The 57,671-nt window shown below is 64.7% G+C and carries 47 protein-coding genes and 2 pseudogenes (1 of these 49 running past the window's edge); 18 read left to right on the forward strand and 31 right to left on the reverse strand.

Annotated features, from left to right (window positions below; all coding sequences use genetic code 11):
* Positions 1–49 precede the first annotated feature (49 nt).
* From AC1DYM_RS05865 to mnmG, 4 genes are all read right to left on the reverse strand, one after another.
* Entirely contained in the window at positions 50–1,846 is a 1,797-nt protein-coding gene (locus AC1DYM_RS05865; protein WP_477336875.1) for an autotransporter outer membrane beta-barrel domain-containing protein, read from the reverse strand.
* Positions 1,847–2,137: 291 nt separating this feature from the next.
* A complete protein-coding gene (locus AC1DYM_RS05870) occupies positions 2,138–4,489 on the reverse strand; it encodes a Tex family protein (protein ID WP_477336877.1) in 2,352 nt (783 codons plus the stop codon).
* A 105-nt stretch (positions 4,490–4,594) separates the two neighbouring features.
* Positions 4,595–5,365, reverse strand: coding sequence for an RDD family protein (locus tag AC1DYM_RS05875; protein WP_477336879.1), 771 nt, complete (start codon positions 5,363–5,365; stop codon positions 4,595–4,597).
* An 85-nt stretch (positions 5,366–5,450) separates the two neighbouring features.
* Complete coding sequence (gene mnmG, locus AC1DYM_RS05880) at positions 5,451–7,325, reverse strand: tRNA uridine-5-carboxymethylaminomethyl(34) synthesis enzyme MnmG (protein ID WP_477336881.1); 1,875 nt, start codon at positions 7,323–7,325, stop codon at positions 5,451–5,453.
* 583 nt (positions 7,326–7,908) lie between these two features.
* Here mnmG and AC1DYM_RS05885 point away from each other — a divergent pair.
* Positions 7,909–8,085 carry a hypothetical protein gene (locus AC1DYM_RS05885; protein ID WP_477336883.1) on the forward strand — a complete coding sequence of 59 codons (177 nt, stop codon included), beginning with the start codon at positions 7,909–7,911 and terminating at the stop codon, positions 8,083–8,085.
* A gap of 7 nt (positions 8,086–8,092) precedes the next feature.
* Here the strand turns inward: AC1DYM_RS05885 and pepN are convergent, their stop codons facing one another.
* Positions 8,093–10,741, reverse strand: a complete 2,649-nt coding sequence (gene pepN, locus AC1DYM_RS05890; RefSeq protein WP_477336885.1) for an aminopeptidase N — start codon at positions 10,739–10,741, stop codon at positions 8,093–8,095.
* A gap of 76 nt (positions 10,742–10,817) precedes the next feature.
* On the opposite strand from pepN, the gene AC1DYM_RS05895 reads away from it, so the two are divergent.
* The 3 genes from AC1DYM_RS05895 (at position 10,818) to AC1DYM_RS05905 (ending at position 13,410) form a co-directional block, all read left to right on the forward strand.
* Entirely contained in the window at positions 10,818–11,822 is a 1,005-nt protein-coding gene (locus tag AC1DYM_RS05895; protein ID WP_477336887.1) for an aldose epimerase family protein, read from the forward strand.
* The gene (locus AC1DYM_RS05900; RefSeq protein ID WP_477336889.1) at positions 11,819–12,763 is read left to right on the forward strand and encodes a threonine ammonia-lyase; all 945 of its coding nucleotides are present in this window, start codon (positions 11,819–11,821) and stop codon (positions 12,761–12,763) included. The genes AC1DYM_RS05895 and AC1DYM_RS05900 overlap by 4 nt, the downstream gene beginning before the upstream one ends.
* A gap of 92 nt (positions 12,764–12,855) precedes the next feature.
* Positions 12,856–13,410 carry a DNA-3-methyladenine glycosylase I gene (locus AC1DYM_RS05905; RefSeq protein ID WP_477336891.1) on the forward strand — a complete coding sequence of 185 codons (555 nt, stop codon included), beginning with the start codon at positions 12,856–12,858 and terminating at the stop codon, positions 13,408–13,410.
* A gap of 10 nt (positions 13,411–13,420) precedes the next feature.
* On the opposite strand, the gene bioC is transcribed toward AC1DYM_RS05905, so the two are convergent.
* From bioC to bioB, 5 genes are read right to left on the reverse strand one after another with little or no spacing between them, the layout of a single operon-like run.
* The gene (gene bioC / locus AC1DYM_RS05910) at positions 13,421–14,308 is read right to left on the reverse strand and encodes a malonyl-ACP O-methyltransferase BioC (RefSeq protein ID WP_477336893.1); all 888 of its coding nucleotides are present in this window, start codon (positions 14,306–14,308) and stop codon (positions 13,421–13,423) included.
* Positions 14,305–15,078: a pimeloyl-ACP methyl ester esterase BioH gene (bioH, locus tag AC1DYM_RS05915; protein ID WP_477336895.1), complete on the reverse strand. Its 774-nt coding sequence runs from the start codon at positions 15,076–15,078 to the stop codon at positions 14,305–14,307. The genes bioC and bioH overlap by 4 nt, the downstream gene beginning before the upstream one ends.
* Complete coding sequence (locus AC1DYM_RS05920) at positions 15,075–15,824, reverse strand: sulfurtransferase (protein ID WP_477336897.1); 750 nt, start codon at positions 15,822–15,824, stop codon at positions 15,075–15,077. Before AC1DYM_RS05920 ends, bioH begins: the two co-directional genes overlap by 4 nt.
* Before the next feature lie 29 nt (positions 15,825–15,853).
* Positions 15,854–17,068, reverse strand: a complete 1,215-nt coding sequence (bioF, locus tag AC1DYM_RS05925) for an 8-amino-7-oxononanoate synthase (protein ID WP_477336899.1) — start codon at positions 17,066–17,068, stop codon at positions 15,854–15,856.
* Complete coding sequence (bioB, locus tag AC1DYM_RS05930) at positions 17,065–18,072, reverse strand: biotin synthase BioB (protein ID WP_477336901.1); 1,008 nt, start codon at positions 18,070–18,072, stop codon at positions 17,065–17,067. Before bioB ends, bioF begins: the two co-directional genes overlap by 4 nt.
* Positions 18,073–18,497: 425 nt before the next feature.
* Between bioB and AC1DYM_RS05935 the strand changes: the two genes are divergently transcribed.
* The 4 genes from AC1DYM_RS05935 to AC1DYM_RS05950 all read left to right on the forward strand — a co-directional run bounded on the left by AC1DYM_RS05935 (position 18,498) and on the right by AC1DYM_RS05950 (position 20,455).
* Entirely contained in the window at positions 18,498–19,025 is a 528-nt protein-coding gene (locus AC1DYM_RS05935; RefSeq protein ID WP_477336903.1) for a Panacea domain-containing protein, read from the forward strand.
* Entirely contained in the window at positions 19,025–19,438 is a 414-nt protein-coding gene (locus AC1DYM_RS05940) for a hypothetical protein (protein WP_477336905.1), read from the forward strand. Before AC1DYM_RS05935 ends, AC1DYM_RS05940 begins: the two co-directional genes overlap by 1 nt.
* A gap of 74 nt (positions 19,439–19,512) precedes the next feature.
* Positions 19,513–19,719 (forward strand): hypothetical protein, encoded by a 207-nt coding sequence (locus AC1DYM_RS05945; protein WP_159892876.1) that lies wholly within the window; start codon positions 19,513–19,515, stop codon positions 19,717–19,719.
* A 16-nt stretch (positions 19,720–19,735) separates the two neighbouring features.
* Positions 19,736–20,455 (forward strand): ComF family protein, encoded by a 720-nt coding sequence (locus AC1DYM_RS05950; RefSeq protein WP_477336908.1) that lies wholly within the window; start codon positions 19,736–19,738, stop codon positions 20,453–20,455.
* Here the strand turns inward: AC1DYM_RS05950 and AC1DYM_RS05955 are convergent.
* The 10 genes from AC1DYM_RS05955 to AC1DYM_RS06000 all read right to left on the reverse strand — a co-directional run bounded on the left by AC1DYM_RS05955 (position 20,452) and on the right by AC1DYM_RS06000 (position 32,733).
* Positions 20,452–21,945, reverse strand: a complete 1,494-nt coding sequence (locus AC1DYM_RS05955; protein ID WP_477336910.1) for a CehA/McbA family metallohydrolase — start codon at positions 21,943–21,945, stop codon at positions 20,452–20,454. The genes AC1DYM_RS05950 and AC1DYM_RS05955 overlap by 4 nt on opposite strands.
* Positions 21,945–24,434, reverse strand: a complete 2,490-nt coding sequence (locus tag AC1DYM_RS05960; protein WP_477336912.1) for a TonB-dependent receptor — start codon at positions 24,432–24,434, stop codon at positions 21,945–21,947. The genes AC1DYM_RS05955 and AC1DYM_RS05960 overlap by 1 nt, the downstream gene beginning before the upstream one ends.
* A 157-nt stretch (positions 24,435–24,591) precedes the next feature.
* A complete protein-coding gene (gene ubiA, locus AC1DYM_RS05965) occupies positions 24,592–25,599 on the reverse strand; it encodes a 4-hydroxybenzoate octaprenyltransferase (RefSeq protein WP_477336914.1) in 1,008 nt (335 codons plus the stop codon).
* A 52-nt stretch (positions 25,600–25,651) separates the two neighbouring features.
* On the reverse strand, positions 25,652–25,810 hold the full coding sequence (locus tag AC1DYM_RS05970; protein WP_477336916.1) for a hypothetical protein: 159 nt from the start codon (positions 25,808–25,810) through the stop codon (positions 25,652–25,654).
* A gap of 83 nt (positions 25,811–25,893) precedes the next feature.
* Positions 25,894–27,378, reverse strand: a complete 1,485-nt coding sequence (locus AC1DYM_RS05975; RefSeq protein WP_477336918.1) for a mannitol dehydrogenase family protein — start codon at positions 27,376–27,378, stop codon at positions 25,894–25,896.
* A gap of 9 nt (positions 27,379–27,387) precedes the next feature.
* Complete coding sequence (locus AC1DYM_RS05980; protein WP_477336920.1) at positions 27,388–28,458, reverse strand: ABC transporter ATP-binding protein; 1,071 nt, start codon at positions 28,456–28,458, stop codon at positions 27,388–27,390.
* 9 nt (positions 28,459–28,467) lie between these two features.
* Positions 28,468–29,298, reverse strand: a complete 831-nt coding sequence (locus AC1DYM_RS05985) for a carbohydrate ABC transporter permease (RefSeq protein WP_477336922.1) — start codon at positions 29,296–29,298, stop codon at positions 28,468–28,470.
* Between the two features lie 11 nt (positions 29,299–29,309).
* Entirely contained in the window at positions 29,310–30,188 is an 879-nt protein-coding gene (locus tag AC1DYM_RS05990; protein ID WP_477336924.1) for a carbohydrate ABC transporter permease, read from the reverse strand.
* On the reverse strand, positions 30,185–31,552 hold the full coding sequence (locus AC1DYM_RS05995; RefSeq protein WP_477336926.1) for an ABC transporter substrate-binding protein: 1,368 nt from the start codon (positions 31,550–31,552) through the stop codon (positions 30,185–30,187). Before AC1DYM_RS05995 ends, AC1DYM_RS05990 begins: the two co-directional genes overlap by 4 nt.
* 254 nt (positions 31,553–31,806) lie before the next feature.
* On the reverse strand, positions 31,807–32,733 hold the full coding sequence (locus tag AC1DYM_RS06000; RefSeq protein WP_477336928.1) for an AraC family transcriptional regulator: 927 nt from the start codon (positions 32,731–32,733) through the stop codon (positions 31,807–31,809).
* A 47-nt stretch (positions 32,734–32,780) separates the two neighbouring features.
* Here AC1DYM_RS06000 and AC1DYM_RS06005 point away from each other — a divergent pair, with 47 nt between their 5' ends.
* The 6 genes from AC1DYM_RS06005 (at position 32,781) to AC1DYM_RS06030 (ending at position 39,190) form a co-directional block, all read left to right on the forward strand.
* Positions 32,781–33,380: a short chain dehydrogenase gene (locus AC1DYM_RS06005; RefSeq protein ID WP_477336930.1), complete on the forward strand. Its 600-nt coding sequence runs from the start codon at positions 32,781–32,783 to the stop codon at positions 33,378–33,380.
* An 87-nt stretch (positions 33,381–33,467) separates the two neighbouring features.
* Positions 33,468–34,115 carry a DUF1120 domain-containing protein gene (locus AC1DYM_RS06010; protein ID WP_477336932.1) on the forward strand — a complete coding sequence of 216 codons (648 nt, stop codon included), beginning with the start codon at positions 33,468–33,470 and terminating at the stop codon, positions 34,113–34,115.
* Positions 34,116–34,117: 2 nt separating this feature from the next.
* A complete protein-coding gene (locus AC1DYM_RS06015; RefSeq protein WP_477336934.1) occupies positions 34,118–34,858 on the forward strand; it encodes a fimbria/pilus chaperone family protein in 741 nt (246 codons plus the stop codon).
* Positions 34,859–34,877: 19 nt separating this feature from the next.
* Positions 34,878–37,301 carry a fimbria/pilus outer membrane usher protein gene (locus AC1DYM_RS06020; RefSeq protein ID WP_477336936.1) on the forward strand — a complete coding sequence of 808 codons (2,424 nt, stop codon included), beginning with the start codon at positions 34,878–34,880 and terminating at the stop codon, positions 37,299–37,301.
* Positions 37,298–38,482 (forward strand): DUF1120 domain-containing protein, encoded by a 1,185-nt coding sequence (locus AC1DYM_RS06025; RefSeq protein WP_477336938.1) that lies wholly within the window; start codon positions 37,298–37,300, stop codon positions 38,480–38,482. The genes AC1DYM_RS06020 and AC1DYM_RS06025 overlap by 4 nt, the downstream gene beginning before the upstream one ends.
* 39 nt (positions 38,483–38,521) lie before the next feature.
* Positions 38,522–39,190 (forward strand): DUF1120 domain-containing protein, encoded by a 669-nt coding sequence (locus tag AC1DYM_RS06030; protein WP_477336940.1) that lies wholly within the window; start codon positions 38,522–38,524, stop codon positions 39,188–39,190.
* A gap of 13 nt (positions 39,191–39,203) precedes the next feature.
* On the opposite strand, the gene ilvN is transcribed toward AC1DYM_RS06030, so the two are convergent.
* The 9 genes and pseudogenes from ilvN to AC1DYM_RS06075 form a co-directional block, all read right to left on the reverse strand.
* Entirely contained in the window at positions 39,204–39,683 is a 480-nt protein-coding gene (ilvN, locus tag AC1DYM_RS06035; RefSeq protein ID WP_477336942.1) for an acetolactate synthase small subunit, read from the reverse strand.
* Positions 39,684–39,685: 2 nt separating this feature from the next.
* Positions 39,686–41,479 carry a biosynthetic-type acetolactate synthase large subunit gene (ilvB, locus tag AC1DYM_RS06040; protein ID WP_477337101.1) on the reverse strand — a complete coding sequence of 598 codons (1,794 nt, stop codon included), beginning with the start codon at positions 41,477–41,479 and terminating at the stop codon, positions 39,686–39,688.
* Positions 41,480–41,677: 198 nt separating this feature from the next.
* Positions 41,678–42,700, reverse strand: coding sequence for a ketol-acid reductoisomerase (ilvC, locus tag AC1DYM_RS06045; protein WP_477336944.1), 1,023 nt, complete (start codon positions 42,698–42,700; stop codon positions 41,678–41,680).
* A 141-nt stretch (positions 42,701–42,841) separates the two neighbouring features.
* Entirely contained in the window at positions 42,842–44,581 is a 1,740-nt protein-coding gene (gene ilvD / locus AC1DYM_RS06050; RefSeq protein ID WP_477337103.1) for a dihydroxy-acid dehydratase, read from the reverse strand.
* A gap of 26 nt (positions 44,582–44,607) precedes the next feature.
* Entirely contained in the window at positions 44,608–45,672 is a 1,065-nt protein-coding gene (gene leuB, locus AC1DYM_RS06055) for a 3-isopropylmalate dehydrogenase (RefSeq protein ID WP_477336946.1), read from the reverse strand.
* A complete protein-coding gene (leuD, locus tag AC1DYM_RS06060; RefSeq protein ID WP_477336948.1) occupies positions 45,669–46,265 on the reverse strand; it encodes a 3-isopropylmalate dehydratase small subunit in 597 nt (198 codons plus the stop codon). Before leuD ends, leuB begins: the two co-directional genes overlap by 4 nt.
* A complete protein-coding gene (gene leuC / locus AC1DYM_RS06065) occupies positions 46,262–47,677 on the reverse strand; it encodes a 3-isopropylmalate dehydratase large subunit (RefSeq protein WP_477336950.1) in 1,416 nt (471 codons plus the stop codon). The genes leuD and leuC overlap by 4 nt, the downstream gene beginning before the upstream one ends.
* Positions 47,674–48,624 (reverse strand): branched-chain amino acid transaminase, encoded by a 951-nt coding sequence (locus tag AC1DYM_RS06070; RefSeq protein ID WP_477336952.1) that lies wholly within the window; start codon positions 48,622–48,624, stop codon positions 47,674–47,676. Before AC1DYM_RS06070 ends, leuC begins: the two co-directional genes overlap by 4 nt.
* 38 nt (positions 48,625–48,662) lie before the next feature.
* Positions 48,663–49,862: pseudogene (locus AC1DYM_RS06075) on the reverse strand (2-isopropylmalate synthase); the annotation flags it as partial.
* A gap of 609 nt (positions 49,863–50,471) precedes the next feature.
* On the opposite strand from AC1DYM_RS06075, the gene AC1DYM_RS06080 reads away from it, so the two are divergent.
* The 3 genes from AC1DYM_RS06080 to AC1DYM_RS06090 all read left to right on the forward strand — a co-directional run bounded on the left by AC1DYM_RS06080 (position 50,472) and on the right by AC1DYM_RS06090 (position 55,450).
* Positions 50,472–52,316: a DUF6531 domain-containing protein gene (locus AC1DYM_RS06080; RefSeq protein WP_477336954.1), complete on the forward strand. Its 1,845-nt coding sequence runs from the start codon at positions 50,472–50,474 to the stop codon at positions 52,314–52,316.
* 69 nt (positions 52,317–52,385) lie between these two features.
* Positions 52,386–55,019 (forward strand): RHS repeat-associated core domain-containing protein, encoded by a 2,634-nt coding sequence (locus AC1DYM_RS06085; RefSeq protein WP_477336956.1) that lies wholly within the window; start codon positions 52,386–52,388, stop codon positions 55,017–55,019.
* Between the two features lie 83 nt (positions 55,020–55,102).
* Positions 55,103–55,450 carry a hypothetical protein gene (locus AC1DYM_RS06090; protein WP_477336958.1) on the forward strand — a complete coding sequence of 116 codons (348 nt, stop codon included), beginning with the start codon at positions 55,103–55,105 and terminating at the stop codon, positions 55,448–55,450.
* Positions 55,451–55,699: 249 nt separating this feature from the next.
* On the opposite strand, the pseudogene AC1DYM_RS06095 reads toward AC1DYM_RS06090, so the two are convergent.
* Positions 55,700–55,864, reverse strand: a pseudogene (locus AC1DYM_RS06095) (threonine synthase); the annotation flags it as partial.
* Between the two features lie 253 nt (positions 55,865–56,117).
* On the opposite strand from AC1DYM_RS06095, the gene AC1DYM_RS06100 reads away from it, so the two are divergent.
* Complete coding sequence (locus AC1DYM_RS06100; RefSeq protein ID WP_477336960.1) at positions 56,118–57,122, forward strand: hypothetical protein; 1,005 nt, start codon at positions 56,118–56,120, stop codon at positions 57,120–57,122.
* A 94-nt stretch (positions 57,123–57,216) separates the two neighbouring features.
* On the opposite strand, the gene thrC is transcribed toward AC1DYM_RS06100, so the two are convergent.
* Positions 57,217–57,671: the 3' portion of a threonine synthase gene (gene thrC, locus AC1DYM_RS06105; protein WP_477336962.1), read on the reverse strand. 823 nt of this gene lie beyond the right edge of the window; 455 of the gene's 1,278 nt are visible here — the last part of the coding sequence; its start codon lies off the right edge, out of view — the gene reads right to left on this strand; its stop codon occupies positions 57,217–57,219.

Below are 57,671 nucleotides of genomic sequence, written 5' to 3' on the forward strand. Positions count from 1 at the left end.
CCTGAGGGTTCGCCGATGAATCGGCTCCTACAGGGGGCGCTTGGCGGGATCAGAAGGCCATTTTCACGCCGAGGTTCAGGCTGTTGTTGCGCTGGGTGTCGTCGCCGAAACGGCCGCTGTAGGCAGCCCAGCCGCTCCAGGTCTGGTTGAAGTCGGCGGTGAGGCCGAGGTCCGCCGTGGCCCAGGTCTTGTCCGGGGTGAAGCCCTGGATGTCGAAGCGACCGCTCATGCTCATGAGGCCGGCGGTGACATAGCGGGCGTCGGCACGACCATCGTGGTTGTAAGCGACTTCAGCGAACGGGTGCAGCACGGTGTTGCCCGACTGCCACGAACCCTGCACGCGCCAGCCACCGGTTTCGATGCGGGAGTTGCGGATCTGCTTGCCGAAGTTCATCGCCGTGCTGTCGCCGCCGTACTCGTTGTAGCCGAACACGCGCAGCTGCTCGAAGGCGAGGCTGACGAACGGGCCGGTCTTCAGCGTCTCACTGCCGAACCACCAGCCGCCCTGCAGGCCGCCACCGACATGCGAACCGTCGGTCTTGCCGGTTTCGGTGCGACGCGCGGCGCCGAGGTCGATGCGACGATCGATGTCGGTGAAGCTCAGCTGGCCGAAGCTGGCAAAGCCGCCAACGTAACCGCCGCCGGCGTGATAGAACGCGTACGCCGAACCGGCGATGTCCGTCATCTTGTAGCCACCACCGCCGGAGAAGTCGGCGTTGGTCGAGGCGACACCAAGGGCGACGCCCATGGAGACGTTCTCGTTGACCTTGGCGTCGGCACCAACGGTCAGGTTGACGTTGTCGCTGTCTGCCTTGGGCGAGGTATCGGTGGACTTGAAGCGCTGCTGGCCGTAGTCGGCCGAAGCGAACACGCGCGTATCGGCGCCGAAATTATCGGCCATCATCTGGTTGCGCAGCACGCGGGTGTGCGCTTCGCTCGTGGCGAGGCCGGCTTCGCCCAGCAGCGAGATCTTCTGCGGCGCTTCGATGATCGAGACCGCGTACTGGCCGAGCAAGGCGTGCGCGGCCGTGGTCGGGTGGATGCCGTCGGCGAACAGGTAGGTCGAAGCAGCGTTCGGATCGCGGAGCGTGGCCGGCGTGCAGGTGATCGAGCTGGCGGTGGTGCAAGCCGGGACGGTCACGTTGGTGAAGCCGTACGTGCCGGGGCTGGCGATGACTTCGTTGAGCAGGGCGTAGGTGTCGATCGGCACGATGCCGCGCTGGGCCGAGGCCAGGCCGCCGGAGAGGATGCCGTTGTAGACCTGGGTCAGCTGCGTGATGCCGGCGGACGCCGCGGCGCCCTGCGACATGGCCGCCGGGGTCTTGCCCACGTCCGGCAGGTTGAAGACGACGATGGTCTTCGCGCCGGCCGCCTGCAGTGCCTTGATCTGGCCGACTTCCTGGGTCGCGGCGGTGGCCACGACGACCTGCGCGGTCGCCGGGTTGGCCGTCGCGGCGAGAAGGTCGTTGGCGCCGATCCACATGGTGTACAGCGCGTTCGGGTTGGCCTTGCCACCGTTGGCGGTCAGGTATTGCTGGATCTGCGCGGACGTCGCCGGCACAGGATTTGGAATCGCTGCGCGCGCACCGCCGAAGGCGTAGTCCGTACCGCCTGCCAGCGAGGGGTTCAGCGCCAGGTTGAAATGCTTGGCGATGTTCTCGACGGCGGTCGAGCCCGGATTGGTGGTGAAGCGGGAGATCACTGGCGAGCCGGACAGGATGGAGACGTTGCCGCTGTCGCTCAGGCTGTCACCGAACGAGACGACCTGCTGGAATCCGTCGGCGTGCGCCCCGGCACTGAACAGAAGGGCGGCACCGATGGCACCGGCAAGATGGCGAATACGCATGTGGTTCACTCCGTGTGTGGGGCGTTAGAGAAACGTTACGGTAATAGAAGCCATACGCCGGCGCATGCTGCGCCGCCGCACTGGCAGAGCCGCGTCGCGGGCGACGTCAAACGGTAGGAGCCGATTCATCGGCGATCCCGCGGCAGCAGGCCACGTTACGGCCAGCACCCTATCGCCGATGAATCGGCTCCTACCAAAGCGGGAGCGCTATCGGCGTTGAGGAAAATCTCGGATCTTGCCGAATAGGGGCGCCTCCATCCGGCCTCGAAACGGCCGGATGGAGGCGACGCCTTACTTCTTCTGGGCGCGGTTGAAGGCGTCGGCGAAAGCGCTGTTCGCCGGTGCGGCGACCGGCTTGGGCGGCTGCGGCGAACGATTGCCGCCGCCACCGCCACCCTGACCTCCGCGGCGGTTACCACCACCGCCGGTCGAGGTGTCGCCACCCTGCGCCGGACGACCACTGCGGGCCTCACCCGGCACGTCGTCGAGACGCATGCTGAGGGCGATGCGCTTGCGCGGCAGGTCTACTTCCATGACCTTGACCTTGACCACGTCGCCAGCCTTCACCGCATCGCGCGGATCCTTGACGAACGTGTGCGACAGCGCGGACACGTGAACCAGACCGTCCTGATGGACGCCAATGTCGACGAAGGCTCCGAACGCCGCCACGTTGGTCACGCGGCCCTCGAGCACCATGCCGACGGCGAGGTCTTTCAGGTCCTCGACACCTTCGGCGAAGCTGGGCGCGACAAATTCCGGACGCGGATCGCGGCCGGGCTTCTCGAGTTCCTTGAGGATGTCGCGCACGGTCGGCACGCCGAACGTCGCGTCGGTGAAATCCTCCGGCTTGAGGCCACGCAGGAACGAGGTATCGCCGATCACCTGTTTCACTTCGCGACCGCACTGCTTGAGGATGCGTTCGACGACCGGGTAGGCCTCGGGATGCACTGAGCTCGCATCCAGTGGGTTGCTGCCGGCGGAAATGCGCAGGAAGCCGGCGCACTGCTCGAAGGCCTTGTCGCCGAGGCGAGGCACCTTGAGCAGGTCCTTGCGGCTGGGGAACGGACCATTGGCATCGCGATGCTTCACGACGTTCTCGGCGACGCTGGAGGACAGGCCGGCGACGCGTGCGAGCAGCGGTGCCGATGCCGTGTTGACGTCGACACCGACCGCGTTCACGCAATCCTCGACGCGGGCATCCAGGGCGCGTGCGAGCTTCACCTGGTTCACGTCGTGCTGGTACTGGCCGACGCCGATGGCTTTCGGCTCGATCTTCACCAGCTCGGCAAGCGGATCCTGCAGGCGGCGAGCAATGGACACGGCGCCACGGATCGACACGTCGAGTTCCGGGAATTCCTTCGAGGCAAGCTCGGACGCGGAGTACACCGACGCGCCAGCTTCGCTGACGACGACCTTGGACAGGTTGAGGTCGGCGTGTTTCTTGATCACTTCCGCCGCCAGCTTGTCGGTCTCGCGCGAGGCCGTGCCGTTGCCGATCGCGATCAGGTTCACGCCGTGCTGCTTGCTCAGCTGCGCGATACGCGCGACGGACTGATCCCACTGGTTGCGCGGCTCGTGCGGGTAGATCGTGTCGAAGGCGAGCAGCTTGYCCGTCGCATCGACGATCGCGAGCTTGCAGCCGGTGCGGATGCCCGGATCCAGGCCCATGACGGTTTTCGCGCCGGCGGGCGCGGCGAGCAGGAGATCTTTCAGGTTGTCGCCGAAGACGCGGATGGCTTCGTCCTCGGCGCCTTCGCGCACGCGGCCGAACAGGTCCAGCGTGAGGTGCAGATGCAGCTTCACACGCCAGGTCAGGCGGACTGTCTCGCGCAGCCAGGCATCGGCGGCACGGTTGCGGTTGACGATGCCGGCGCGCGCGGCGACGCGGCCTTCGCCTTCGGCATGGCCCTGGTCGGCGTCCACGCCCGGATTCAGGTCGATCTCCAGCACGCCTTCATTGCGCGCACGCATGAGGGCGAGCAGGCGGTGCGACGGAATCTTCGACACGGCTTCGCTGTGGTCGAAATAGTCGCGGAACTTGGCGCCTTCGTTTTCCTTGCCGGCGACGACGACGGCACGGATCTGACCCTTGTCCCACAGCCAGTCGCGAAGCTCGCCGACGAGGGCGGCGTCTTCCGCGATCGACTCCATGAGGATGGCGCGCGCACCGTCCAGCGCGGCCTTGGTATCGGCAACGCCCTTCTCGGCATCGACGAAGCCCACGGCAACGGTTTCCGGGTCTTGCGAGGGATCGTCACGCAGGCCGAGCGCCAGCGGCTCGAGGCCGGCTTCGCGGGCGATCTGGGCCTTGGTGCGGCGCTTGGGCTTATACGGGAGGTAGAGATCCTCCAGGCGTGCCTTGGTGTCGGCGCTGAGGAGATCCGCCTTGAGGGCGTCGGTCATCTTGCCCTGCTCGACGATGCTCTCGAGGATCGCGGCGCGGCGGTCTTCCAGCTCACGCAGGTAGCGCAGGCGCTCTTCGAGCAGCCGCAGCTGAATGTCATCCAGACCGCCGGTCACTTCCTTGCGGTAGCGGGCGATGAACGGCACCGTGGCGCCGCCGTCGAGAAGTTCCACCGCGGCGCGCACCTGTTCGGGCTTCGCGGCGATGTCCTGGGCAATTCGTTGTTCGATGCTCTGCATGTGGTTCCTGTGCGTTGCTCGGCCGGCCGAAACGTCGGGTCGAGCCGTGGATGATAGCAAGCACAGGTAAGACCCCGATCCAGCGGCCGGGTCGGGGTCGCTCGATCAGGCGTCGAAGCGGCCGCTGTCGCCGTTACGCGGCGCGACGACGGGCGCCGGTGTCTCGTTCGCGCGGCCGGTCAGCACGTAGGTCCGGGCCAGCAGGTCATGCACGCCCTGCTTGCGTTGGGTAAAGGCGGCGACCACGTAGCAGATCATCGGAAGCGGCACGGGAAAGCGCAGCACATTGGTCAGGCGCACGGCGTTGCGGCCGGCGCTGCGGGCCAGGGAGATGCGCTGGCCGTCCGTGTCGGTGACGCGGATGCCGACAGCCATCTTGCCGGGCGTGGCCTGCCACTTCGAAGCCTCGAACAGGGTGTAATAGACGTAGCCGATGACCATCAGCACGTAGGTGATCGGCAGCATCGCCGCGGCATAGGCCTGGAAGGCCGCCACCTGGTCGGTCTTCATCTGCTCGAGGAAGGCGGTCGCGATGGTGCTCAGTCCCATGCCCAGGCTGATGGCGGTGAACGGCACGATGAGGATGAGGTAGTCGATCACCCAGGCGCCGAAGCGCAGCCAGAAGCCGGCGTACTCGGGTGCGGCCACGTCGGTGACACCCATGAACGGCGGCGGGGAGGGTGGCATGGGCGGCACGCCGTCGGCGATGCTCGGACGTTCGTCGGGGAACAGCTCGCCCAGCGGGCGCCAGTCGACCATGCCGTCGTACCAGCCCAGCTCGTCGGGACGGCAGGTACCGTCGCGCAACCACTGACGGATCTCGTCGTCCGTGTAGGGGCCGAAGCGTTCACCGTTGCGTCCGATCCAGACTTGCATGGTCTACCTTTTCACTGATGCGCTGACAGGCGCCGATGATGCCAGATGGATCGGGGCGCCGCCGACTGCGGTTCGGCACATACGCCTACGCAGCGCGACGCTTCAGGTGGACCAGCAACAGCGAGATCGCCGCCGGCGTGACGCCGCTGATGCGAGAGGCCTGGCCGATCGTCACGGGGAGTGCTCGCTTCAGCTTGAGCAATACCTCAGAGGAAAGCCCGCGCACGCGGTCGTAGTCGAAGCCCTCGGGTATCGCCGTGGACTCGTGCCGACGCTGACGCTCGATCTCATCGCGCTGGCGCTCCAGGTAGCCGGAGTATTTCGCCTGCACTTCCACCTGCGTGGCGACCTCGGCGTCGTCCACCGGCGGCCCCAGTTCGGCGACGGCCGTCAGGGTGGCGTAATTCAGTTCCGGACGGCGGAGCAGGTCGAGCGCGTGCGTTTCGCGACTCACTGCGATGCCGAGCGAGCGTTCGATGGCGGCACCCAGGGCATTGGTCGGCGCTGCCCAGATGCCTCGCAACCGTGCGGTCTCGCGTTCCGCCGCGTCACGCTTGGCCTCGAAGCGACGGAAACGATCCTCCGGAACGATGCCGCGCGCATAGCCGTGTGGCGTCAGGCGGAGGTCGGCGTTGTCCTCGCGCAGGTGCAGGCGGTACTCGGCGCGCGAGGTGAACATGCGGTACGGCTCGATCGTCCCGTTCGTCGTGAGGTCGTCGATGAGCACGCCGATGTAGGCCTCGTCGCGCCGCGGATACCACGGCGCGTCGCCGCGCACGGCAAGCGCCGCGTTCATGCCGGCGATGAGGCCCTGCGCACCGGCTTCTTCGTAGCCGGTGGTGCCGTTGATCTGACCAGCGAAATACAGGCCCGGAATATTCTTCGTTTCCAGCCACGGGTGCAGGCCGCGCGGATCGAAGTAGTCGTATTCGATCGCGTAACCTGGGCGTGTGATGTGCGCGCGCTCGAAACCGGGGATCGACCTCACCAGGGCGTACTGCACATCGAAGGGCAGCGAGGTCGAAATACCGTTCGGATAGATCTCGAAGATGTCGAGCCCTTCCGGTTCGACGAAGATCTGATGCGAGGTCTTGTCGGCAAAGCGGACGACCTTGTCCTCGATCGACGGGCAGTAACGCGGACCGACACCTTCGATCTGCCCGCTATACAGCGGTGACCGGTCAAGCGAGCCACGGATGAGATCGTGCGTCGCCTCGGTCGTATGCGTGATCCAGCAGCTCACCTGACGCGGATGCTCTGCTGCCGAGCCCATGTAGGAGAAGTGCGGCGCGGGATCGTCGCCGGGCTGTTCCTCGAGCACCGAGAAATCGATGCTGCGGCTGTCGATGCGTGGCGGCGTGCCCGTCTTCAGGCGCTCGGCGGCGACCGGCAGTTCACGCAGCTTCGCCGCCAGCGTCGACGCCGGCGGATCGCCGGCACGGCCGCCCGCGTACTGCGCCGAACCGATGTGGATCTTGCCGGCAAGGAAGGTGCCTGCCGTCAGCACCACGGCGGGGGCGTGGAAGTCGAGGCCCATCTGCGTACGCACGCCCGCGACCCGTCCGTCTACGAGGAGGAGGTCGTCGACGGCTTGCTGGAACAGCACGAGGTTGGGCTGGGTTTCCACCATGAGGCGGATTGCCGCTTTGTATAGGGAGCGGTCGGCCTGGCAGCGCGTCGCGCGTACGGCGGGGCCCTTCGATGCGTTGAGCGTTCGCCACTGGATGCCGGCACGATCCGCGGCACGCCCCATGGCGCCGCCGAGGGCGTCGATTTCCTTGACCAGATGTCCCTTGCCGATACCGCCGATGGCCGGGTTGCAGCTCATGTGCCCGATCGTTTCGWTGTTGTGGCTGAGCAGCAGGGTACGCGCGCCGGCGCGCGCCGATGCGAGGGCGGCTTCGGTGCCGGCGTGTCCGCCACCGACCACGATGACGTCGTAGGTTTCTGTATGTAGCATCGTTTGGGTTTGCGCGAAGGGCCGGAGTGGCCATTTTACGCCTGCCGGGGGATCGACGCTGCGTTGCAACGTGACCGGGCCGCGGCAGGTCTTGGCACGGCTCGTGCTTTCTATTCCGTGCACTTCACCCGGGCAGACGCTGCGCGATCACACGCGCGCCGAGACCGAACGACAGGGGTTTGGTCGTGTGCCGGAGGAAGGAAGCGGGATGTGGGCAAGGATGCCCCATTCGGTTTATCGAATGAGATCTGGCGCCCGGCGGTCTCAGGAACAGGGGGAATCCAGGATGACCGTGCTGCCGGGCGCCAGAAACCGAGTGACTGGCACGAAGAGCCGAGGCCAACGCCTCGGCTTTTTTTCGTTGAAATGAACACTACACCGTTCGAATGAACTGTGTGTGACTTTTTCGTCAACGAGGTGCTCGATTTCGGCAATTGGTGACGCAGTACGTCAGTTTCTCCCCGGGGGCGAGATCCGATGTGATCCAGCGCACATTTTTTCTCGCGCTACGGCGTGTGGCACGGCCGATGCATCGCAACATCCCGACCACTGAAGGAAGGGGCTRCACGCCATGAACGCTGTCATGTCCACTAACGAACCGATGATCCGCCACCACGACCTGCTCATCGAATTGGGCAGCCTGGAAATGGCCATGGAGATGCTGAGCGAGCGCAATGCGGTGGAGCAGGGTCGCCTCCGTCCGCGGATCGAGCAGCGCCTCGCGCACATCCGCGAAGCACTGGCCGGCATGAACGACTGACCTGGGCTCAGCCCAGGGCGACCCGCGCAAGAATATCGGTGAGATCGCGCGACAGATCCTTGCGTGACGCCAGCTCCGCGACCACCGCATGCGCCGACTCGCGGCGAACGGGCTCCAGGCGCTTCCAGCCATTGAAGGCCGTCGCCACGCGCGCGGCGACCTGCGGATTGAGGGCGTCGATCGCCACCAGGCGATCCGCCAGCCAGCGATAGGCGGCACCGTCCGCACGATGGAAGCCGCTGGGATTGGCCCGCGCGAAACTACCGAGCAACGACTGCACACGATTCGGGTTTTTCAACGTGAAGGCGTCGTCGCGCTCCAGTGCCTGGATGCGTCCGAGGGCAGTCTCGCCCGGCAGCTGCGCCTGCACCGCGAACCACTTGTCGAGCGCCAGCGCATTGCCTTCGTAGCGTTGGCGGAAGTGGGCGAACGCGGGCGTCGCGGCATCCGGATCCACCGTCGCCAGCGTGGCCAGCGCCGCCAGCCGATCGGTCATGCCGGGCGCTTCGTCATATTGCGCGCGTGCCAGGTCACGCGCATGGGCTTCATCGACCAGGGAGAGCAGGTCGAGGACGCGGCGCTTCAGCTGCCGCTGGGCCTGGCTTGCCGCGTCGAGCGCCGCACTGGTCGCCGCACGCAGCGCCTCGTACCGCGCACGCAGGGCAGGCACGCCGATCCGGCTGGCCAACGCCCGCAGCATGGCCTGGCGGCTGGCGCGGATGCGGTCAGGGTCACGCTCGGGCTGGCGCTCGACGAGTTCGATCTCGCCGGGTGGCGTGAGCAGCTCGGCAAGCAGCGCGTCTTCGACGGACGGATCGCCGAACAGCTGGGCGAGCGCCATGGTCCAGGCGCCGATCGCGGCGCCATCGACCTTGCCGTCGCGGCAGTCGTCATAGGCCAGGCCGGCGAGCTGCTGTCCCGCTTCCCAGCGATTGAAGCCGTCCGGATCGTGACGGAGCAGGACGCCGAGCTCCTCCGGCGCATAGTCGAACTCGAGGATCACCGGCGCGGAGAAACCGCGCAGCAATGACGGTACCGGCGAGCTGGCGATGTCTTCGAAGACGATGCTGCGCTCGGCGCCGTCGAGCACGATCGTGCGCTCGGCCGAGCCGGCGGTGGCTTCGCCTTCCAGTCGCAGTGGCAGGGCCTTGCCCGAGGCGTCGAACAGCGACAGCCGGACGGGGATCGGCAGCGCATGCTTGACCGTCTGTCCCGCGCTGGCCGGCGTGCGCTGGCGCAGGATGAGCCGGTAGCGCGACTGTGCCGCGTCGTAGCGCGCTTCTGCCGTCAGCCGCGGCGTGCCGGCCTGGGCGTACCACGCGAGGTAGGCAGAGAGATCGGTGTCATTGGCGTCGCCCAGCGCCTTCAGGAAGTCCTCGATCGTGGCGGCGTCGCCGTCATGGCGCTCGAAGTAGAGATCCATGCCCTTGCGGAAGCCGTCGCGGCCGAGGTGGCCGGCGAGCATGCGCACGAGCTCGGAGCCTTTCTCGTAGACGGTGGCGGTGTAGAAATTATTGATTTCGCTGTACTGCGACGGCCGCACGGGATGCGACAGCGGACCGGCGTCTTCGGGGAACTGGGCGCGACGCAGCAGCGCCACGTCTTCGATGCGCTTGAGCGACACCGAATTCATGTCCGCCGAGAAACTCTGCTCACGGAATACCGTCAGGCCTTCCTTCAGGCTGAGCTGGAACCAGTCGCGGCAGGTGACGCGATTGCCGCTCCAGTTGTGGAAATACTCGTGCGCGACCACGGCTTCGACGTGACGGTATTCATCGTCGGTGCTCGAGTCCGGATCGGCCAGCAGGTATTTCGCGTTGAAAATGTTGAGACCCTTGTTCTCCATCGCGCCCATGTTGAAATCATGGGTGGCGACGACGTGGAACACGTCGAGGTCGTAGTTGCGCCCGTAGGTGCGCTCGTCCCACTGCATGCTGCGGATGAGTGAATCCATCGCGTAGTCGCAACGGTCGATGACATCGGCTTCGGCCCAGATGTGCAGGGCCACCGCACGGCCATCCGCCGTGGTGTAGTCGTGACTGATCCGCTCCAGGCGTCCCGCGACCAGGGCGAACAGATAGCTCGGCTTCGGGTGCGGATCGACGAAACGCGCCCAGTGCCGGCCATCGGCAAGGTCGCCCGTGCCATCGGGATTGCCGCCGGCGAGCAGCACCGGGAAGCGTTCACGGTCGGCGCGCAAGGTCACGGTGTACTTCGAAAGAACGTCCGGTCGGTCCGGAAAATACGTGATGTGACGGAACCCTTCGGCTTCGCACTGGGTCAGCAGGAAACCGCGATCACGGCTGCCGGAAAGGTACAGGCCTTCGAAGGCGGTGTTCTCCGCCGGGCGCACCGCCACGCGGGCGCCCAGCGTGCAGCGGTCGGCATCGACGGCCACTTCCAGCACGCCGTTGGCGAGGATGTACTCGCCGTCACCCAGCGGACGACCGTCGAGAGTCAGTTCCAGCAGTTCGATGCCTTCACCGTTCAGGCGAATCGGCTCGTCGGCCTGCCGTACCAGGGTGAGCCGGCTGGTGACCTCGGTATGGTCGATGCCGAGATCGAACTCGAGCACCACCTCCTCGACAGCCCAGGCAGGCGGGCGATAGTCGGCAAGGCGGATGACGGAGGTGGGGGCGTCGGAACGATCACTCATGGCGGTAGGACAACACATGTTCTGGTCTGACAGGCAGGCTAACATGCGGTCGGATTCGTCAAAAGGAAGCCTCCCCATGTCCCGATTCACCGTGACGCGCTCCACCCTGGGCGCCAACGAGCTGGTGGTGCTGGTCGACGCCGACGCCGACCGCGAGGTCCGCATCGCCCGGCGTGGCGCCACCGTGCTGTCGATCACCACCCGCTGGCGCGATGAAACGCGCCCCGTGACCGACGGCTTTCGCGACGCCAGGGAACTGGTCGGACACAAGGGGTCTCGCTTCGCCATCATGACCCCGTTCGCCAATCGCGTTAACGATTCCCGTTACACATTTGAAGGAACGACCTACGATTTGCAGCCAGGTGCCGTCGGTGCCGATCGCGCCAGTCGTCACGGGTTCCTTCGCGGCACCCTGTTCGACGTGCAGCGTGAACAGGGCGACGACAGCAAGGCGTCGGTCACGCTCGTCACCGACGCGATCCGCCCGGGCGTGAACCCGGGTTACCCGTTCGCCCTCGACTTCAGTGTCACCTTCACCCTCGACGAGCACGGTCTCACGGTGGAAGCGAAGACGCGCAATGTCGGTGAGCACGCCGCACCGACGTTCTTCGGCTGGCACCCGTATTTCCGCCTGTCGGAAAATCCGATCGAGACGTGGGAACTGCGCGTGCCGGCGGACAAGGTCATCGCCACGGACAAGGACTTCATTCCGTTGCCCGGCACGAGTGCCTGGCAGGCGATGGACAAGGCCGACCGCGCGCTCGATTTTCGCAAGGCGCGCGCCATCGGTGCGACCGAACTCAATCACACCTATGCCGACCTCCAGCTGGATACCGATGGCAAGGCCCGCACACACCTGCGCGACCCGAAGACGGGTGCAGGCATTGCGGTCTGGCAGGAGCGCGGCGTGATGCTCGTGTTCACCTCGGACACCGCCGACCGCGATGCACGTAAGTCGGTGGCGCTGGAGCCGATGGAGTGCATGCCGGACGCCTTCAATCGCGATGACTGCACGCCGTTGATCACCCTGGCTGCCGGCCAGGAGCGTCGCTTCGTCTGTGGCGTGGAGTTCGACGCGTGACCTTGCCGACCTTCGCGGATGTCCGCGATGCCGCCGCACGTATCGCTCCCTACGCATTGGTCACGCCGGTCCTGCGCAGCGATCGCATCGACGCGCTGGTTGGCGCGGCTGTCGTCTTCAAGTGCGAGAACCTGCAGCGTGGCGGCGCGTTCAAGTTTCGCGGTGCGACCAACGCGGTATGGTCGCTCAGCGACGAGGATGCTGCGCGTGGTGTCGTGACTCACTCCTCCGGGAACCACGGGAACGCCCTGGCGATGGCGGCGCGCACGCGCGGGATCACGGCACATGTCGTCGTCCCCGAAGGCGCCGTGAAAACCAAGGTCGACGCGATCGTGGCTGCAGGTGCCACCGTACACCGTTGCGAGCCGACTACCGCCGCCCGTGAGGCGAAGGCGGCGGAACTCATGGCGAGCACGGGCGCAACCCTTGTGCATCCCTACGCCGACTCACGGGTGATGGCCGGGCAGGGAACCCTGGTGCCGGAGCTGCTCCGGCAGGCGCGCGGGATCGACACGATCCTCTTTCCCGTCGGTGGCGGCGGTCTCGCGTCCGGTTGCTCGATCGCCGCTCATGGCATGGACCCGGCCATCGTGCTGTTCGGCGCCGAACCCGAAGGCGCCGATGACGCCGCGCGTTCCCTGGAGGCCGACGAGCGCGCGGGGCCATTCACTGCGCATACGATCTGCGACGGCCTCCGTACGCTGATCGGTGAGCCCAACTTTCACGTACTGCGCGAACAGGGCGTCACCGTGTTGCGCGTCAGCGATGCGGAAGTCGTTTCCGCCATGCGCCTGCTCTGGTCCGAATTGCGCGTCGTGGTCGAACCGTCCAGCGCGACGGTGCTCGCCGCGCTGCTGCGCTATCCGGAGCGGGTCGCCGGTCGTCGTGTGGGTGCGGTGTTGACTGGCGGGAACGTCGATCTGGACGACCTTCCCTGGTAAGCATTCGCACGACGCGCACCACCTGAAGCGGACATCCGTGGCACCTTTGCGTGGCTATTCTCGTCTCACCTTCAGGACGTGTGAGACGGGACATGCGATGTGCCTGGGCCGAACAGAGCGATGCCGAGCGCCTTTATCACGACACCGAATGGGGGCTGCCGATTCACGACGATCGACAGCTCTTCGAGCTGATCACGCTACGCGGCGCCGCAGCCGGGTTGTCCTGGCGCACGGTCCTCGGCAAACGCGCGTGTTACCGCCGGGTTTTCCACGGCTACGACCTGCCGCGTATCGCCAGGATGACAGACGTTGAACTGGCGATGGTTCGGCGCGACCGCGGCATCATTCGTCACCGCCTGAAGATTGCCTCGGTGCGCGGGAATGCGCGGGCGGCGCTCCGTTTGATCGAAACCGAAGGGTCGCTATCGCGCTTTCTTCGCGCCTTCCTCGACAGCGATGTCGCCGTCGTGCCATCGCGTTTCACCTTTGGCGTACGGACGCGAAGCGATGCCTCCGATGCCATGAGCGCGGTCCTGCACAAACGCGGCTTCCGCTTTGCGGGCACGGCTATCTGCTACGCGCTCATGCAGGCAACCGGCATGATCGACGGTCATGAGCCGGGTTGCGAGTACCGCGCCGGTCGTTGATCCGCGCTATTCAGAACGGTGTCTTTCGTCGCGATCCGCGCAGGTTCTCGATCGGGAAGCTGGCGATCTCGCCACTGCCCTCCCGTCGCGATTGTCCTGCGGGCGGGCCCCAGGCATGCGCCGTCACCACTTCCCACGTCGATGGAATGACGCCCTCGTGGCGTATGGCCTCGTAGGCATCGAGCATGCGTCGGTAGTGATGCTTCCCGGTGAGCCCGCGCTGGCGGTCCGCGTCGGCGTTGTTCGCGCCGAGTCCGCGCAGCTCATCGAGCAGTGCACGAGGGGTGGGATACGTCAACGTGTAACGCTCGGCAAACAGCACCGGATCGCGCAGGCCCGCCGTCAGCATGGCGTCGCCGACATCGTGCATGTCGAGGAAGCGTGCAACGTGGGCGTGCTGGTCGGCTGATGCCCAAGCGGCGCGAAGCTCGCTGAGGGTATCGGGGCCGAAGGTGGAGAAGGTCAGCAGCCCGCCCGGCTTGAGCACGCGCGCGCACTCGGTGAACAGGCGGGCGATGTCTTCGCACCACTGGAAGCACAGGTTGGAAAAGAGGATGTCGACGCTATGGTCGGGCATGGGCAAGGTGTAGGCATCCGCCGCGACGCGCGAGAAAGGCTTCAGCCAGCTGCTGTGCTGTTTCGCCTGGCGCAGCATCGGCAGCGCGAGATCCATCGCGATGACCTGGGCTTTCGGATAGCGTTTCTTCAGCGCCGCGCTGCCGCGGCCGGTGCCCGCGCCGACATCGAGGACGATCTCGGGAACCTGCTCGTACATATCCAGGCGATCGACCAGGGTCGACTGCACTTCGCGCTGGAGCGCGTCGTGTTTCTCGTAGGTGCCGGCGGCGCGACCGAAGTTGCGCCTGACCTGGGTCCGGTCGAAATGAAATTCGCTCATGCGTCTGCTTCGGTGAACTGCGTCAGGACATCGGCCACGGCGTCCGCGTGTCCAATGAAGGGGGCGTGGCCGGCGTGGGCGATTTCCTCGAAGCGGCCGCCGGCCGCCTCGGCGCACCAACGCATGGCCTCGGGATGAACAATGCGGTCGCGCCGGCCGGCTATCCAGAGGCTGCGCGTGCGCAGATCGGACAGGCGCGGCCGAAGATCGGTACTTTCGAGCAGGCGGAGCCCTTCCATCAGCACACGAGGATCCGGCTCGCCACGGGAGAAGGCCTCTTCCTTCAGGCGCCGGGCTTCGGCGCGGGGATCGGCACTGCCCATCGCTTCGAGCGCGATGAAGCGCTCCAGCGTGGCGTGGTAGTCGGTTTCCAGGTCGGCGGCGAGCTTCTCGACCATGGCCGCATCGTTGCCGTAGGGCCAGCCCTCGTTACGCACGAACCGCGGCGTGGAGCACAGGGCGACGACGGCGGTCACCTGCTCGGGCAGGTCGAGGGCCGCGGTGAGTGCGACGAGACCACCGAGCGACCAACCCATCCACGTGGCCGGTGGGGTTGCCGCGGCGATGGCCTTCGCACACGCCAGTGGCTCGAGCGGGATGTCGCAGTCGCGCGAGCAGCCGTGACCGGGCAGGTCGACGACATACATCGTGTAGTGCGGAGCGAGCGCTTCGACCAGCGGCGCAAAAATCCCGCCGTGCATGGCCCAGCCGTGGATCAGCACCAGCGGTGTCGCGCCATCGCCATGGCGCTCGATGTGCAATCCGCTCACGGTGCGATGTCCGCTGCGTCGCTCGGCGCCAGCGTCGGGTCGACCGCGCCGCGCTCGTCGAAGACGAAGCAGTCGCCGCGCCAGTGCGCACCGCCGGCTTCCTCGAAATACTTCAGGATGCCGCCTTCAAGCTGGAAGACGTGATCGATACCGATCTCACGCATGTGGATGGCCGCCTTCTCGCAGCGGATGCCGCCGGTGCAGAAGGAGACCACGGTCTTGCCGTCGAAGCGTGCGCGGTCCGCGGCGATGGCCTCGGGGAAACCGGTGAAGCTCGACAAGCCGTACTCCACGGTGTTCTCGAACGTACCGGCCGCGACTTCGTAATCGTTACGCGTGTCGACCAACACGACCGGACGGCCGTCGTCGTCGTGCCCCTGGTCGAGCCAGCGGCGCAGGTCGAGCGGTAGCACGTGCGGCGCGCGGCCGTCCTCGGGACGGATCGAGGGCGCGCGCATCGTGATGATTTCCTTCTTCAGGCGCACGCGCATTCGCCCGAAGGGCACGTCGTCGGAGACGCTCTCCTTCGGTGTGATGTCGGCGAAGCGCGGATCCTCGTGCAGCCAGTTCACGAACGTCTCGATCGCCTCACGCGGAGCGGCCAGGAACAGGTTGATGCCCTCCGGCGCGAGCAGGATCGTCCCCTTCAGTGCCAGGGCCTCGCAGCGCTCGACCAGGCGCGCGCGAAGCGCGTCCAGATCGTCGAGGCCGACGAACTTGTAGGCGGAAATGTTGAGGATCGACATGGGCATAGGGGAAGGGACGCGGCCGCCCATTATACGGCGGCGGTCCCGCCGAGGCCGGGGAGGGCGCCAAGCGCCTCCAGGAGCGCATCGATCTGGTCGAACGAGTGGGCCGCCGAAAGGGTGATCCGCAACCGGGCGGCGCCCTGCGGGACCGTGGGCGGCCGGATAGCGACCACGAGGAAGCCGGCGGCTTCCAGGGCGCGCGACGCGGTCATGGCGGCCTCGGTCGAACCGACGAGCAGCGGCTGGATGGCGGTCGACGAGTCCAGCACGGGAAGCCCGAGCTGCTTCGCACCCGCGCGGAACCGGGCGATGTGTGCCCCAAGCCGCTCCCGGCGTCCGTCGGTGTCGGCGCGCACCAGTCGCAGCGAGGCGCGTGTCGCCGCGGCGAGGGCCGCCGGCATCGCCGTCGTATAGACGTAGGGCCGCGCAAACTGGACGATGGCTTCGATCAGGTCGTTGTCGCCTGCGACGAAGGCGCCTGCCGTGCCGAGCGCCTTGCCCAGCGTGCCCATCAGCACCGGCACCTGACGGGCATCGAGGCCGGCCGCCGCGACGCTGCCCGCGCCGTGGGGGCCCATCACGCCCAGGCCGTGCGCGTCGTCGACATAGAAAAGGGCGTGACGGTCACGGCAGAGCGCCGCCAGATCGGCAAGCGGCGCGATGTCGCCATCCATGCTGAAGACGCCATCGGTGGCCAGCAGGGCGGCATGGTCGGGTCGGGCCGCGAGCTGACGCGCCGCCGCCTCGGCGTCGCCGTGGGGATAGCGACGGAGCTCGGCGCCAGCCAGTTGGGCGCCGTCGATAAGACTGGCGTGGTTGAGGCGGTCCTGTACGCACAGGGCCTCGCCGCGGCCGGGAAGGCTGCCGGCGCCGAGCAGGGCCTGCAACGCGCCGAGGTTGGCCATCACCCCCGTGGAAAACAGCACGGCGCGCTGCCGGCCCGTCCAGTCCGCCAGCTCGTCCTCGAGCGCGGCGTGCTCGCCTCGATGGCCGGACACCAGATGCGCGGCGCCCGTGCCGACACCTTCGACAGCGGCAGCACGCGTCAGCGCGGCGACCAAGTCGGGGTGCCGTGCCAGACCGAGGTAATCGTTACCGCAGAAATCGATCAGCACGCGCCCGTCGACGAGGCGACGGCCATCTGCCGTCACCTCGCAGGCGCGCGCACGACGCAACAGGCCCTCCCGCTCGCGCTGTGCCCGCGCAGCTTCCACGCGGGCACGGAGGTCCGGCCGGCTCACGCCGCGTCGGCGCGTTCGACGATGTCCGCGTGGACCGTGCCCGGCTCGATCTCGACTTCCATCGGCTTGAGGCCGAGGCGCTCGAACAGGCGGCGATCGTGCTCCACATCGGGGTTGCCGGTGGTGAGCAGCTTCTCGCCGTAGAAAATCGAGTTGGCGCCGGCGGCGAAGCACAGTGCCTGCAAGGCGTCGTCCATCGACTCGCGGCCGGCGGAAAGGCGCACGACCGAGGCCGGCATGACGATGCGGGCCACCGCGATGCTGCGCACGAACTCGAACGGGTCCAGTGCCTCCGTACCGGCCAGCGGCGTGCCGGCGACCTGGACCAGGCGATTGATCGGCACGGACTCCGGATGCTCGGGAAGGTTGGCCAGCGTGGTCAGCAGGCCGGCGCGCTGCGCGCGCGACTCGCCCATGCCGACAATGCCGCCGCAGCAGGTCTTCAGGCCGGCCTGGCGCACGTGGTCGAGCGTGTCGAGGCGATCCTGGAACTCGCGCGTGTGGATGATCTCGCCGTAGTAGTCCGGCGCCGTATCCAGGTTGTGGTTGTAGAAGTCGAGTCCGGCCGCCTTGAGCGTGTCGGCCTGCGGCTGGGACAGCATGCCCAGCGTGGCGCAGGTCTGCAGCCCGAGGCCCTTCACGGCGGCGACGATCTCAGCCACCTTGACCACGTCACGGTCCTTCGGCGAGCGCCACGCGGCGCCCATGCAGAAGCGGCTGGCGCCGGCGTCCTTCGCGGCCTGGGCCCTGGCAAGCACGGCTTCCACGCTCATCAGCTTCTCGGCCTTGACGCCGGTGCTGTAGCGGGCCGCCTGCGGACAGTAGGCGCAGTCCTCGGGACAACCGCCCGTCTTGATGGAAAGGAGGGTCGACACCTGGACCGCATTGGGGTCGTGGTACTCGCGGTGCACGATCTGCGCCTGGAAAAGCAGATCGTTGAAGGGCAGGGCGAAGAGGTGCTCGACCTCCTCGCGGGACCAGTCGTGGCGGATGGCTGCGGTCATGGTGGGTTCCCGTGGCGAAGGCGCGCAGTGTCGGCGGGGGTCGGCTCACTGTCAACCTTGGTATGCACTTCCGAGTTTACAGTCAACGCCAAGCGCCTGAGCTATTTCGTGGCGCACGCTTCCCTAAGGCGACCTCGAAGCAACATTTGGCCGAGCACGCCACAGACACGACGCCTTCGTCTTACGGCGTTCATGTGGTGGTCGACGGCGACAATCCGGTTATCTAATCAAGGTATTAGGTCGCACCTGGATGCCGCCTACATCTCGAGCAGAGAATCCTCTACTGCTACACAAGGCTGCACGCCATTGCGAGCAAACGCTCACCTCCATAGAGTTTCGCCACGAAACAATCAGCCTTCGGGACTCGTCTTTCGAGTAAGTCTCGCGCTGTCACGCGCGCGTGTTTTTGCGCCATAGGAGAACCCATGTCGGCCTATTCATCGCTCTCCATCGCCAATGCCTTCCTTGAGCGCGGGAGAAGGGACGCCGTGCTGCTGTCCAGCATGCAAATGCATAGATTGCTGTATCTCGCCGAAGCGCACTCACATGCCCTGCGTAACCGGCGGCTGATCGAGGAAGAGCCTGAGGCCTGGGACTTTGGTCCCGTCTATCCCACCGTTTTTCGTGAGTTCGCCCGATTCGGTGCACGAACGATCGAGGGTCTCGCTGCTCCCATCGACGACCCCGCCGTGTACTTTCGCAACAAAGGCGTCCCCATCATCCCGGTACCGTCTCCCTCCGACGAGGATGTGAACAGCTTCTTGGATGCCGTCTGGAGTATGTACAAAGAGAAGACAGCAGGGCAACTCGCGGCAATGTCTCATATCTCGCAGGGGCCCTGGGCCAAAACGCTTGCGGCCGCTCGTGCGAGCGGCTTCTCGCGGGGAAATCCTCCGATTGCGTACGAGCTGATCGCGAGCTATTTCCGTCCTCCTGCAAAAGCGGCTTCCTGATGAATCGCGACAGCGATATTGGCGCTGCCGCCGAGGGCAAAGGCAAGGTGAACGAGTTCGGGCGGTTTGCTGAGAGCGAAGCGGCATTTCAGCGGGAATGCCGCGAACAGGAAAGTGAGAAACACTCGGCCGTCATGGCCGGACTCGATGCGGAGCTTCGCAATGCGAACAGCAATATCAAGCTGCGAAAGCGATACGCCAAGAGAGCTTACGCACTGGCGGGCGGATGCATCGTCTTTTGGATCATCATCGTCGGGGTTCAGGCGATAACGCATCTCGTGACGGATAAGTCGGCACTCGATGCCAGCGTGCTCATCGCGATAACGACGGGGTGCACGGTGAACGTCCTGACAGCCTTTCTTGCTGTCGTGAAAGGGCTCTTTCCAGCAAAGGAAAGGTCCTCCCAACCTTAACGGATGGTCAACGCCTTACGGCGCGTCCTCGACGACTCGCTTACTATGAAGTCGTTCCCACTGGAGGGTTGCACATGAGCGACGGACAGGGCAGCAGCGGCAACGTGCTTGCCGCGATCTGCAGTTTCTTCATTCCCGGCCTTGGTCAGCTGGTGCAGGGCCGTGTGTTCAAGGCGCTGATCATGTTCGTGATGGCCGCGGTGCTCTGGGTCATCTGGCTCGGCTGGATCATCCACCTGTGGTCCATCGTCGATGCGGCGCTCTACCGCCGCCGCTACTGATCGCACGGAGCGACGCATGGATGCGTCCCGACTGACTCGATGGTTCGCGGCGGCTGGCCGGTTCGTCCTGCCACCGCGATGCCTCGTCTGTGCCGACCAGGGATTCGAGACGCGTGAACTCTGCCGCGCCTGTTATACCTCTCTGCCGCGCAATCTTTCCTGCTGTGGACGTTGCGCCGTTCCGCTGCCGTCGCCGGTCCCCGAATGCGACCGCTGTCAGGTCGAATCGCGGCCCTGGTCGGACCTGTGGGTGCCGTTCGAATACGCCTGGCCGCTGGATGCCCTCGAAACGCGCTTCAAGTTCGCCGGCAGTCTCGCCGCGGGCCGCGTGCTGTCGGATGCGTGGATGAACGAGGGGCCGCCGCCGTCGTTACCTGAGTTGCTCCTGCCGGTGCCGCTGCACCCGGGTCGCCTGCGCTCGCGCGGCTACAACCAGGCGCTCGAACTCGCTCGGCCGCTGGCGTGTCGTTATCGCATTCCCATCGCGAGTAACGTGCTCTTTCGCGCACGAAAAACCGACGCGCAATCGGAGCTCGACGCCGCGGCACGCGTCGGCAATGTGCGAGGCGCCTTCGCCGTCCGCCGTGTGCCGGCGCAGAAACATGTCGCCATCGTCGACGACGTCATGACCACGGGTGCCACGTTGGCCGAATGTACCAAGGCGCTCGTCGCTGCCGGCGTCGAGCGCGTCGACGTCTGGGCGTTGGCGCGCACGCCGCTGCCCGGCGGCCGTTAGTGATTGATGTAGACAGGGTTGCCGAGGACCAGCAGCTTGCCCTCCGGCGAACGCACATCGACGCGTAACCAATGTGGCTTGCCATCACTCGACCAGTCGAAGGTGACCTCTCCGTTCGAAGGAATGACGTTGCGACCTTCCAGGTCGACCGGCTTGCCATTGTCGGTGACGCGCAGGTATTGCCTGCCGAGGGCCGTCGTCCGTACGAGTACGTGCACTGAGGCGCCTGCGGGGAGAGTCAGCGCATCGCCCATCGCCGCCGTCGTCGCGCCGGTCGTCGCCTGGACATCCAGCGAGCGATCATGCGTGCCTTCGACATCGATGAAGACATGACCCGCGCGAATGCCGTCGAGAATGCTTTCCATCGACAAGTCCTTCGCGTGGACGACCGTCGTGGGTGATCCGATACGCCCCGCGAACTGATCACGTGGCGCATCGCTGCCGTCGTGGCTGTCGCTGCCGCCGATCGCAGTGATACGCAGGCCGGCATTGAGTTGGACCTCCCAGAACGGAATGCCGCTGTCCGGGCGCGTTGCGTCGCCGCCGTTGACCGCTTCGATAGCCTGGAAGCCATGCATGTCCACGACGTCGTGCGGCGTGAAGCCGCAACCCATGCAGGTCTCGTCGTTGGGCCGCCGCGGGTGGTTGATCGAGATCAGCCCGTGCGCCCGGCCAACATCGGCAAGCAAGGCGTTCCAATCGGGAACGCTGGCGCTGCCGACGCGAAAGTCGAGCGGCCGCGACACGCCGAACAGGTTCGCATGGCCTTCGAAGGTCGTGATCTCGCGGGCCGGGATCATCAGCATGGTGTCGAAGTACGGCTGGAGCTCGCGCATCTCCGACACCTGCGACATCGTGTTGTGCTCGGAGATGGCGATGAAGTCGAGGCCACGCTTTGCCGCAGACGCGACGGTGAGGAACAACGGGCACGGAACCTTCTTCGTGCCCGACGCATTCGGACAGCCGCCATCGCTGTGCGCCGTGTGCATGTGCAGGTCGCCGCGATACCAGCGGGCCTGCGGATTCAACGCGGCGGAAAGGCCATGCTCCGGACCGAAGCCCTCGTCGTCGTGCGACAACCACACCTGCGCCGTGAACGTGGCGGTGGACGCCGGGCGGATATTGGGGATGCCCAGCAGCAGACGCCACTTGCCGGTTTCGATCGCACCGGGAAGAAACGAGGCGGTGGCATCGGTCGCGGACACCGTGAAACGACGCTTGCTGCCGCCACTCCAGCCACGGAAGCCATCCTGGCCGGTGAAGCCTGTCGGCCCGAGCAGGCCAAGATCGATCGTGGTCTTCTCGTCGCGACCGGTGTAGTCCACGTCGATGGTGATCCGCGTCGTCCCCTTCGGTACGTCGAATGGCACTTCGCGATAGGTGTGCTGGTCCTTGCCCGTCAGCGCGCCGCGAAGCACGAGATCGGGGGCCCGCTCCGCCGCGACGGAGGCGGCGAAGCAGGCCAGCAGCAGGGCGATCAGCGAGCGCATCAGAAGCGGTACATCACGGCGGCGCGGAACGAGCGACCCAGCAGCGGGCGCGCGATGAAGGTGTTGGCGCCGGCATCGGAGCTGGCCAGTTCGCCAGCGCGCGGGTTGCCCTCGGTCAGGCCGAGCGAGTTGAACAGGTTGTCCGCGTAGAGATAGAGCGACAGCTCCGGCGTGGCATCGTAGCGAGCGCTGGCGCCGACGACGTGGTACGACGGAAGCACGACGGAGTTGGCGGTATCGACGAAGCGCTTGCCCTCGTGCTCATACGACATTTGCAGGCGCAGCTTGCCTTCAAGAAGGTTGACGCCGGGCACTACGCGATAGCTCACCTTCGGTACGCGGATCAGCTGGTTGTCGTCGTAATCGCGCAGCACCGGTCCGTTGTTGACGTTATCGGTATACGACAGGCCCTTGTACTTCGGGTCCTGCAGCGTCGCATTGAACTGCACGTCGAACCACTTCGTCGGATACAGCGTGCCTTCGAGCTCGAGACCGTAGGTCTTGGTGCTGGCGAAACCGGTTTGCGGCGTCGACGTGTTGCCATTACGGTCGAAGACGTTGTTAGTGAAGCTGACGTTGTCGTACTTCGTGTAGAACGCCGTGGCATACAGGTCCATGAAGCGGTCGCTGTACTTCAAGCCGGTCTCCRCAAGGTCCATCGTCTGCAACAACGGCGTCGCCGTCGGGCTGGTGATGTACGTGCTGAGGTTGGGCAGGCGGAAGGCCGAAGTCCAGCGCGCGAACAAGCCCTGGCGCGGCGAGAACTGCCAGTTGGCGCCGAGCGTCCAGCCAGTCTTGGAGAACGTCTGGTCGTAGTGGGTGAATACGCCATTGCCGGTAAGTACCGTCGCCGCCGCGGGTGAACCACCGAGGTCCACGGTCTGCTTGCCCTCGGTATAGCCCTGGACGTTCACCCGCTCGTAGCGCAGGCCGCCGTCGATGCGCAGTTCCGGAGTGATGGTCCACTCATCGGAGACATACGCCGCGTTGGTATTCGACTTGCCGCTGGCATGTTCCCATTCGTAGCCGTAACGATAGACGCCATGATCGGTGAGCGATCCGACAACGTTGCCATTCCGGTCGACGCCGACCAGGTCGATCGGGCGCGCATTATCTTCGACGTCGGTGAGGACCGTGGACGAATAACGGTCGAAATCCTGCTGGAAGTTGGCGTGGTAATAACCAAAGGTGACGTCATGCGTCTGCTCGCCGAACTCGAACTGGCGAAGCACGCGCGTGTCGTTGATGAACTCGTTCACGGGCATGGTCACGCCGCGCAGGCCATCGGTGAGGACGAGGCCGTTGCCGTTCTGGTTGGCGGTGTTGAATACCTGACCCGGGTTGTCGACGTAACGGAACTGCAGCGCCGTCGCCCCGGGAATGAGCGACAGGCGCTTGCTGTCCTGCGCGATGAACGACGATGCACTCTGCAGGGCATTGGGGAACACGCCGTTACGCTGCGTATCCGTGGTGTTGTAGCGCATGGACTCGGCCAGCTTCCAGTCGTCGCCGAGATCGTGGTTGAACTTGAAGGAGACCTGCGTACGCTTGACGTGCGTGCCTTCGCTGTTGTCGAAGTTGTAGAGGCTACCGTCGCCTTCGCGCATCTGCAGGTGCTCGGTCTCCGGACCGGCCAGGGTGCCGTAGTTGCCGTTGAAGCCCGGCACCGCGCGAATGTCGCCGCTGGCGTTCGTCCGCATGGGAATGCCCAGGTAGAGGGCCACCTTGTCGTCGAGGTGCTTCACGTCGAAGCTGATGTCGCCGCCGTCGAGCTTCTTCGACAAGGTGGCACGCAGCTGGCCGCCGTCGTTGGCGCGATAGCCCGGATTGCGCTGGCCGTCGTCGATGCGCCAGAAGCCGCCGACGCCGAGTTTCCAGCCGCCGCCGATCGGCGTGCCGTACCAGAAGTCGAGGCGGTTCAACGAATAGTTGCCCACGGTGTACTTGATCAGGCCTTCGGGTGTGTCGCCGGCCTGGCGCGGGATGAAGTTGATCGCGCCGGCAGGCGCGTTCGAATAGAAAATCGACGAGGGACCGCCGCGGACGACCTCGACGCGCTCGATGGTTTCGTCGAGACGGAAGGCCTGGTCGGCGTTGAGATAGCCGAGCGCTGGATCATGCTGCACCGGGATACCGTCTTCGAGCAGGGTGACCGAGCCGTAACCATCCACCGGGATGCCGCGCGCACGGATATTCCCCGAGGCTTCGCCACCGGAGGATTCGACCCAAAAGCCGGGCACCGACTTCACCGCCTCGGTGACGCTGGTCGGCGCCTGCATGCGCAGCCGGTCCTCGTCGATGGTGGTGATGGAGTAGCTGGTTTCGGCCTTGGTGCGCGTCTCGACGCCCGATCGGGCCGTGACCACGACGTTGTCGAGGTCGGTCGTCTTCTTTTGCGGGGGAGCGTCGTCGGCGTGGACGGCGGTGGCGACGAGCAAAGCGGTGGCTATCGCCGCGCGCAGGGCGTGGCAAAGTGGCTTGGTACGCATGACGGGATAAAGCTCCGGGGAAGGGGCAACGCAACCCGTAGGAACTTATGCGTTAGTCATGACGGATCGACTCACCTCGCATGACCGTGCGGTTTCAATCGTGATAAATCGCCATGGAAGCGCTCGGGACGAGACGACGGTCACAGAGCCGGCGTGGTCAAAGGGCGAGCGCGATCACGATGCCCAGCCACAGGGCGAGGCCCACCCAGTTGTTGTGACGGAAGGCGCGCAGGCAGGCATCGCGCGCCCGGTCACGCATCAGCCATTGCTGGTAGGCGAACAGGCAGGCCGTGGCCGCCAGGCCGAGCCAGTAAGGCCAGCCGAGCGCCGAGCGTGAGCCGACGAGCAACATGGTGACGAGGAAGGTACCCATCAGGATGCCGATGATGACCAGGTCGGCGTCGGCGAAAAGGATCGCGGTGGACTTCGCACCTGCCTTGATGTCTTCCTCGCGATCGACCATGGCGTATTCGGTGTCGTAGATCACCGACCACAGGATGTTGCCGATGAAAAGCAGCCACGCTACCGGCGGCACGCTATCGGTCACCGCTGCGAAAGCCATCGGGATGGACCAGCCGAAGGCGGCCCCGAGGACGACCTGCGGCAGGTTGGTGTACCGCTTGCAGAACGGATAGATCGCCGCCAGCGCCGCGCCGCCGAAGGACAGCAGGATGGTCAGCCGGTTGGTGAGCAGGACCAGCAGGAAGGAGAACACCAGCAGGCCGGCGAACACGTAAAGCGCTTCCCGCGGCGTCACCCGCCCGCTGGCGATTGGCCGTCCGGCCGTGCGTGCCACCTGGGGATCGAGCTTGCGGTCGGCGTAGTCGTTGATCGCGCACCCGGCCGAGCGCATGGCGAACACGCCGAGGGTGAAGATGATCAGTGAGCCGATCGGCGGGAAATCCTTGGCCGCCAGCCACAGCGCCCACCAAGTCGGCCACAGCAGCAGCAAGGCGCCGATCGGGCGATCCATGCGCGTGAGCACCAGATAGGCGTGGATCTTCTCGCGCCGCTCGGGCGGCAGCCCCTTCAGAAGGAATGCGAGGACGCGCTCGGCCGTGGTCGAGGCATCGGCCGGCCGGGCGACGGGCTTGGGCGGGGCAACCTTGCGCGCGGATGGTGCCGTCGTGCGTCGCGGCTGGGGCTTCTTGGGAGGGGGGCTCATGCGGGGAAGTCTAGCCAAAAAAAGGGCGCCTTTCGGCGCCCGGGGAAGAAMCTCAACGCTTGAGCGGCTCGATGGGATCATCGTCCTCAGGCGGTTCGGGGTCCGCATCGTACTCGGGCTTGTAGCTGCCGGGCTTGCGGATCTCGCTATCCGGGCGGTTCTTGCCCGGCTCGGCGAAAGGCGGTTGCGGGTTGCTCGGGTTGTAAGGCATCGGCAAAAGCTCCACTCGACTGCGGGGAAGGCATCCAACCTAGGATCGAGGCGGTGAAGCGCCTGAGACGATACCGTTACCCTTTAGTCGACGAGGGTATCGAGGTTCTCCAGCGTCGCCCGCACGCCCCTCTGCTCCAGAGACGTGACGTAGATGTCGTACTGCTTGCGGAAGCGTTCGTCCTTTGCCGGGAGCGGGCCAACGAGCTCCACGCTCTCGATCAGGGTGTCCTTGTTGCCGCTGTCGATTAACGGTTGGACCAGTCGCATGGCGTTGGGCTCGCGCAACGGGTAGGTCTCGCCGTTGTCGTCCTTGCCCACGCGGACGTAGCGATCGAAGGCGGCGAGGAGGAAGGCAAGACGCCGTGCGTCTTTGCCGTTCTCGAGGCAGGCGGTGATGGTCGGGCCGAGAAATCCCGGGATCTTCGAGCCGCCATCCAGGCACAGGCGGTCCAGCTGATCGGCGATGGACGCATTGCTGAAGCGGTCGAGCAGTTTCTTCTTATACGGGTCCAGGTCCATGCCGGGTAGGGACGTCAGCCAGACGCCCGCATCCTCGTTGAGGAAGTTGGCCAGGTAGGCGTTGAACAGCGGATCCCTCACCGCCACGTCGACCTGGCGATGGCCCGACAGGAAGGCCGGATACGAGAGCATCTGGTGCGAGCCATTGAGCAGCCGGATCTTGGCATCCTCATAAGGCGACACATCGTCGACGGTCTGCACGCCATGCCGCTCCCAGGCCGGCCGGCCATGGCGGAACCTGTCTTCGAGAACCCATTGGATGAAGTCTTCGCAAACCACCGGCGCCTTGTCGTCGAGACCGGTGGCCGCATTGAGCTGGTCACGCACGGCGGGCGTCGTCGCTGGCGTGATGCGATCGACCATGCCGTTCGGAAAATCCACTTCCCTGTCGATCCACGCCGCCAGCTCGGCTGACCGCGCCGATGCGAAGGCCAGCACCGCCTTCTTCGCCTGAGAGCCGTTGTGCCGGAGGTTGTCGCAGGACATCACGGTGAATGGCGCCACGCCCGCCTTGCGACGTTCATCCAGGGCGCCGACGATGAAGCCGAAGACGCCCTTCGGTGCGTCCGCATGCGCCAGGTCGTGCGCCACCGTCTCGTCGTCGAGACGGAAGGTACCGTGTTCGTCGATGAGATAACCCCCTTCGGTGATCGTCAGCGAGACGATGCGGATGGAAGGATCGGCCAGGCGCGCGACCACGGCATCACCCTCGTCGGGTGCATACAGGTACTCCACCATCGCGCCGACGACATGGGTCTGTCGTTCTCCGCGCGGATCGAACTCGCTGACCGAGTACAGACCGTCCTGGGCTTTCAAAGCGTCCGCCAGGGGGCGATCGTGCTCGAGCAGGTTGATGCCCAGGATGCCCCAGTCGCGCATGTCGGCATCGGCAAGGACATGGTTCGTGTACATGGCCAGGTGCGCGCGATGAAATGCACCGACACCGATGTGCGCGATGCCGGCGGTGATCGTCGTGCGATCGAAGGGGGGTGCGTCGACGCCGCGGGGAAGGCGGTCGAGTGTGTCGTTACCGAGGGGGACGGGCATGAGGCGGCCTCAGGGATGATGGATGGCGGTGCCGGAGGCATCGAACACATGGGCGTGCGTCAGGTCGAGGCGAATGCAGATATCGCGGCCGGCGCGGCGTTCGAAATCGCCGTCGGCGCGCACCGTGATCGATCCCACCTGCGGAACGTCCACGTAGGCATACGTCTCACTGCCAAGGCGCTCGACGACGGCGAGCTTGCCGTTGACCGTTTCTCCCGTGCCGTCGCCGTCGCATACACGCAGGTGTTCAGGGCGAATACCGATGGTGACTTGGCCGCTCAAGGAAGCGGCGCCCGGGATGCTCACGCTGTTGCCGTTACCCAGGCGGATACTTTCACCGTCGACCGTGCCTTCAAAGAAGTTCATCTGCGGCATGCCGAGGAAGCCGGCGACGAACTTGTTGACGGGCCGGTGGTAGAGCTCCATCGGCTTGCCGATCTGGGCGATGCGGCCTTCGTTGAAGATGGCGATGCGATCGGCCAGGGTCATCGCTTCGACTTGATCGTGCGTGACGTAGATCATCGTCGCGTTGAGTTCCTGGTGCAGGCGCGCGATCTCCAGGCGGGTCGCCGCACGTAGCGCGGCATCGAGGTTGGACAGGGGTTCGTCGAACAGGAAAACGCGTGGCTCGCGCGTGATGGCGCGACCGATCGCCACGCGCTGCCGTTGGCCACCCGACAGCGCGGAGGGTTTGCGATCGAGGTAGGGTTCCAGCGCCAGGATCTTCGTCGCGCGGCCGACCTTCTCGTCGATCGCACGTTGGTCCATCTTCGCCAGACGCAGCGCGAACGACATGTTCTCGCGCACGGTCATGTGCGGATACAGCGCGTAACTCTGGAACACCATGGCCAGGTCGCGCTTATCCACGGCGCGGTCGGTGATGTCGTCCTTGTCGAGGAGGATCTGCCCCTCGTCGGCCTCTTCGAGGCCAGCGATCAATCGCAGGGTGGTGGACTTACCGCAACCGGAGGGGCCGAGGAACACACAGAACTCGCGATCCTCTACCACCAGGTCGATGCCCTTGATGACGTCGACACCCTCGAACGACTTGCGCAGCGAGCGGATTTCCAGACGGGACATGAGTGACTCCTATTTGACTGCGCCGAAGGTGAGGCCACGAACGAGCTGACGCTGCGACAGCCAGCCAAGCACCAGGATCGGCGCACAGGCCAGGGTCGACACGGCAGACAACTTCGCCCAGAACAGGCCTTCGGGACTGGAGAACGAGGCCGCCAGCGCGGTAAGTGGCGCAGCACTGGCGGTCGTGAGGTTGAGCGACCAGAACGCCTCGTTCCACGACAGGATCAGGCAGAGCAGCGCGGTGGAGGCCAGTCCGCCACGGCTGACCGGGATCAGCACACGGAACATCGTCTGGCCCGTGCTTGCGCCGTCCATGCGCGCCGCTTCGAGGATGTCGTAGGGAATGTCGCGAAAATAGGTGTAGATCATCCAGACCATGATCGGCAGGTTGATCAGGGCGAAGATGATGATCAGCGCGGTCTTCGAATCAAGCATGTTGAGGTCGCGGCAGATCAGGTAGATCGGCACCAGCACGCCTACGCTCGGCAGCATCTTGGTCGAGAGCATCCAAAGCAGGATGTTCTTGGTCTTCAGTGTCGGGTGGTAGGCAAAGGCATAGGCGGCAGGTACGGCGACGATCATGCCGAGGATGGTCGCGCCGCCTGCGGTAACGATGGAGTTCCACGCGTAATGCAGGTAGTTCGCACGCGCGAGGATCTGCTCGTAGTTCTCCAGCGTGGGTGTGAAGAAGAAATGTGGCGGCATGCTGAAGGCGTCGAGTTCCGACTTGAAGCTGGTCAGCAGCATCCACAGGATCGGGAAGAAGACGACGATGGCGACGATCCATGAAGCGGCGATCCGGAGCGTGCGGGCGACGTGATTGCGTTTGCGGTTGGCCATGTCGTATCTCCTTACGTCTTCTCGGTCAGCGACTTGCCGATCAGGCGGATGAGGAACACCGCCATGATGTTGGCAAGCACCACGGCCACCAGGCCACCCGCCGATGCGGCACCGACGTCGAACTCGAGCAAGGCCTGCGTATAGACCAGATAGGGCACGTTGGTCGTCGCGTCACCCGGACCGCCGTTCGTCGTGACGAAGATCTCGGCGAAGATGTTGAGCAGGAAGATCGCCTCGACCATCACGACCACGGCGATCGGTCGCGCGAGGTGTGGCAGGGTGAGGTAGCGGAAGATAGCGAAGCCGCGTGCGCCATCCATGCGGGCTGCCTCCATCTGCTCGCGGTCGAGCGACTGCAGCGCGGTGACAAAAATGAGGATGGCAAACGGCAGCCATTCCCACGACACCACGGTGATGATCGAGAACAGCGGCCAGTCGGCAAACCAGTTCACCGGCGTGGCACCGAACAGTTTCCACACCCAGGCCAGGAAGCCGGAGACGGGATTCATCAACAGGTTCTTCCATACCAGCGCCGCGACGGTCGGCATGATGAAGAAAGGGGATATCAGCAGCATCCGCACGATGCCCTGGCCCGGGAAGGTCTCGTCCACCAGCACGCTGACCAGGACACCACCGACGACCGTGACCACGAGCACGCTGCCCACCAGGATGATGGTGTTGAGTACCGAGGTCCAGAAACTCGGGTAGGTGAAGAAGTAGGCAAAATTCTCCAGCCCGACGAAGGCGCTCTTACCCGGATAAAGCAGGTTGTAGTACTGCGTGGAGAAGTACAGCGTCATCGCCAGCGGTACGATCATCCATACCAGCAGCATGATGATTGCGGGCTGGGCGAGCAGCCGCTCCGGGCGTTTACGGATACGCGCGCTCATTTCGGCGGCTCCTTCGAGATGACCGGCTTCTGGTCGTAATAGCCCGCCCGTTTCATGGTGCGGCTCACGGCGGCATCGGCGGTGTGCAGCAGTTGATCCACGTTGCCGCGTCCGGCCAGTGCCCCCGCGATTTCACGACCGACCAGGGTAGCGACGGCCTGGAACTCGGGGATCGAGACGATCTGGATGCCTTTGTAGGGCACGGGCTTCAGCGTGGGGTGCGACGGGTCGACCGCCTTGAGGGAGTCGTAGGTGACCTTGGCAAACGGCGCGGCGCTCATGTACGCCGCGTTGGCATAGGTCGACTCGCGCGTGCCGGGTGGCGTGGCTTGTGCGCCGTACTTGTCGGCGACCAACTTCAGGTAAGGCTTGGACGTGGCCCAGAGAATGAAGTCACGCGCGGCGTCCGGCTGTTTCGTGCTGTCCGGGATGGCCAGCGACCAGACCCACAACCAGGAGGAACCCCGGTCGGTCACTTCATGCGGAGAGCGGGCGAAGCCCACGTTGCCGACCACCTTGCTTTCCTTCGGATCGGTGACGGTGCCGCCGCCGACGCTCGCGTCGACCCACATGGCGCATTTGCCTGAGGCGAACAGGGCGAGGTTCTCGTTGAAGCCGTTGTCCGAGGGGCCGGGCGGGCCGTAGTGGCCGAGCAGATCCACATAGAAATTGACGGCCTTGTGCCACTCCGGCGTATCGATCTGCGGGTGCCACTGCTCGTCGAACCAGCGGCCGCCATAACTGTTCACGACGGTGCCGAGCAAGGCCATGTTCTCGCCCCAGCCGGCCTTGCCGCGAAGGCAGATGCCGTAAACGCCGTGGTCGGGATCGTGGAGCTTCTGCGCGAAGCCGCGGATCTGGTCCCAGGTGGGCTCGGCAGGCATGGTCAGGTTCGCCCTGGCGAACAGGTCCGTGCGGAAGTAGGTGATGCTGGCCTCGGCGTAGAACGGTACGGCGTAAAGGTGGTTATCCACCGTGAGCTGCTCGCGCACGTTCTTGAAGATGTCGTTGACGTCGTAGTCGGCAGGCAGGTTGTCCAGCGGCTTGAGCCACTTCTGCGCGCCCCACAGCGGTGCCTCGTAAGCGCCGATGGTGATGACGTCGAACTGGCCGCCGTGGGTGGCAATGTCCGTGGTCAGGCGTTGCCGCAGGGTGTTCTCCTCGAGAACCACCCAATTGAGGTGAACTCCCGGATGGGTCTTCTCGTACTCGGAGGACAGGGCCTGCATGCGCACCATGTCCGCGTTGTTCACCGTGCCGATGGTGAGTGTGGTATCGGCATGGGCGACGCCTGCCGTTCCCAGCCACATCGCGAACAGGGCGGAGACGGCACCTCTTCCAAGGCTGTTCCGGTCATCGCTCATCGTGCCTCCCTTTGCGGCGCACCGAATGGATGTCCGTTTATAGATTCAAGGGCACGATGACCACCAATACGTGTCTCGTCGTTTTCCGGTGAAGATGCGTACTATTTTGCAGAAACCCCCTTTGAGGAAGCCAAGAAACGCTCGCTACGGCGCCGCGAATGCTGCTATGCAGCAATGTACTGGGTGGGCAATAAAGTACGTATGGAAGCCGTGCGGCGCGCGGTGGTGGGCGCGCCCGGTGACGCGTCGCGACATCAGAGATCGGCGGCGGGTTGCCTGTGACGCATCCGATATTCGCGCGGCGTCATGCCTGCGAGGGCGAGAAAACGTCGATTGAAGTTCGACAGGTTGCTGAAGCCGACCTCGTAGCAGATGTCCGTGATGGACCCGGCGGAGGCCACGAGCTTTTCGCATGCGCGTTGTACGCGCGTCTGGTTCACGTAATCGATGAAGCGATAACCGGTGTGCTGGTGGAAGAAGCGCGAGAACGCGGTCTCGGACATGCCCAGGCGATCCGCGACCGTTTTCAGCGACACGTCGCCGGCATGGTGACGGTCGATGAACGTCACTGCACGATGCAATTTCATCGACTGGCTGGGATCGGCGGAGGCCTGGAACGGACGGCTGCTGAGAGGACGCCGTGTACGGTCCTCGGAAAGTGCTTCGATCATTTCGAAGAAGCTCGCCACGCGCCGAAGGCCCGGATGCTCGGCTACACGGCGGAAATACGGCTCGAGTTGACGCCCGAGTTCAGGAGCGAACTCGATGCCGTAGCGCGCTTCCTCAAGCAGCAGCGATTTCACGTGGCGGGCGACGGGAAAGAACTCGATGCACCGGCGCACGAAGGCTTCCGAGAACAGGATCACGCGATCGCGGAGGGCGGTCGGCTCGCAACCCGAATCGGTCACCCAGTTATGGGGCACGTTGGGCCCGGTCAGCATCAGCGTATAAGGTGCGAAACGGCCTTCGTAATCGCCCACGTACGCGGTACCCTCGGTCGCAACGATGAGGTGAAGCTCGTAGGCGGGATGGTAATGCCAGCGGATCAGCCGGCTGCGCGAGCCATGGTCGAGATAGTGGATCGTGGGTTCGTCGGTCAGGCCCAGGACGTCCTGCTCACGACCGAGCGCCGAGGTATCGGCCATGGGCGGCGGCAGCGAGAGGGCGGCACGACGGTTCATGCGCCTGAGCGTACTCTTTCCTGTTACCAATCACCAAGGAGCAAGACATGAAGGTCCTCATCGTGGGTGCCAACGGCATCCTGGGCAAGGCGGTCGCGGCGGAACTGGGTGCGCGACACGAGATAGTCGGCGCGAGTCGTTCGCACGGCGACGTGCGCGTGGACCTCCGCGACATGGCGAGCGTCGAGGCCATGTTTCGCGATGTCGGCCCGGTGGATGCCGTGATCTCCGCCGCCGGTAAGGTGCCCTTCGCACCGCTCGGCGAGCTGACCGAGGCACAGTACCTCGAGGGATTGCAGGACAAGCTGCTCGGCCAGATCCGCCTGGTCAATGCCGGTACGCCGCACGTACGCGATGGCGGGTCGTTCACGCTCATCACGGGGATACTCACCGAGCAACCGATCCTCGCTGGTGCCGTGGCGAGCACGGTCAATGGCGCCGTCGAAGCGTTCTCGCGTGCCGCGGCGATCGAGCTACCGCGTGGCATACGCATCAATGTCGTCAGTCCGAATGTGTTGACCGAAGCGATGCACGCGTACGCACCCTACTTCCGTGGCTTCGAACCGGTGAGTGCGGCGCGCGCCGCGATGGCTTTCTCGCGGTCCGTCGAAGGTAAACAGACCGGTCAGGTCTATAAGGTCTGGTAGTTCGCCGATTGAAATAGGAGTGATCCTATGTCGAGCCGACGACGCGATCGATATGCTTTTCGACCACCTTCATGCAGGAGCGGTCAGATGCGTCATCGCGTTTTATTCTCGGTCATAGGCTTCGCCTTGCTCGCACCAGTCGGCGCGGGTGCGGTCAATACGGCCAGCCTGCAGGTCACCGGCAGCATCACGCCCGCGGTGTGCGACGTGAGCATGGTCGGATCGTCGGATGTGTCGTTAGGCACGATCAATCTCAGCCAGTTCAAGCCCGGCGAAGACCTGCGTCTCGAAGAAAAGACCGCGTCGCTGAAGATCGATTGCCAGCATGCGGCTGCGCAGTTCCGGCTGAAAGCCACGGACGGCACCGGCATGGGCGTCTCGACGTCCGGTCCGGCCAATTACAGCCTCGGCCAGAACGAGCAGGGGGGCCACAACAAGCCGAACGGCTACTTCACGCTTAGCATCGACGCTGCGTCCATGGGCACGAGCAGGTTCGTCCTGAAGTCCACCGATCAAGGTGCGGGCAAGCTATGGGCGTCGGCGGTAACGGGCACGGTTCCGTTCGATCACGACGGCGAGGCCTTCGCCTTTGCGGACGCGCAGGCGGCGACCGAGCCCGCGAAGCTGAAGACGCTGACGGTGCCGTTGAAGATCGCAGCGGTTCTGGCGAAGGACCCGGTGATCGACGAAGAAGTCGCACTCGCTGGCCAGGCCACGATCGAGATTTTCTACTGAGCATGGACGCGAGCAGGATCGGCCTTCATCGGAAAAGCACGGCGCGCCTGCGTTTCATCGCGTCGCTGTTCGGCATGCTGCCGGCGATGCCCTCGCTCGCGGATGGCATGGTTCCGGAAACGTCGGTGATCATGGTCTACGAAGATAAGGGCGAGGCCGCCGTCAGCGTAAGGAACAGCGATGCAAAGCCCTCGCTTCTGCACGTGACGCTCCAGGACATCGCCGAAGATACCGAGCCCCTGTTGTTCGTCACGCCGCCGGTGTCGCGCGTCGAGCCAGGCGCGAGCCAGCTCGTTCGTTTCATCCTGCGTAATGCGGAGCCCTTGAAGACGCAGCGCCTCAAGCGCGTGCTCTTCGAGGGGCTACCGCCGAAGAACAAGCTGGAGCCCGGGCGTGCCACCGTCGCCGTGACCATCCGGCAGAATCTTCCGGTGATCCTTCATCCGAAAGGACTGGCTCCGCATCGCGAACCCTGGAAGGGACTGACGTGGGCGATCCTCCAGGGCGAGCTGGTGGTGACGAACGATACGCCGTACGTCGTACGCATGGGGCAGGAAATCCACCTCCTGCCGATGATGACATCCGTCYGGATTCCCACGACCTACGTGCTGCCCGGCGCGCGTCATGCAGTCGGTCTTCCCGAGGCCGCTCGGGCCGCGACGTCGGTACGTCTGTATCCCGCCACGGTCTACGGCTTCGCCGTGGACGCCTACGACGCCTCGCTGAGCTCCGTCGCTCGCTGACGCAAGACGGGGTGTGCCTGTGCGTTCGTCCCTCAAAGGGCGCCGCTTTCGCGGCACCCACCTGCGCCTTGCGCTCTTGCCGTTGTCCTGCACGCCGTGTCTGGTCGATGCGCGCGTTACGGATGTTATCGAGTTCGATGAGAACATGTTGAAGCTGCGAGGTATCGATCCGAAGCTGGCCGCCTACTTCCGGGACGCGCCACGTTTCACTGCCGGACRGCACGTCGTTTCCCTGCACGTCAACGGGAAAGCGATGGGGCGCGTCACGGCACGCTTCGACACGGACGGCGACCTGTGTATCGATCGCGACCTGCTGGCGTTCGCGGAGGTCGACGTGGCGGAGAAGGATCTTGCGTGCGTTGCCCTGCGGTCGATCTATCCGCAGGCAACGATCGAGGTCGATCCCGGCAAGGCGACCGTATCGCTGCTCGTGCCCACCGAGGCCTTGCGTGCCGAGCGTCGGGACATCTCCGGCTATGCGCATGGCGGTGTCGCCGCCGTAGCCAACTACGAGATTGTCGGGCTGGCCAGTCGTAGCCGGTCGGGTGGTACCCGCTACGGCTCAGCCAACACGGAACTCGGATTCAACGCGGGCGACTGGGTGGTACGCAGTCGCCAGGTGTCGACGGTCAGCGATGGCCGTCACCGTACCGATGTGCTCGACAGCTATGCCCAGCGTTCGTTCGCCGATTACCGCGCCGTGTTGCAGGCGGGCCAGATCAACCTGATGAATCCGGTCCTGTCCGGCGCGCAGATCACCGGCGTACAGGTCATGAGCGAGCAGGCCCTGGTGAACCAGGGCTCGGCGGGCCTCGTGGAAGGCATTGCGCAGAGCCCTTCGCGTGTCGAGGTGCGGCAGGATGGCGTGCTGGTCTATTCGACCGTGGTGCCAGCCGGTCCGTTCTCGCTGAGCAGGATTCCCCGCATTAATCGTTCCGCCGACCTGGATGTCACGGTGACGGGCGAAGGCGGTGCGTTGCAGCACTTTGTCGTGACCTCCGCCCTGATCGGTTCCATGGCGCCCGTGGCCGGTTACGCGTTCGCCGTGGGGCGGACGCGTAACACCGGCGGTGAAGCGCCTTGGGTTGTCAGCGGAGGCTGGAGCGGCGCCGTTCGGTCGACGGTGTCCCTCAGCGGTGGCGCCATGCTGGCCGCAAACTACCGGGCCGTCGGTGGTGGTATCGGCTACCAGGCGAGGACCGGCAGCCAGCTGCAACTCATCCTCACCGGCGCGCAGGCGCGGGAGCGGCACGAATCGGCGACAGGGATGCAGGCCTCGTTGACGTTTTCGCAACGACTGTCCGATCGCTGGTCGCTCGGTGTTGCCCAGACTCGCCAAAGCCCGGGGTTTCGCCAGTTCCTCGACAGCACAGCGGGAACGCAGGCGAGCGCGGGTCGCTCCCGTTACCGCGACCAGTCCTCGGCGAGCCTGTCATGGTCGCACGCCAGGGTCGGTAACCTCAGCACCGGTTACTCGCGCACCCGCCTGTTCGATCGCCGGACGACGAGCCGTGCGTTGGCGTTATGGGGTAAGCGCCTGGGTCCGGCCTCGGTGTCGCTTTCGGCGGAGTGGCAGCTCGGCCGGGAGCGGCGCATGCGAAACAACAGCATCTATCTCAATGTCAGCTTTCCCCTGGGCGGCTCCCGCCGGCTGAACAGCTCACTGCGTCGATACGGTGACGGATTGCGCCAGAGCGTCAATTTCTCCGAGCGAGTCAATGAATACGCTTCGTATCGCGCCGGGCTGGAGTATCAATCCGTGGACCGCCGTCGCGGACTGACCGCCGGTGTGTCGTTGCTGCCGCGTTACGTTCAGCTCGACGCGAACTATGCAAAGGATCCGTCGAGCAGAAGCTACGGCGTCGGGCTCCGCGGGGGCCTCGTGCTACACGGCCATGGTCTTACCGCGTCGCCCTACGCCGTGCGAGAGACCTTCGGCGTGCTGAATGTGGAAGATACTGCCGGGGTGCGTGTCTCGACGCCTGCGGGGCCAGTATGGACGGATGCGCGAGGCTATGCCGTGCTTCCCCAGCTATCGGGGTTCGCGAAGACCCACATCGAGGTTGCAACCGATTCGCTGCCGCGTCATCTCGACGTCGACAACGGCGCCGCCGTGGTCGAACCGTGGCGAGGCGCCGTGACATCGCTACGCTTCGATGTGTCACGAACGCGTCGCGTACTGCTCAGCGCCCGGACGGTCGACGGACGCGACCTACCCAGCGGCGCCAGCGTCACCGACCAGGATGGCGAGCTGGTCAGCCTGGTGCAAGGGAAGGGTCAGATCTTCGTGCCGAACGCGCTGACGAACTCGAGCCTATCGGTAAGCGCGCCGGGGCTGCCGCGTTGTGAACTGACCTACACGCTGGCGAAACGCCCCGACCCCGATGCCTATTACGAGTTAGCGAACGCGACGTGCCGTGCGGAAGAGGGCGCCATGCCATGACGAGTCTGCCGATGACCGCGCCCCGGTCACGACGCATCGTCGTCACGCTTTCCCTGTGCATGCTGGGGATGGTCGCGGTCGCGCCCGCGCGAGCGGCGGATTGCAAGATGTCGCTCAGTACACCGCAGGTCGACTATGGCCGCCTGAGTCGCGCGACGATGGTCGCCGCGGCAGGCGATACCTGGCTTCTGGCCCCGCGCACCGTGACGGTCACCATCAGCTGTTCCGAACCACGCGACATGACGCTGCGGCTTCGCGCAGCGCCCGCCGATACCGAGGCATTTCGTTTCACGGAACAGGGCAGGGTATCGGTACATCTACGCGGCGGCACACTCGACGGCGAGGCGGTGGAGCTCGGGCAAGTGGACGGACAGACCCCGACGGTCACCCGGAGCGGTGCATCGCTGCCATGGCGGCCCGATCGGGGACTGGCGCCGCTAAAGGGCGGAAAGATTGCGGAGGGCCGTTTGTTCACCGCACAGATGGACGTCCAGGCGCGAGTGGACGAGCGCGCGATGAATGTGCGCGACGCGACGCGATGGTCGTTCTTCGGCCTCGTCGAAGCCGCATCGGCCGATGTCGCGCAGGAGTTGTCGCTGCAGGCAAACGTTCAACCAGGCAGTTGCCAGGTGGACGTCGTGCGACACGTGTCGTTCGGACGCCTCGGTTCCACCGATCTGGACAGCCACGGAGGATCGACACCGGTGCAGGCGACGCAAAGCGGCCAATTACGGGTCCTGTGCGATGCGCCGACGCTCGTCGCCTTTCGCGTGCCACGCGACGAACGCGCCGGTACGGCGGCCATTCCGCGGGATGTGGGAGCGCCTTACACCGATACCCAGTGGTTCGGCCTCGGGACGACGCCTGCGGGGGAGAGCATCGGCGCCTACGCCCTGCGCTGGGCCCTGCATGCCTCGTCCGACCAGGGCGAACTGCAGGCGACTCGCTYCCTCGATGGCGGTCGCTCCTGGACGCCCGCGAACGGTGCCGTGCTCGTCGAACACGAAGGCGCAGAGCGTATCGGTTACGCCAGATCGCCTGGCGCGGCGTCAGGGCCGTTCCCCATCCGTACCCTCGGTGTAACGCTGGACGCGGAGATCTACATTGCGCCGCGACACCGGCTCGCCATCCACGACGAAGTCCGGGCGGATGGGCTGGCCACGTTCGAGATCATCTACTGAATCCCCATGACTTACACGACCCTCGTAAAGGAAACACCAATGACACGTCTGCCTCATCTGTTCGCTTCCGCCTCGCTCCTGCTCGCGGTCTCTGCCGACGCCAGTGCGGGGAACGTCGATCTCATGGTCAAGGGATCGATTACGCCAGCCGCCGCGTGCAACGTATCGACCGGGTCGGCCGCGTTGAACCTTGGCACGATCAACCGCGCGACGTTGAACGCGGATCCGACCCAGTACACGAATCTGGAAGAGCAGCGAGTCCTGACGTCGGTCAACTGCCCCAGCGCCAGGCGATTCGCCTTCGTCGTGACCGAAGCCGGTGGGAGCGGCTCTGCGAACCCGCTGGTATTCGATATGCACGCCGATAACGACACGAAGCCGGGCAACCTGTTCCTGCTGTTCGATACCCAGTCCACCAAGATCGACGGTGTTCAGGGTTATGCCACCGGCTCGGGCAACGGCACCGGCGATCTCGGACAGGAGACCTGGGGCCCGTCGACCTCGCCCAGGGAAAACCTCCCCATCACCAACGGTCGTTACGCCGTCGGTTTCGTGACGTCCGCCGGAAGCACGGATACGCCGGTGCCGATGGAAAACCTGAGCGTGTACCTGCTCGTCAGGCCACGTATCAAACCGGTCAATGATCTCGACTTGTCCGGCGATATCGCGTTTTCCAGCGACCTCGGGCTTGAGATTCGTTACTTCTGAGATCGCGGTTGCGCTAGGCCATCGCAACGGGTCGCTCGATCGCCGCGATGCCACTGCGTGCGTGGTCGACGATGCTACCCACGGCACGGAGCGCATCGAGGAACCCGTCGACCTCGTCGGCGCGTCCTGTGAATTCGGCCAGGGACTGGCCCCCGAAACGTTGGAGAAGACGTCCTCCAAACTGTGCGAGGCATGCATCGATCGCAGTGGCGCTGGCCTCGACGCGAGCGACGAGGAGTTCGCGCTCCACATGCTCACGTCGCGTGATCTCCTCGATCTCGATCACGTCGACCAGCTTCGCTGTCTGCTTGATGATCTGCTCGACCACCGCATCATCCCCGAACACTACCAGGGTAAGGCGCGATGCATCGGCATCCTGCGTCGCCGCCACGGTGAGCGATTCGATGTTATAGCCGCGCGAGGCGAAGAGCCCGGCAACGCGCGCGAGAGCACCCGCTTCGTTCTGTAGCAGCATGGAAATCAGGTGGCGCATGGTCAGAACATCCCTGTCGGTTCGGCGGTATCGGTCACCGGTGCGTGGCGACTGGCGATCCAGTCGCCAGTGATCATCTCGGCGTAGGTCGATCCCGGGCCGACCATCGGGTACACGCCAGCGTCGGGGTCGATCACCACTTCAAGGAAGGCCGGGCCGTCGAAGGCGAGGAACTCGGCGACGGTATCGCCGATGCGTGTCGGATCCTCGAGCCGATGTGCCCATTCGAAACCGTCGGCCTGTGCGGAGCGCACGAAGTCCTTCTTGTGAAGGCTCTTGTCCGACGCCGAGAAGCGACCCTTGAAGAACAGCTTCTGCCATTGGCGCACCATGCCGTCGCCGCTGTTGTTCATCACGAGGACCTTGACGGGCAGGTTGTACGTCGTCACCGTCTCCATCTCGCCAATATTCATGCGGATGCTGGCGTCGCCGTCGATATCGATCACGATGCGATCGCGCCGCGCGAACTGCGCGCCGATGGCCGCGGGTAAGCCGAAGCCCATGGTGCCCATGGAGCCGGAGGTCAGCCAACTGCGGGGCTCGCGAAAGTCGAAGTATTGTGCAGCCCACATCTGGTGCTGGCCGACACCGGTACTGATGATCGCGCGACCATCGGTGATCCGGTTGATCGCCTCGATCACCGCGCAGGGATGAATCGCGTCGCCGTCGCGACAGAAATCCATGGCGTGCGTCTTCTTCAATCCGGCGACGTGGGCGTGCCATGGCGCGTAGTCCGCTTGAAAGCCGATTCGCTGTCCGTAGGCAAGCAGTCGATCCAGCGAGACGTCGAGCGAACCGATGTGCTGCCAGTCCACCGCCTTCACCTTGCCGATCTCGGCCGGGTCGATGTCGATCTGGGCGATGGCGCGGGCCTTCGGCGCGAACTTCGCCGGCACGCCAACGACGCGATCGTCGAAGCGGGCGCCCAGGGCGAAGACGAAATCGCAGTCGTCCATGGCGTAGTTCGCATATGCGGCGCCATGCATGCCGAGCATGTGCAAGGCCAGCGGGTCGGTGGTATCGAAGCCACCGATGCCCATCAGGGTCGTGACGACAGGCAGGCCGAAGGCATGCGCAAACTCGCGCAGCGCATCCGCCGCGCCCGACGAGACGATGCCGCCGCCGGCATAGATGAGCGGGCGCTCGGCCCTGGCGAGCATGGCGAAGAAACTGGCGCAGTGCGCATCGGCGATAACGGCCGATTCCACCGCATGCAGGCGCGATCGATAGCCACGAACGGCGAGTTCGCGCCGGCCTTCGAAGATCAGTGGAGCGTTCTGGACATCCTTGGGAATATCGATGACGACCGGGCCGGGTCGTCCGCTACGCGCGATATGAAACGCGGTACGCAGGGTGGCTTCGAGTGTCGAGGCATCGGTGACCAGGAAGACATGCTTCGCACACGCCCCCATGATCGTGGTGATCGGGGCTTCCTGGAACGCGTCCGTGCCGATCGCACCGGTCGGGACCTGGCCGCAGATCACGACCAGGGGGATGGAATCGGCCATGCAGTCGCGCACGGGCGTCACGGCGTTGGTCGCGCCCGGCCCGGAGGTGACCAGGGCCACGCCGACGCGACCCGAGGCGCGCGCGTAACCGGCGGCCATGAAGCACGCACCTTGCTCGTTGGCGGGGACGATGAGCGGAAGGGATTCGCTGCCATCCTCGCGAAGGTGGCTTTCGTTGTAACGGAATACCGCGTCGTACACGGGAAGGATGGCACCACCGGAGTAACCGAAGAGCACGTCGAGACCCTCATCGGCGAGCACCTGCACGACGATGTCCGCACCGGTCATGGACGTGCCTGCCAGGGGATGATTCACGGTAGGGCGACGAATGTCGCCAACGGATTCCAGTTGCGCGTTCACGGGTATCTGAGTCCTCTCACGTAAAGGGTGCAGGAGCGCGCGATGTCCACGGTCTCTTGGGGAGTCGCGGGGAGGGATCGCGAAGAGCTTGCCGCGCGCATCGCGCGCTCCTGCAAGACCTGCCGCTTACTCGGCGGCTTTGACCGGCTCCGCCGCTGTCTTCGGCTGGTTGGTGGCCAGCCATGGCATCCGTGCACGAAGTTGCGCGCCCACCTTTTCGATCGGGTGGTCGAGATCGCGTTGCTTGAACGCCTTGTAGTTGGGCAGGCCGGCCTTGTACTCGGCGGTCCATTCGCGGGCGAAGGTGCCGTCCTGGATTTCGGTGAGCACGGCCTTCATACGTTGCTTGGTGCCTTCGTCGACGATGCGCGGACCGCGGGTGTAGTCGCCGTACTGCGCTGTCTCCGAAATGAACTCGAGCATGCGGGCGATGCCGCCTTCGTAGAACAGGTCGACGATCAGCTTCAGCTCGTGCATCACCTCGTAGTAAGCGATCTCCGGGCGATAGCCAGCTTCGACGAGGGTTTCGAAGCCCTTGATCACCAGTTCGCTCGCCCCGCCACAGAGGACCGCCTGCTCACCGAACAGGTCGGTCTCGGTCTCTTCCTTGAAGTCGGTCTCGATCAGCATGGCGCGCGCTCCGCCGATGCCGGCCGCGTAGGCCGTGGCGCGCTCGGTCGCATGGCCGGTGGCATCCTGATGCACGGCATACAGGCAAGGCACGCCGCGACCGATCTCGTATTCGCGGCGGACCAGTGCACCCGGGCCCTTCGGCGCGACCAGTACGACGTCGATGTCCTTGCGCGGCTCGATCTGGCCGAAGTGCACGTTGAAGCCGTGCGCGAACAGCAGCGTCGCACCGGGCTTGATGTTCGGTTCGATCGCGTCCTTGTAAATGCCCGGCTGGGTCATGTCCGGGGTGAGCACGGCGACCAGGTCCGCGCCGCGCACGGCGTCGCCGGGCTCGGCCACGGCGAATCCGTCGACATAGGCTCGGCTCCACGACGGGCCGCCCGGACGCAGGCCGACCACGACATCGAGGCCGGAGTCCTTCAGGTTGAGTGCGTGCGCGCGGCCCTGGCTGCCGTAGCCGAGGACGGCGATGCGAGCGTTCTGCAGCGGTGCGGTAGTGGCTTGCTTATCGGTCACGGGGTGTCTCCTTGGAATGGCGAAGGTGTCGCTTTGTGTAGGAGCCGATTCATCGGCGATAGGGTGCTGGCAAGGGCGCTAGAAACGGGAGAAGGTCGCTGCGTAGGAATCGCCGATAAATCGGCTCCCACAAAGGCCGGGTCAGTTGCCGATCAGCTCCTGTGTCATGTTTTCTTCCTCGGCCTTACGCCGGGCGGACGTCGATACGTTGGCCGTGGCAGGCGCATCGTCGAAGGCCTGGGTGACGGCGCCTTCCGCTGCCGAACCGACCAGTCGCGCGTACTTGGCGAGGACGCCTCGCGTCACCTTCGGCGGCGTCGGTTGCCAGGTGCCGCGGCGTGACGCGAGGTCGGCATCGGTACGCAACTCGCGCGTGGACGCATCGATGAAGATCGCGTCACCTTCGCGAATCAGTCCGATCGGACCGCCACGTGCGGCCTCCGGCGCGATGTGCCCGACCATGAAACCGTGCGTCGCGCCGCTGAAGCGTCCGTCCGTGATCAGGGCCACGTCGTTGCCCAGGCCGCGGCCGACCAGGGCGGCGGTGACCGCCAGCATCTCCCGCATGCCCGGACCACCCGCGGGACCTTCGTTGCGGATGACCATGACATCGCCCGAACGGATACGCCCGGCCTGCACCGCGGCGAAGGCCTCTTCCTCGCTTTCGAAGACGCGCGCGGGTCCTGCGTGGCTGGTGCGGCCGTGGCCGGCGAGCTTCAGGATGCAGCCTTCGGGCGACAGGTTGCCGTAGAGGATGCTGTAACCCCCACGCGGCTTGAACGCATGGGCGACATCACGAACGACTTGCTGGCCGTCGGTCGGCGCGGGCGCGGCATCGAGTTCGGCGAACAGGTTGCGACCCGTGACCGTCGGCGTATCGGTGAGCAAGCCGGCCTTGCGCAGTTCCTGCGCGACAATCGCAGTGCCGCCAGCCGCGGTCAGTTCGACAGCGCTGTAGCGGCCGCCGGGCTTGAGGTCGGCGATCACGGGTGTGTTCGCCGATGCCGGCTCGAAGTCCTCGATGCTCAAGGGCACGCGGGCCTCGTTGGCCATGGCCAACAGATGCAGCACGGCGTTCGTCGAACCCGCCGTCGCCGCAACCATGCGTGCCGCGTTGTCGAAGGCGGCGCGCGTCATGACCTCACGCGGCAGCCGGTTGTCGTTGAGGCAGGCCATGGCCAGCTCGCCGCACCGGAAGGCGGCGTCCCGCTTCGCCGGGTCGGTTGCCGGGATGTCGTTGAAGCCGACCGGTGACAGGCCCAGCGTGGTCAGCACCATCGCCATGGTGTTGGCGGTGAACTGGCCGCCGCAGGCGCCGGCACCAGGGCAGGCATGACGCTCGACGTCCTCTAGTTCGGCGTCGTCGATCTTGCCCGCGCCGTGCGCGCCGACGGCCTCGAACACTTCCTGCACCGTGATCGGGCAGCCGTTACGGCTGCCGTGGTCGATGCTGCCGCCATACAGGGCCACGCCGGGAATGTTGAGGCGGGCCAGTGCCATCGCCGCGGCGGGAATCGTCTTGTCGCAGCCGCACAACACCACCATCGCATCCAGGCAATGACCGTCGACAGCCAGCTCGATCGAGTCGGTGATGATCTCCCGGCTGACCAGCGAGGAACGCATGCCGGAGGTGCCCATGGCGATGCCATCGGTCACGGCGATAGTGTTGAATTCCACCGGCGTGCCGCCCGCGGCGCGGACGCCGTCGGCCGCTGCTTCGGCGAGGTCGCGGAGATTGAGGTTACACGGCGATACGTTGGACCAGCTGTGCACGATGGCGACCATCGGGCGCGCGATGGCGTCGTCGTCCAGGCCGGTGGCGCGCAGCATGGCGCGCGCCGGTGCCCGGTCCGGGCCGGTCTTGATCGCGTCGCTGCGCAACGTGCGGATCGGAATTTTCTTGTCGTTCATGCGGCCTCCGCCTTGGCGTGACAGGCGTCCAGGACAGCGCGCGTGACGGCTTGCGTCGTCGCCGTGCCGCCGAGGTCGCGGGTGAGATTGCCTTGCCCGAGCACGTGATCCACGGCCGCTTCGACCACGGCTGCCTCGTCGGTGAGACCGAGCGAATGGCGCAGCAACATCGCGGCGGAGAGGATCGTGCCGAGCGGGTTGGCCAGCTGCTGGCCGGCGATATCCGGTGCCGATCCATGAATGGGTTCGTAGACGCCCGCGCCCGGCCCGCCCACGGAAGCGGACGGCGACAGGCCCAGTGAACCGGCGAGGACCGAGGCTTCATCGGTGAGGATGTCGCCGAACATGTTCTCGGTCACGATCACGTCGTAATCGGCCGGGCGGGTGAGCAGGTGCATCGCCATGGAGTCAACCAGCTGGTGCTCGAGCTCTACGTCGGGGTACTCCGCACCGACGCGTGTGGCGACCGAACGCCACAGGCGCGAGGTTTCCAGCACGTTCGCCTTGTCCACCGAGGTGACTTTCTTCTTGCGGGTGCGTGCCAGTTCGAACGCATGGCGAACGACACGCTCGATCTCTGTGACGCTGTACCGGCATTCGTCGGTGGCATCGGTGTCGCTACGCGTTTTCGCACCGAAATAGATGCCGCCAGTGAGCTCGCGGATGAAGACCAGGTCGACGCCCTGAGTACGCTCCGGTTTGAGCGGCGACAAGGCCGCCGTGCGCGGATGCAACTTCAGCGGACGCACATTGGCGAAGACCCCGAGCAGTTTTCGCATGGCCAGCAGGCCCTGCTCAGGACGTACCGTCGCATTCGGATCGGACCACTTCGGTCCGCCCACCGCACCAAGCAGGATGGCGTCCGCGGCCAGCAGCGCCTCACGCGTCGCCGGCGGCAGCGGATCACCGAAACGATCGATGGCGTCACCGCCAATCGCATGCTCGCTGAAAGTGAACTGGTGGTCGAAGCGTTCGGCGATCTCGCGCAGTACCGCTACGCCGGCGGCGGCCACTTCCGGGCCGATGCCATCACCTGGCAGGACGACGATCTGGGCCTTCATGCGGCTTTCTCCATGCGGTGTTCGAAGGCGGTGATGGCGTCTTCCTGCTGCAGCAGGAAGCCCATCTGGTCCACGCCATTGAGCAGGCAGTGGCGCGAGAACGCGTCGAGATCGAAGCGGATCGTGCCGCCGTCGGGCAGGCGGATCGAGCCATCGGCGATGTCGATGCGCAGCTCGATACCGGGGTTGTCGAGCAGCCAGCGATGCTCCGCCGCGCTCACGACGATGGCGAGCAGACCATTCTTCAGCGAGTTGCCGCGGAAGATGTCCGCGATCTCGCTGGAGATCACCGCCTGGATGCCGTAGTCGAGCAGAGCCCAGGGCGCGTGTTCCCGTGAGGAACCGCAGCCGAAGTTGTGACCGGCGACCAGGATCGCGCAGCCCCGGGCGCTGGACTGGTTCAGGGGGAAGTCCGGGTTGTCACTGCCATCGGCGGCATACCGCCAGTCTTCGAAGCAGTGCTTGCCCAGCCCGGTGCGTTCAGTCGTGGTGAGAAAGCGCGCCGGAATGATCCGGTCGGTGTCGATGTTCTCGTTGCGCAGCACCGCCGTGCAGGAATGCACGTAGGTGAGCGGGCGGCTGGTCTGGCTCATGCGGCAACTTCCTGGGTCATGTATTCGCGGGGATCGGTCACGCGTCCGGCGACGGCCGACGCGGCGGCGACGAGCGGGCTGGCCAGCACGGTGCGTGCCCCCTTGCCCTGGCGTCCTTCGAAATTGCGGTTACTGGTGGCGACGACGAGCTGGCCCGGCTGGGCGAGATCGCCGTTCATGGCGATGCACATCGAGCAGCCCGGTTCACGCCACTCGGCGCCGGCGGCGCGAAAGATGTCGTGCAGGCCTTCGCGCTCGGCATCCCGGCGCACCTGCTCCGATCCCGGCACCACCAGCATGCGCACACCGTTGGCGACACTGCGGCCACGCATGATTTCCGCTGCCGCACGCAGGTCGGACAGGCGACCATTGGTGCAGCTGCCGATGAACACCACGTCGACCGACTCGCCCGCGATCGGCTTGCCCGCGACCACCTGCATGTAGTCGAGCGCACGCTGTTCGACCGCATCGGCGGCGGCAGGAACGTTGGCATGAATGGCGACGACCATGCCCGGATGCGTGCCGTAGGTCACCGAGGGCTGGATGATCGAAGCGTCGATGCGGACCTCGCGGTCGTACGTCGCACCGTCGTCACTGGGCAGTCCGCGCCATGTCGCGACGGCGCGTTCCCATGCCTCGCCCTGCGGCACACGCTCACGACCCTTCAGCCAAGCGAAGGTGGTCTCGTCCGGTGCAATCAGCCCGGCGYGGGCGCCGGCCTCGATCGACATGTTGCAGACGGTCATCCGCTCTTCCATCGACAGCGCGCGGATGGCTTCGCCCTTGTATTCGAGTACGTAGCCCGTGCCGCCACCTATGCCGATGGTCCCGATGATGTGCAGGATCAGGTCCTTCGCGGTGACACCTCGCTGCAGGGCGCCATCGACGTGAATGGCGAAGGACTTCGGCTTGCGCTGGAGCAGACACTGCGTAGCCAGCACGTGGCCGACCTCGGTGGTGCCGATGCCGAAGGCCAGCGCACCGAAGGCGCCGTGGGTCGCCGTGTGGCTGTCGCCGCAGACGATGGTCATGCCGGGTTGCGTCGCACCCACTTCGGGCCCGGCGACATGGACGATGCCACGCTGAGGACTATCCCAACCCATCAGGTCGATGCCGAACTCGCGGACGTTGGATTCCAGTTTCGCGACCTGGGCTTCGGCTTCCTTCGTGTAATACGGACGTACGCCGCTGGCGTTCGCCGGCAGGGTCGGCGTCGAGTGATCAAGCGTGGCGAGCGTGCGATCGGGACGTCGCACCTTCACGCCCCGCGAGCGCAGTTCGTCGAAGGCCTGCGGCGAGGTCACTTCGTGGACCAGATGGAGGTCGATGTACAACACGCCCGGCGTGCTGTCGGTCTCGGGTGCTACCTGATGGGCGTCCCACAGCTTGTCGAACAGGGTGCGCGCGCTCATGCGGCGGCCCTCCCGGCAACGGCCGGCTCATCGATGGCGGTCAGCCAGCCCCAGCGATCCTCGGTGCGACCATCGAACAGACCGAAGAAGTCTGCCTGCAGCTGTCGCGTGATCGGTCCGGGGCGACCATTGCCGACCGGCTTGCGATCCACCGAGCGCACGGCGGTGACTTCTGCCGCCGTACCGGTCATGAACACTTCATCGGCGAAGTACAGCATCTCTCGCGGCAGCGGCTGCTCGACGACGTTGAAACCGCGCTCGCGTGCCAGGGTGAGCACGGAGTCGCGGGTGATGCCACAGAGGATCGACGAGGCGGCAGGTGGCGTGTAGATGGTGCCCTTGCGCACGATGAACAGGTTCTCACCGGCGCCTTCGCTGAGCAGGCCGTCGGTGCCCAGCGCGATGCCTTCGGCAAAGCCGCCGTTGATGGCCTCGCGGGCGATCAACTGGCTGTTGAGATAGTTGCCGCCGGCCTTGGCGCCGCTCGGATACGTGTTGGGTGCGGCACGGTTCCACGAGGACACGCACACATCTACGCCATTCTCGATGGCGTCGGCGCCGTGGTACGCACCCCAGGGCAGGGCGATGATGGCGACATCCACTGCGGTATCCAGCGGCGGCGCGAGGCTGAAGGTGAAGCCGCTGCGCAAGACGATCGGGCGCACATAGGCCGAGGTAAGCCCGTTAGCGGCGATCACGTCGCGGCAGGCGCGGTTGATCGCGTCGGCGTCGTACGGCATCGCCAGGTCGTAGATGCGCGCGGAGTGGAACAGGCGCTCGGTGTGTTCTTCCAGCCGGAAGTAACGCGGTCCGTCGGGCGTGGCATACACGCGAATGCCTTCGAACACGGACGATCCGTAATGCAGCGCATGAGCGCCGACATGCACGGTGGCGTCGGCCCAGGTCTTGATGCGACCGTTGTGCCAGAGATGGGTCGGGGCTTCCATGTGTTGCTCCTTCAGGGACTGACCGCGGCGACGGCCGGGGCATGGTTTTGATGAAGATCCATCAGCGAACAGAGGTCATCGTTGGTTACCGACCGCTGTTTGTCTGTAAGGGTTTTAAAACTTTCGAAGACGGCGTCGAGCGTTGCTTCATCGACCTCGAACTCGAGTTCGACCAGGCGCTGGCGCAGCGCGTGCCGGCCCGAGTGCTTGCCGAGGACCAGCGAGGTCTTCGCGCCGACATCCTGCGGACGCATGATTTCGTAGGTGCCGCGGTGCTTGAGCATGCCGTGCTGGTGGATGCCCGACTCATGGGCAAAGGCGTTGTCGCCGACGATGGCCTTGTTGCGCGGCACGGCCTGGCTGGTGACTTCGGCGAGCAGGCGCGAGGTGGGAAACAGGCGCTCGGTGACGATGCCGGTATCGACCTTGAACAGCGGGCGGCGGGTGTGCAGCGCCATGACGATTTCTTCCAGCGCGGCATTGCCGGCGCGTTCGCCGATGCCGTTGATCGTGCATTCCACCTGCCGTGCGCCTGCACTGATCGCGGCCAGGCTGTTGGCGGTAGCCATGCCCAGGTCGTCGTGACAATGGGCGGAAAAGACCACGCGATCAGCCCCGCGCACGTGCTTGCGCAGGTAGGCGAACATCTCGGTGATTTCCTGGGGCGTCACATAGCCGACGGTGTCGGGCGCGTTGAGAACACAGGCGCCGGCCTCGACGGCGACGGAAAAGATCTCGGCGAGGTAGTCCGGCTCGGTGCGCAGCGCGTCTTCGGCGGAAAATTCGACTTCGTGAGCGAGGGCCTTGGCCCGGAGGATCGCCGTTGCGGCGATATCGATCACTTCCTGCTTGCTCTTGCCGAGCTTGTGCTCGCGGTGCAGGGGACTGGTGGACAGGAACAGGTGGATCCGGGAGTGCCGCGCGCCTTGCAAAGCCTTACCCGCACTGTCGATGTCCGCTGACTGACATCGGGCCAATGCGGCGATCGTGGGCGTCTTCAGCGTCCTCGCGATCTCCGCCACGGCGGCGAAATCATCGGGTGAGGCCTGGGGAAAGCCGGCTTCGATGATGTCGACGCCCAGTTCTTCCAGGGCATGCGCCATGCGCAGCTTGGCACGCCGGTCCATCGAGAAGCCGGGGGCCTGCTCGCCGTCGCGCAAGGTAGTGTCGAAGATGCGCACGCGACCGCCTACGTCGCTCTCGACGGATTCGGTGCTGCCCTGGTTTGCTGGATTCATGTCTGGCTCCGCTCGTGAATGAGGCGGGCCTGGGGCAATAAAAAACCCCGCATCCGTTGCCGGGTGCGGGGTTTTCAGGAGTCTTCAGGTTTGTTTCTTATTTACCTGGACACTTGCCCTTAGCCCGCACCTCCGCAGGTAATAAGTACAAGGTTAATAAGAAGGAGGCCGCCGCCGAGACGCAGCTTGCCTACTGCCGCCGGAAGGCGGTTCAGGGCAAAGCGGCCAGTGGTGGTGCGCTGCGTCATGTCACCGAACGTAAGTCAGGTCGTTGACGCCTGTCAACACTTTCCGATGAAACTTGTTTCCTAGGACATTTGGACGGCTAGATGTCCGAGGATCGTGGTTCGTGCCGGAAATGGCGCCACGACGAAGATTCGGCAAAGTGGTATGCAACCATCGACTACGCCCTTTGCAGGAGCCGATTCATCGGCGATCGGCGGTGCGACGTACGTATCAGAGGTCGGCCACGATGTCCGCAATTCTCAATGTAAGTCATTGAGAATATTCGAAATGACAAAGATATGGGTGTGCATCACACTCGGCTGACAGGCGTGGCGATTTCACCTACATAAACTCCGCGCCCTCACTTACTCGATGGATAGATGTATGCGATGGAATGCCCTTGGCGCGGCGTGTGTGCCCGTGCTTGCTGTCTGCGCACAAAGCGCCCGTGCGGTCGATATCGCTCCATATCTGGAGTACGAAGTACGAGCAGATGAGTACCCGCTGGCGTATTACGCCGACGTCAACAAGGCGGCTAACGACGTTCTAGCGCGCGAGTGTGCGATCTATGGGTATACCGGCTGCGCGTTAAAGAAGATCTGGTACCTAAACTCCATCTATTTTGTGGATTACAGCTACAAACGCTCGGATGGCACTACTTCTTCAGGTTCGGAATACAACTATCACTACTACACATGTGACCTGCCGACGAGGCTATATATCGTCAAGGGAGATGTGCGCTACGGGCCCTATGCGAACCGCGAAATCGCGCCCGGTGGCAGCTGGGGCATCCCTCGCTGCCTGTCTGACGAGGGTCCAGGGCCGGGCCCCGACCCCGAGCTCGAGCACCAATCCGATCTAGGGACCGGCGACTGCGAAACCCGCCCCAGCGTCGGCAACCCCATCAATGTCGGACTCAACAACAAATATCAGGAAGTCGTCGATATCGTAGCCACCGGCGGCTCTCCGCTGACCTGGTCGCGCTACTACAACAGCGGCATCGTGAGTGACGGGCAGGCTTCACATGCGAGCCAACCGACATTGCCGGGTATGGCGGCGCTCGGCAGTCGCTGGCGCGGCACGTTCGACCGATCCCTTGATGTCGTAAATGACAAGGAAGAGAAGCGCATCCGACTTCATCGTCATACCGGCGAGCGTATCGACTTTGTCGAGACTGACGGCCATTACCAGAGCACGGTAGATCCGCGAGGTCAGTTGGCGCGGGATGGGGACGGTTGGATCTATCGGCCCGCCGGCGGTCAGGACGCCGAGCGCTATGACGCGGAAGGGCACCTTGTCTCCATAGCAGCAGGTACGGCACGACACGTCACGCTCCGGTACGCAGATTCGCTTGTCGAGGCGACCGACCTTCAGGGTCGAAGGCTGTCGTTCGTCTATGACAGTGTTGGACGTATTGCCGCGGTCAGCGATGCTTCCGGGGTCGCCGTCACCTACGCCTATGACGAGACCGCGGAAAGTGGTCGTAGTGCAGACTTGGCCTCGGCCACTTATGCCGACGGCACCTCGCATCGCTACGGGTACAACTCCCAAGGCCATGTCGCAGGTGGCGCGAGCTATCCCCATCTCCTGACGGGCATCGTCGACGAGACCGGCGAGCTCTTCGCCAGCTTCTGGTACGACAGCGATGGGCGCGCCATTCGCAGCGAACATGCAGGCGGTGTCGATGCCGTGCAACTCGCCCGCGAGGCCGATGGCAGTGTCTCGGTTACCGGTCCGGCGAAGGCCGTGCACCGCTACCGCTATGCGGAGGTGCGTGGCTCCCGTCGCCTTGTTGGTGTCGACCAGCCCGGTGGGGCCGGCTGTGGCGCAGCGAACTCGAAGATCGAGTACAACACGGATGGCACGGTAGCCCGCCGTACCGGGTTCGACGGTCGCGTGACGGAGTACCGCTATGACGTCGCGGGTCACGAGATCGAACGGACCGAGGCATCGGGCACCCCATCGGCCCGCAAGATCACGACCGCGTGGCATGCCTCGTTGGATCTGCCGGTTCGCACGACCTGGCCGGGCCGCGAAGAGCGATTTACTTACGACGCGGCAGGGAACCTCACCGGTCGCGAAGAATGGGGCGCGATCGATCCGACACAGCAGGGGTCCCCCCTCACGCTGAGCCGAAGCTGGCGCATGATTTATGACGCAGCCGGGCTGTTGCTGCTTGAAGAAGGTCCGCGCAGTGACACGGGTAAGCTCGGTACCGTTTCGCGCTAAACCTACCGTACGGCCGACGCATCGAATTGTGGCGCGGGTCCATGTGACTACCGTAAAGGCGACCTGTGGATGTCGGAAGACGCACTAGGCCACGTAGAGGAAATTGTGGCCTACGACCCAGTCGGCCGCGTGCGCTTCCGTCGCGATGTTCAGGGAACAAGCTACGAATATACGTACGACAAGCGCGGGCGATTGACCGAGGTACAGGAAGCACGGCCACGCGGGAGCGTCGCCCGAACCGCGATGACGTACACGCCGCGTGGCGATGTCGCGTCCGTCACGGATGCCGACGGCATCACGCTGCGTTTCGAATACGACAAAGCCGGCCGCCTCATCCAGGTCGCCAACCCTTCCAACCATCGCCTGCGTTTTGAGCTCGATGCGGCAGGTAACCGTATCGGTGAGGCCGCGTACGACAGTATGTTCCTCAAGACCCAGGTCAAGCGGACCTTCGATGCACTGGGCCGTATGGCGACGGAAACCGGCCCCGACAATGCCGTGACTCGCTACACATACGACGAGATCGGCAGACCGACCGGGAGCACCGATGCCGATGGACGCAAGGCGACGTCCGGTTATGACGCACTTGGGCGGTTGCGCGAGTCGATTCGGGACGCTGGGATACTGAATGCCCTCACGACGACATCTTATGACCCGTTGGATCAGGTCTCGTCGGTCACGGATCCCAAAGGGCTGACGACGGAATACGTGACGACGGGCCTGGGCGATGTTGGCGCTGTGGACAGCCCGGATAGCGGTGAAAACGTCGACGAGCACGATGTCGCAGGCTTGCTGATTCGGCATGAGGGTGCGGGCGGCGTGGGCAGCTATCGGGTGACGCGCGATGCGCTCGGTCGGCCGACGTTTGTGAGCTACGGCGATCCAAAGCTCGATACCCGCTTTACGTACGACACCCCAGATGTCACGTGTCCCGCCGGCGAGAGGCACGGTGTCGACAGGCTCTCGGCTATGACGCAGTCCGGCAGCAGGACGATCTTCTGCTACGACGCGCCGGGCAGTATCGTCCGCAAGATCCAGTCATGGGGTGGGATGACGAAGGCGGTGGCGTATAGCTATTCGCCGGCAGGCCGGCTGCTGGAGGTCGCTGTCGACGGCGGAGCGCGCACGACTTATCGCTACGACGCCGATGGCTCCGTGGCTGGCGTGAGCGTCGTGCCGCAAGGCGGTGTGAGAGCAGACGTCATCGCGTACGTGGCATACCGGCCCTTCGATCTGATCGAGAGCTGGCGTTATGGGAATGGAAGCGAGTTGACGGCTAGTCGTGACAGTCGTGGTCGCATCACCGCCTGGGGTGGCCCGGACTATCAGATGTATACGCTGACCTACACGCCGGGCGGCCAGATCGCCTCGCAGACCGCGCGTGCGTATGCGTTCGACTATGGATTCGACGGACTGGGTCACCTCAAGTCGGTAGCCAAGCCGAGCACGGGTAGTCTGCTGCGAGGGTTCGAGTACAACACCACTGGTGATCGCACATCGATGAACGAAGGATCGGTCAAGCAGAACTATCTCTACGATCCTGCCAGTCATCACCTTGCATCTGCGGATGGGAAAGCACGGCGCTACGATGCCGCCGGCAACACGATCGGTATCGGCGACGCCACGCTTGCCTATGACGCGGCAGGCCGTCTGGCATCGGTGAACGAGTCAGGGCGCCTTCTCGTCAGCTATGACTACGATGCGGCGGATCAGCGAATCATGCGCACCGAGGCGGCCGGATCGAAGGTCGGGCTGGTCATGTACGATGAAGACGGACGCTGGTTGGCCGACTACGACAGCGCAGGCAAAGTTACGCGACAGGCCGTCTGGATGAATAACTACCTCGTCGGTCTGGTCGATAACGGCAAACTGCTTTATGTGGAGCCAGACCATCTTGGATCGCCTCGTGCAGTGATCGATCCCGTACGCAAGGCCACTATCTGGCGCTGGCAGCCGAGTGATGATCCGTCTGGAGCGACGGTACCGGACAACGATCCGGACGCAGACGGTGCCCTATTCATTTTCGACTTGCGCTTTCCGGGGCAGCGGTACGACGCCGCGACTGGGCTTTACTACAACTACTACCGTGATTATGACGCTGGTGCAGGACGATACATCCAGGTCGATCCGCTTGGCCTGGCCGATGGAATGAACCCATATCTGTACGCCAACGGCTCGCCGCTGATGTTCTTCGATCCTCTTGGGCTCTATGGGTGGGGCGACCCGCTTCCTGATTGGGTTGTGGACTTCTCGGCGGGTTTGGGCGATAGCGTTTCATTTGGCGCCACACGTTGGCTCCGAAAGAAGCTGGGCTCAGATGGCGTCGTCAACGTATGCTCGTCTGCGTATACCGGAGGCGAGTGGGCCGGCCTCGGCGTTAGTGTCGGAACCGGGCTGGGTGGCGGCATCAAAGCTGCTGGCGCGAAGGGACTGGGAAAGGAGTTCTCTCACTGGATTCCCAAAAGAATGGGAGGTCCTAGGTCGACGTGGAATGGAAACTTTGTTTCCCGCGAGACACATGCCTTGTCCGATCCGTACCGGTATCGTTTTATGTCGAGGTCGTGGAAGGAGAAGAATCCGATGCCGTTGAAGCTTCAGCAGCAATGGACGCGCTTGCCTAATGTGTACAAGGGGACTGGCGCCGGGGCAGGATATGGTTCCGCAAGTATCGTTTCGGCTGGAGATTGCTCGTGCGAGCAGTGATAGCGACTCTATCCAAACTATTTCGAAGACGGCCTCGCCTGACGTCTCTCGAACGACGGATTCTTGATTCCGTCGGTGCTGAGATGTCTAAACCTGCACTGACCATATGGGAGCAACAGGTTCAATCCATCTATCTGATCCAACGTCTGCCAGATGGTGTCGAGGTCAACTTCTACATGCGCGACCCGGTAAGTAGCACAGGCAGAGCGCTACCTCGGTTTCAACGCGGCGACGAATTTGCCGTCGCCGAGGTCGTCGTATCGATGCCTGCGCTGGAATCGTCGATAGCCGCCAATGTCTGGTGCGTTTCGGGTCGGCTGTTCTCAATCGAGTACAAGGGCAGTATCAAATACTTCGATGAAGCGCTTGGCATGGATCCGGAGTCAGTGGTGGATATTGCCGTCGGCATGAAGGCCGTTGGTCTCTCATGACCGCCATCCACTAACCCCGCAACCAATCCGCAAACATCCGCCCATCGGCAGCAAGCGGCTCCGCCGTCGCCTCACGTGCCAGCATCGTATCCAGCGCGTCCGGCACGGCGACGGCGTTCGAAGGCACGGATGGCGGTGGCGGTGGCGGTATGCGGACAGCGGCGACGATGCGGAAGACTACATCGCCGATCGGCGGGCCGATCTCACGCGGCCACAGGCAGGCCAGCGCATTGCCGAGGTTACCGGTAGGCCCTCCACGCGCAATGCACGCACGTTGTCGCTGAAGCTACCCGGTTGGTGGGCCTGGTGTGGCGATACGCGGTTTGCGGGGTAAGGAATGGCAACGCGCACACCGGGCAGGTTGTGGAAGGCAGCACCCGCGGCCGCACCGGTATCGCCCGATGTCGCAACAAGATACGAAGATTCTGCGAAGTGGTATACCCGTCGGCCACGCCCGTCGTAGGCGGAGGTGGTGACCGAAATCGAAAGGTATATTCGGCAGCGCCAACTGTAGATCCCTCCCCTGATTGATATCGCGCAAAAACCGGTCCGCAGGCGACCCTGGCCTGGGCCGTTGACGGTGATGGGCGCGGCGCCTAATGTCTCTTTGGCAGGGGAAGCACAGAGCAGGGACGCAACATCTTGCTCGCCATGAAAAGGACTTTGCATGGGCACGATCATCGAAAACTTCGAGAAGACCGAGGACGGCCTACCGCCGCCCCAAGCGATGCCCCCAACCGTGTCGCCGTCCGTGACTCTCCGCTTTCCATCGCTGGCGGTATACAGCCGCGCGGATGTCGCCTACTTCGCCCCCCAGAGCGTTGGCACTTTTCTGCCGGGGAACTTGATCAGCGTCCCGGTAAGCAGGCACGACTATCCGTCGTTTGGTGGCGGGGTGCTGTTCACCTTGAAGGAAGCGGCCACTGGGATCACGCTCGATTTCTGGATTGCGGGCTTGGGATATCCCGGGCACGAAGGCATGCGCATCGAGTACTTCGGCGAGGTCGATCTCGAACCACTTGCCGAGGTCGTGCTGCAAACCAGGCACGAGAGTTATCACGGAACGGTTGAAAGTCCTCCCGTGTCCGAAAAGGTCAAATACATCAGGGTGACGTCACCTTCGCATGAAAACGCGGTTGGACACTTTGTCCTGACTACCGACGGCGCCCTGGCAAGCCCACCGAATGGCAGCCAGGGCGTCAGGGCGACCGTCCGGGAAACGTTCGATTGGTCGACAAATATCGCCGTGCCGACGGCCAACAATCCGACGTATTTCGGCGATGATTGGGTGGACGCCGGTTTTCGCCATCTTCGGGTTTCTTCGTTCGGCTCGCAACACCTGTACGGGCTCGTCGACTCAGGCCCGCTCCCCGGATACGCGATCGGCGTACAAGGGCTCGCGAGTTTTGTTCTCGCGACGCCAGCGTCCAGCGTCGCTTTCGATTACTACATTAGTAGATCGGTTATTCCAAACGATGATGCCATGCATGTCAGCTATCTCGATGCCGACGGAGCGGTCATCGGCGAGGTAAAGATTCCCAGCATCGTCGGGGCTATCAACAGCGGCACGCTTCGTTCCGATCCGAGCTGGAATCGGCGAATCAAGGCGGTGGAGGTACGTACGCCCCCCGGTGGAGGCTCCTACGTCGCCAACTTCGAACTGGTCGGCTGAGGCGGGGTACGTGTCCTTATCTCTCTTCCTGCGGTAATCAAGAAAGGCGGGCCGTGCTGCGCCTGGCAGCACGGCCCTGTTGAGCGATGACGCATTACCACGAGCGCATCCATGCGGTGAACACGCTGCTATCGGCGGCCATCGGCTCGGCTGATGCGTCGCGCGCGAGCGTGCGCCCGAGTGCCTGCGGAACATCGATGCTGCGGCCGATCAAGGGTTCCACGATCGTATCGAATTTCGCCGGGTGTGCGGTGGCTGCAAGCGTCCACGCACGCGAGTCACCGGCGAGCCGCCGGCGCTCGAGGATCCGCATCCCCGTCGCGGTATGCGGGCAGAAGACCTCGCCGTCGCTGGCGGCGTGGCGTCGAATGACATCGCGAATTTCGGCATCATCCACGCTTTCTGCATGACCATGGCGGCGCGTTTCGTCATCGCCACCGAACAGATGGCTCAACCGTTCGAAGTTGCTCGGCGCGCCGACATCCATCGCGTTGGCGATGGTCGGCACCGCGTCACGTCCACGGTACGGCCGTCCACCGAAGAACTCGG

The sequence above is a fragment of the Luteibacter sp. P1_D3 genome (genome assembly GCF_056406135.1).

Excerpts from the sequence above, each read along its gene's own strand:
- AC1DYM_RS05865 (WP_477336875.1), bottom strand. The coding sequence starts at position 1,846 with ATGCGTATTCGCCATCTTGCCGGTGCCATCGGTGCCGCCCTTCTGTTC.
- AC1DYM_RS05875 (WP_477336879.1), bottom strand. The coding sequence starts at position 5,365 with ATGCAAGTCTGGATCGGACGCAACGGTGAACGCTTCGGCCCCTACACG.
- AC1DYM_RS05885 (WP_477336883.1), top strand. The coding sequence starts at position 7,909 with ATGTCCACTAACGAACCGATGATCCGCCACCACGACCTGCTCATCGAA.
- pepN (WP_477336885.1), bottom strand. The coding sequence starts at position 10,741 with ATGAGTGATCGTTCCGACGCCCCCACCTCCGTCATCCGCCTTGCCGAC.
- AC1DYM_RS05895 (WP_477336887.1), top strand. The coding sequence starts at position 10,818 with ATGTCCCGATTCACCGTGACGCGCTCCACCCTGGGCGCCAACGAGCTG.
- AC1DYM_RS05905 (WP_477336891.1), top strand. The coding sequence starts at position 12,856 with ATGCGATGTGCCTGGGCCGAACAGAGCGATGCCGAGCGCCTTTATCAC.
- bioC (WP_477336893.1), bottom strand. The coding sequence starts at position 14,308 with ATGAGCGAATTTCATTTCGACCGGACCCAGGTCAGGCGCAACTTCGGT.
- AC1DYM_RS05920 (WP_477336897.1), bottom strand. The coding sequence starts at position 15,824 with ATGTCGATCCTCAACATTTCCGCCTACAAGTTCGTCGGCCTCGACGAT.
- bioB (WP_477336901.1), bottom strand. The coding sequence starts at position 18,072 with ATGACCGCAGCCATCCGCCACGACTGGTCCCGCGAGGAGGTCGAGCAC.
- AC1DYM_RS05935 (WP_477336903.1), top strand. The coding sequence starts at position 18,498 with ATGTCGGCCTATTCATCGCTCTCCATCGCCAATGCCTTCCTTGAGCGC.
- AC1DYM_RS05940 (WP_477336905.1), top strand. The coding sequence starts at position 19,025 with ATGAATCGCGACAGCGATATTGGCGCTGCCGCCGAGGGCAAAGGCAAG.
- AC1DYM_RS05945 (WP_159892876.1), top strand. The coding sequence starts at position 19,513 with ATGAGCGACGGACAGGGCAGCAGCGGCAACGTGCTTGCCGCGATCTGC.
- AC1DYM_RS05950 (WP_477336908.1), top strand. The coding sequence starts at position 19,736 with ATGGATGCGTCCCGACTGACTCGATGGTTCGCGGCGGCTGGCCGGTTC.
- AC1DYM_RS05955 (WP_477336910.1), bottom strand. The coding sequence starts at position 21,945 with ATGCGCTCGCTGATCGCCCTGCTGCTGGCCTGCTTCGCCGCCTCCGTC.
- ubiA (WP_477336914.1), bottom strand. The coding sequence starts at position 25,599 with ATGAGCCCCCCTCCCAAGAAGCCCCAGCCGCGACGCACGACGGCACCA.
- AC1DYM_RS05970 (WP_477336916.1), bottom strand. The coding sequence starts at position 25,810 with ATGCCTTACAACCCGAGCAACCCGCAACCGCCTTTCGCCGAGCCGGGC.
- AC1DYM_RS05975 (WP_477336918.1), bottom strand. The coding sequence starts at position 27,378 with ATGCCCGTCCCCCTCGGTAACGACACACTCGACCGCCTTCCCCGCGGC.
- AC1DYM_RS05980 (WP_477336920.1), bottom strand. The coding sequence starts at position 28,458 with ATGTCCCGTCTGGAAATCCGCTCGCTGCGCAAGTCGTTCGAGGGTGTC.
- AC1DYM_RS05985 (WP_477336922.1), bottom strand. The coding sequence starts at position 29,298 with ATGGCCAACCGCAAACGCAATCACGTCGCCCGCACGCTCCGGATCGCC.
- AC1DYM_RS05990 (WP_477336924.1), bottom strand. The coding sequence starts at position 30,188 with ATGAGCGCGCGTATCCGTAAACGCCCGGAGCGGCTGCTCGCCCAGCCC.
- AC1DYM_RS05995 (WP_477336926.1), bottom strand. The coding sequence starts at position 31,552 with ATGAGCGATGACCGGAACAGCCTTGGAAGAGGTGCCGTCTCCGCCCTG.
- AC1DYM_RS06000 (WP_477336928.1), bottom strand. The coding sequence starts at position 32,733 with ATGAACCGTCGTGCCGCCCTCTCGCTGCCGCCGCCCATGGCCGATACC.
- AC1DYM_RS06005 (WP_477336930.1), top strand. The coding sequence starts at position 32,781 with ATGAAGGTCCTCATCGTGGGTGCCAACGGCATCCTGGGCAAGGCGGTC.
- AC1DYM_RS06010 (WP_477336932.1), top strand. The coding sequence starts at position 33,468 with ATGCGTCATCGCGTTTTATTCTCGGTCATAGGCTTCGCCTTGCTCGCA.
- AC1DYM_RS06030 (WP_477336940.1), top strand. The coding sequence starts at position 38,522 with ATGACACGTCTGCCTCATCTGTTCGCTTCCGCCTCGCTCCTGCTCGCG.
- ilvN (WP_477336942.1), bottom strand. The coding sequence starts at position 39,683 with ATGCGCCACCTGATTTCCATGCTGCTACAGAACGAAGCGGGTGCTCTC.
- ilvB (WP_477337101.1), bottom strand. The coding sequence starts at position 41,479 with ATGACCGGTGCGGACATCGTCGTGCAGGTGCTCGCCGATGAGGGTCTC.
- leuB (WP_477336946.1), bottom strand. The coding sequence starts at position 45,672 with ATGAAGGCCCAGATCGTCGTCCTGCCAGGTGATGGCATCGGCCCGGAA.
- leuD (WP_477336948.1), bottom strand. The coding sequence starts at position 46,265 with ATGAGCCAGACCAGCCGCCCGCTCACCTACGTGCATTCCTGCACGGCG.
- AC1DYM_RS06070 (WP_477336952.1), bottom strand. The coding sequence starts at position 48,624 with ATGGAAGCCCCGACCCATCTCTGGCACAACGGTCGCATCAAGACCTGG.
- AC1DYM_RS06080 (WP_477336954.1), top strand. The coding sequence starts at position 50,472 with ATGCGATGGAATGCCCTTGGCGCGGCGTGTGTGCCCGTGCTTGCTGTC.
- AC1DYM_RS06085 (WP_477336956.1), top strand. The coding sequence starts at position 52,386 with ATGTCGGAAGACGCACTAGGCCACGTAGAGGAAATTGTGGCCTACGAC.
- AC1DYM_RS06090 (WP_477336958.1), top strand. The coding sequence starts at position 55,103 with ATGTCTAAACCTGCACTGACCATATGGGAGCAACAGGTTCAATCCATC.
- AC1DYM_RS06100 (WP_477336960.1), top strand. The coding sequence starts at position 56,118 with ATGGGCACGATCATCGAAAACTTCGAGAAGACCGAGGACGGCCTACCG.